At 55.9% G+C, this 52891-nt stretch carries 45 protein-coding genes and 1 tRNA gene (1 of these 46 running past the window's edge); 24 read left to right on the top strand and 22 right to left on the bottom strand.

All coding sequences use genetic code 11. From position 1 onward, the window contains the following. A partial coding sequence (locus ACXJGX_RS04795; RefSeq protein ID WP_474779138.1) for a hypothetical protein occupies positions 1–231 on the top strand: 231 nt, incomplete at its 5' end. A gap of 30 nt (positions 232–261) precedes the next feature. Here the strand turns inward: ACXJGX_RS04795 and ACXJGX_RS04790 are convergent. The 9 genes from ACXJGX_RS04790 to ACXJGX_RS04750 form a co-directional block, all read right to left on the bottom strand. After that, positions 262–1068 (bottom strand): universal stress protein, encoded by an 807-nt coding sequence (locus ACXJGX_RS04790; protein WP_474779204.1) that lies wholly within the window; start codon positions 1066–1068, stop codon positions 262–264. A 47-nt stretch (positions 1069–1115) separates the two neighbouring features. Further along, on the bottom strand, positions 1116–2723 hold the full coding sequence (locus ACXJGX_RS04785; protein WP_474779137.1) for an MBL fold metallo-hydrolase RNA specificity domain-containing protein: 1608 nt from the start codon (positions 2721–2723) through the stop codon (positions 1116–1118). Positions 2724–2830: 107 nt separating this feature from the next. Beyond that, positions 2831–4087 carry a glycerate kinase type-2 family protein gene (locus ACXJGX_RS04780; RefSeq protein ID WP_474779136.1) on the bottom strand — a complete coding sequence of 419 codons (1257 nt, stop codon included), beginning with the start codon at positions 4085–4087 and terminating at the stop codon, positions 2831–2833. A 290-nt stretch (positions 4088–4377) separates the two neighbouring features. Then, positions 4378–4452: transfer RNA gene (locus ACXJGX_RS04775), tRNA-Gln, on the bottom strand. Positions 4453–4514: 62 nt separating this feature from the next. Continuing rightward, the gene (locus ACXJGX_RS04770) at positions 4515–5792 is read right to left on the bottom strand and encodes a mechanosensitive ion channel domain-containing protein (protein ID WP_474779134.1); all 1278 of its coding nucleotides are present in this window, start codon (positions 5790–5792) and stop codon (positions 4515–4517) included. A 74-nt stretch (positions 5793–5866) separates the two neighbouring features. Continuing rightward, positions 5867–6700, bottom strand: a complete 834-nt coding sequence (gene kdsA / locus ACXJGX_RS04765; RefSeq protein ID WP_474779132.1) for a 3-deoxy-8-phosphooctulonate synthase — start codon at positions 6698–6700, stop codon at positions 5867–5869. Continuing rightward, positions 6700–8247, bottom strand: coding sequence for a KpsE/RkpR family capsule polysaccharide export protein (locus ACXJGX_RS04760; protein WP_474779130.1), 1548 nt, complete (start codon positions 8245–8247; stop codon positions 6700–6702). The genes kdsA and ACXJGX_RS04760 overlap by 1 nt, the downstream gene beginning before the upstream one ends. Then, positions 8237–8884: an ABC transporter ATP-binding protein gene (locus tag ACXJGX_RS04755; RefSeq protein WP_474779128.1), complete on the bottom strand. Its 648-nt coding sequence runs from the start codon at positions 8882–8884 to the stop codon at positions 8237–8239. Before ACXJGX_RS04755 ends, ACXJGX_RS04760 begins: the two co-directional genes overlap by 11 nt. A 165-nt stretch (positions 8885–9049) precedes the next feature. Next, the gene (locus ACXJGX_RS04750) at positions 9050–10333 is read right to left on the bottom strand and encodes a Na+/H+ antiporter NhaA (protein WP_474779126.1); all 1284 of its coding nucleotides are present in this window, start codon (positions 10331–10333) and stop codon (positions 9050–9052) included. Between the two features lie 311 nt (positions 10334–10644). Between ACXJGX_RS04750 and ACXJGX_RS04745 the strand changes: the two genes are divergently transcribed. Genes ACXJGX_RS04745 through ACXJGX_RS04720 form a run of 6 tightly spaced genes read left to right on the top strand, consistent with a single transcriptional unit; the run spans position 10645 to position 17688 of the window. Further along, entirely contained in the window at positions 10645–11274 is a 630-nt protein-coding gene (locus ACXJGX_RS04745; protein ID WP_474779124.1) for a TetR/AcrR family transcriptional regulator, read from the top strand. After that, the gene (locus ACXJGX_RS04740) at positions 11267–12430 is read left to right on the top strand and encodes an acyl-CoA dehydrogenase family protein (protein WP_474779122.1); all 1164 of its coding nucleotides are present in this window, start codon (positions 11267–11269) and stop codon (positions 12428–12430) included. Before ACXJGX_RS04745 ends, ACXJGX_RS04740 begins: the two co-directional genes overlap by 8 nt. Beyond that, a complete protein-coding gene (locus ACXJGX_RS04735; RefSeq protein ID WP_474779120.1) occupies positions 12430–14037 on the top strand; it encodes a carboxyl transferase domain-containing protein in 1608 nt (535 codons plus the stop codon). Before ACXJGX_RS04740 ends, ACXJGX_RS04735 begins: the two co-directional genes overlap by 1 nt. 10 nt (positions 14038–14047) lie before the next feature. Continuing rightward, positions 14048–16048: an acetyl/propionyl/methylcrotonyl-CoA carboxylase subunit alpha gene (locus ACXJGX_RS04730; RefSeq protein WP_474779118.1), complete on the top strand. Its 2001-nt coding sequence runs from the start codon at positions 14048–14050 to the stop codon at positions 16046–16048. Then, entirely contained in the window at positions 16041–16907 is an 867-nt protein-coding gene (locus ACXJGX_RS04725; RefSeq protein WP_474779116.1) for a hydroxymethylglutaryl-CoA lyase, read from the top strand. Before ACXJGX_RS04730 ends, ACXJGX_RS04725 begins: the two co-directional genes overlap by 8 nt. After that, on the top strand, positions 16897–17688 hold the full coding sequence (locus ACXJGX_RS04720; protein WP_474779114.1) for a crotonase/enoyl-CoA hydratase family protein: 792 nt from the start codon (positions 16897–16899) through the stop codon (positions 17686–17688). The genes ACXJGX_RS04725 and ACXJGX_RS04720 overlap by 11 nt, the downstream gene beginning before the upstream one ends. Here the strand turns inward: ACXJGX_RS04720 and ACXJGX_RS04715 are convergent. Together ACXJGX_RS04715 and ACXJGX_RS04710 are read right to left on the bottom strand one after the other, a co-directional pair. After that, positions 17685–18392, bottom strand: coding sequence for a response regulator transcription factor (locus tag ACXJGX_RS04715; protein ID WP_474779112.1), 708 nt, complete (start codon positions 18390–18392; stop codon positions 17685–17687). The genes ACXJGX_RS04720 and ACXJGX_RS04715 overlap by 4 nt on opposite strands. Further along, positions 18389–20305, bottom strand: a complete 1917-nt coding sequence (locus tag ACXJGX_RS04710) for a PAS-domain containing protein (RefSeq protein ID WP_474779110.1) — start codon at positions 20303–20305, stop codon at positions 18389–18391. The genes ACXJGX_RS04715 and ACXJGX_RS04710 overlap by 4 nt, the downstream gene beginning before the upstream one ends. A gap of 154 nt (positions 20306–20459) precedes the next feature. Here ACXJGX_RS04710 and ACXJGX_RS04705 point away from each other — a divergent pair, with 154 nt between their 5' ends. The 13 genes from ACXJGX_RS04705 to ACXJGX_RS04645 all read left to right on the top strand — a co-directional run bounded on the left by ACXJGX_RS04705 (position 20460) and on the right by ACXJGX_RS04645 (position 34832). Next, entirely contained in the window at positions 20460–22424 is a 1965-nt protein-coding gene (locus ACXJGX_RS04705; protein ID WP_474779108.1) for an AMP-binding protein, read from the top strand. A gap of 52 nt (positions 22425–22476) precedes the next feature. Beyond that, positions 22477–23286, top strand: coding sequence for an ABC transporter ATP-binding protein (locus tag ACXJGX_RS04700; protein WP_474779202.1), 810 nt, complete (start codon positions 22477–22479; stop codon positions 23284–23286). Between the two features lie 11 nt (positions 23287–23297). Continuing rightward, positions 23298–24293 carry a branched-chain amino acid ABC transporter permease gene (locus ACXJGX_RS04695; protein ID WP_474779106.1) on the top strand — a complete coding sequence of 332 codons (996 nt, stop codon included), beginning with the start codon at positions 23298–23300 and terminating at the stop codon, positions 24291–24293. Between the two features lie 27 nt (positions 24294–24320). Next, positions 24321–25397 carry a branched-chain amino acid ABC transporter permease gene (locus tag ACXJGX_RS04690; protein ID WP_474779104.1) on the top strand — a complete coding sequence of 359 codons (1077 nt, stop codon included), beginning with the start codon at positions 24321–24323 and terminating at the stop codon, positions 25395–25397. Between the two features lie 79 nt (positions 25398–25476). Further along, entirely contained in the window at positions 25477–26760 is a 1284-nt protein-coding gene (locus ACXJGX_RS04685) for an ABC transporter substrate-binding protein (RefSeq protein ID WP_474779102.1), read from the top strand. 89 nt (positions 26761–26849) lie between these two features. Then, entirely contained in the window at positions 26850–27677 is an 828-nt protein-coding gene (locus tag ACXJGX_RS04680) for an ABC transporter ATP-binding protein (RefSeq protein WP_474779100.1), read from the top strand. A 14-nt stretch (positions 27678–27691) separates the two neighbouring features. Beyond that, a complete protein-coding gene (locus tag ACXJGX_RS04675; protein ID WP_474779098.1) occupies positions 27692–28828 on the top strand; it encodes a phenylacetate--CoA ligase family protein in 1137 nt (378 codons plus the stop codon). Continuing rightward, complete coding sequence (locus ACXJGX_RS04670; RefSeq protein WP_474779096.1) at positions 28829–30013, top strand: thiolase family protein; 1185 nt, start codon at positions 28829–28831, stop codon at positions 30011–30013. Further along, positions 30010–30771, top strand: coding sequence for an SDR family NAD(P)-dependent oxidoreductase (locus ACXJGX_RS04665; protein ID WP_474779094.1), 762 nt, complete (start codon positions 30010–30012; stop codon positions 30769–30771). The genes ACXJGX_RS04670 and ACXJGX_RS04665 overlap by 4 nt, the downstream gene beginning before the upstream one ends. 4 nt (positions 30772–30775) lie before the next feature. Then, positions 30776–31915 carry an acyl-CoA dehydrogenase family protein gene (locus tag ACXJGX_RS04660; protein ID WP_474779092.1) on the top strand — a complete coding sequence of 380 codons (1140 nt, stop codon included), beginning with the start codon at positions 30776–30778 and terminating at the stop codon, positions 31913–31915. Further along, positions 31912–32946 (top strand): enoyl-CoA hydratase/isomerase family protein, encoded by a 1035-nt coding sequence (locus ACXJGX_RS04655; RefSeq protein WP_474779090.1) that lies wholly within the window; start codon positions 31912–31914, stop codon positions 32944–32946. Before ACXJGX_RS04660 ends, ACXJGX_RS04655 begins: the two co-directional genes overlap by 4 nt. Beyond that, positions 32946–33818, top strand: a complete 873-nt coding sequence (mmsB, locus tag ACXJGX_RS04650; RefSeq protein ID WP_474779089.1) for a 3-hydroxyisobutyrate dehydrogenase — start codon at positions 32946–32948, stop codon at positions 33816–33818. The genes ACXJGX_RS04655 and mmsB overlap by 1 nt, the downstream gene beginning before the upstream one ends. A gap of 237 nt (positions 33819–34055) precedes the next feature. Beyond that, positions 34056–34832, top strand: a complete 777-nt coding sequence (locus tag ACXJGX_RS04645) for an SseB family protein (RefSeq protein ID WP_474779087.1) — start codon at positions 34056–34058, stop codon at positions 34830–34832. Positions 34833–34841: 9 nt separating this feature from the next. On the opposite strand, the gene ACXJGX_RS04640 is transcribed toward ACXJGX_RS04645, so the two are convergent. From ACXJGX_RS04640 to ACXJGX_RS04600, 9 genes are all read right to left on the bottom strand, one after another. Next, positions 34842–36785, bottom strand: coding sequence for a hypothetical protein (locus ACXJGX_RS04640; RefSeq protein ID WP_474779085.1), 1944 nt, complete (start codon positions 36783–36785; stop codon positions 34842–34844). A gap of 178 nt (positions 36786–36963) precedes the next feature. Then, a complete protein-coding gene (locus ACXJGX_RS04635) occupies positions 36964–37566 on the bottom strand; it encodes a DNA-3-methyladenine glycosylase I (protein ID WP_474779083.1) in 603 nt (200 codons plus the stop codon). A gap of 15 nt (positions 37567–37581) precedes the next feature. Continuing rightward, positions 37582–38514, bottom strand: coding sequence for a 2-hydroxyacid dehydrogenase (locus ACXJGX_RS04630; protein WP_474779081.1), 933 nt, complete (start codon positions 38512–38514; stop codon positions 37582–37584). Next, a complete protein-coding gene (gene rodA / locus ACXJGX_RS04625) occupies positions 38514–39653 on the bottom strand; it encodes a rod shape-determining protein RodA (protein WP_474779079.1) in 1140 nt (379 codons plus the stop codon). The genes ACXJGX_RS04630 and rodA overlap by 1 nt, the downstream gene beginning before the upstream one ends. Further along, a complete protein-coding gene (gene mrdA / locus ACXJGX_RS04620) occupies positions 39650–41590 on the bottom strand; it encodes a penicillin-binding protein 2 (protein WP_474779077.1) in 1941 nt (646 codons plus the stop codon). Before mrdA ends, rodA begins: the two co-directional genes overlap by 4 nt. After that, positions 41587–42174 carry a rod shape-determining protein MreD gene (locus ACXJGX_RS04615; protein ID WP_474779075.1) on the bottom strand — a complete coding sequence of 196 codons (588 nt, stop codon included), beginning with the start codon at positions 42172–42174 and terminating at the stop codon, positions 41587–41589. The genes mrdA and ACXJGX_RS04615 overlap by 4 nt, the downstream gene beginning before the upstream one ends. Continuing rightward, positions 42167–43078, bottom strand: coding sequence for a rod shape-determining protein MreC (gene mreC, locus ACXJGX_RS04610; RefSeq protein WP_474779073.1), 912 nt, complete (start codon positions 43076–43078; stop codon positions 42167–42169). Before mreC ends, ACXJGX_RS04615 begins: the two co-directional genes overlap by 8 nt. A 23-nt stretch (positions 43079–43101) precedes the next feature. Continuing rightward, on the bottom strand, positions 43102–44139 hold the full coding sequence (locus ACXJGX_RS04605) for a rod shape-determining protein (protein WP_474779071.1): 1038 nt from the start codon (positions 44137–44139) through the stop codon (positions 43102–43104). Between the two features lie 315 nt (positions 44140–44454). Further along, the gene (locus ACXJGX_RS04600; protein ID WP_474779069.1) at positions 44455–46011 is read right to left on the bottom strand and encodes a 2-isopropylmalate synthase; all 1557 of its coding nucleotides are present in this window, start codon (positions 46009–46011) and stop codon (positions 44455–44457) included. Between the two features lie 272 nt (positions 46012–46283). Here ACXJGX_RS04600 and ACXJGX_RS04595 point away from each other — a divergent pair, with 272 nt between their 5' ends. Further along, entirely contained in the window at positions 46284–46949 is a 666-nt protein-coding gene (locus ACXJGX_RS04595; RefSeq protein ID WP_474779067.1) for an SDR family NAD(P)-dependent oxidoreductase, read from the top strand. A 144-nt stretch (positions 46950–47093) separates the two neighbouring features. Here the strand turns inward: ACXJGX_RS04595 and ACXJGX_RS04590 are convergent, their stop codons facing one another. Then, the gene (locus ACXJGX_RS04590; protein WP_474779065.1) at positions 47094–48479 is read right to left on the bottom strand and encodes an MORN repeat-containing protein; all 1386 of its coding nucleotides are present in this window, start codon (positions 48477–48479) and stop codon (positions 47094–47096) included. A 183-nt stretch (positions 48480–48662) separates the two neighbouring features. On the opposite strand from ACXJGX_RS04590, the gene ACXJGX_RS04585 reads away from it, so the two are divergent. The 3 genes from ACXJGX_RS04585 (at position 48663) to gltX (ending at position 52376) form a co-directional block, all read left to right on the top strand. After that, positions 48663–50324: an NAD+ synthase gene (locus ACXJGX_RS04585; RefSeq protein ID WP_474779063.1), complete on the top strand. Its 1662-nt coding sequence runs from the start codon at positions 48663–48665 to the stop codon at positions 50322–50324. Positions 50325–50388: 64 nt separating this feature from the next. Beyond that, positions 50389–50973 carry a 2OG-Fe(II) oxygenase gene (locus ACXJGX_RS04580; RefSeq protein ID WP_474779061.1) on the top strand — a complete coding sequence of 195 codons (585 nt, stop codon included), beginning with the start codon at positions 50389–50391 and terminating at the stop codon, positions 50971–50973. Positions 50974–51053: 80 nt separating this feature from the next. Further along, positions 51054–52376 carry a glutamate--tRNA ligase gene (gltX, locus tag ACXJGX_RS04575; protein ID WP_474779059.1) on the top strand — a complete coding sequence of 441 codons (1323 nt, stop codon included), beginning with the start codon at positions 51054–51056 and terminating at the stop codon, positions 52374–52376. 160 nt (positions 52377–52536) lie between these two features. Here the strand turns inward: gltX and ACXJGX_RS04570 are convergent, their stop codons facing one another. After that, positions 52537–52891: the 3' end of an ABC transporter permease gene (locus ACXJGX_RS04570; protein WP_474779057.1), read on the bottom strand. 2150 nt of this gene lie beyond the right edge of the window; 355 of the gene's 2505 nt are visible here — the last part of the coding sequence; its start codon lies off the right edge, out of view; its stop codon occupies positions 52537–52539.

Below are 52891 nucleotides of genomic sequence, written 5' to 3'. Positions count from 1 at the left end.
CACCGTGATTTGATGCACAGCATCACGCTTGAAATCTTCACTGAAATTTGGCTTCCCCATAACGGCCTCCTTGCCTCAAAATTAGGGAAGAAAGCGTCTACAATACTAGGGGCTATTCACTTCAGCTTGGAGCAGGAACCCAAGGATCTTGGGTTCGCTGTATCTTGTCATCTTAACGGTAAATCCCCTCATGCATCCCGCCGAGAAAATTCTACTTTTGAATACCACTAATTTTAAGGGGGGATTATCCATGGCGAGAGGTTAGCCATGCTTATGCAGCGGCGCGATTAAAACGTCGCTTGGCGGATATGAAAGCATGTCAAATGCTGTGCTGCCCAAGATCGTTTCTACCAGCCATGGCTTCGCGTGGGTTCCCAGGCAGATCAGATCATGTTTGTTCTTGCGGGCCATGTTGCTCAGAACTTCAACAGGGCCGCCTTCGACCATCTCAAGTTTGGCTTTAACGGTGGACGGGTGCAATGATGCGGCAAACGCATTCATTTTCGGCTCAATCTCGCGCTCAATTCTTTGCTTTTCTCGCAGGGGAATATCGCCATCTATGTCCATTTGTGCTGAAAGCCCTTTAAACGGAATGTGATAGGCATGGACGAGCGTCAGTTGACCATTGGTGGAAATCATGGCGGCCAAATCGGCAGCGTGGGCCGCGCATTGCGAAAAATCAACGCCGACCAGTACATTCTTGTACCCAACCAGCGCACGCTCCGCGGCAACCAGCAGGGGCGCGCGGCTAAATTTGGCAATACGGTGCAGCGTTGTACCACGAAAGAGTTCTTTTATACCTCGGTTGCGGTGTGTTCCCAACACAACCAGATCGGCCTCTAACGCGACTGTCAGATCGACGATTTTTCGCCACGGGTCACCAAACGCGACACATACGTTGTTTTTTACACCCTTAAAAAATGGGTCGTCTTTCATCTGCCTTTCTAGCTCGGCCGACGCATTTTTTTCCACCGCCCGCGCAATGACGTCTGAAAATTCATCATCCACGACGTAGACAACGTGCAACGTGGCGTTCATTTGCTTTGCCAACAGCACTGCGCGATCCATGGCGCGATCGGAGCGCTCTGACAGGTCAGTCGCGACAAGGATATTTTTTATCGACATTCGCTTTCCTCCAGTTGCAGGGCCCTGCGGATTTTTCGCACATACGCGGCGCGGGCTTTGTCATCAGCGGCAGCTTCATAACCGTCTCTGAGGGTGTTGATCAGGTCAGTGAGATCATTGTCCCAATCCGGTGTCTTGGGCGCTGATTTCGTTATCCGTGGCGTCTTTGCAGGGATCAAAGTCAGGCGATCCACGGATGACAAAACGACTTCGTCATCCAGTGCTGGCAACATAATGCGGTCAGGGTCAATGCCAAGCGTGACAATGCGATCGCGTAAGGCGGTCATCTGCTCGTCTTCACCGTGGGTCAGGAACAGCGCTCTGTGGATCGGCATGCGCTCTGCAATCCAACGCGCCAACTCGGACCCGTCCGCATGGCCCGAATAGACGTCAATTTTGCGGATTTTTGCCTTAACCTCAATGTCTTCACCAAGGATCCTGACATTTTTGACGCCTTCGCTCAGCCGTCGGCCCATTGTTCCTTCTGCCTGATACCCTACAAGAAGAACGGTCGCTTTTCGCTGCCATAGCCATTGCTTTAAGTGGTGACGAATGCGGCCTGCATCGCACATTCCGCTCGCGGCCAAAATGATTGCGCCACCCGATATCTTGGCAATTCGTTTGCTTTCATCCGTCGTTTCTGTGGGGTAAACCATCGGGCTGTTCAAAAGCCGCGATGAGGCGTCGAGATCCTCGAGGTCGCCCGCATGCTTTTGGAAGACCCGTGTCACGCGTATGGCCAGTGGCGAGTCGAGGAAGACGGGCACTTTTGCGATATCGCCTGACGCTTGCAGCGCCAGAATATCGGTAATCAGTTCCTGTGTGCGCTCTACCGCGAACACCGGGATCAGCAACATGCCTTCGTTTTGCAGCGCGCGTGATACTTCCACTTGTAGTGCGGCGCGGCGCGATGCCGTTGTGGTTTCAGGGCGCTCGCGATTTCCGTAAGTTGATTCCGCAAAAACGTAGTCGAAATCAGCGGGGGCGTCGGGATTTGGGTGAAATAGCTTGCTGTCGGGCCCAATATCCCCCGAAAACAACAGGCGAAGCGGTGGTTTTTCGTCTTGGTCAATTTCCACCTCAATTGATGCAGCGCCTAGAATGTGCCCGGCGTTCCAAAATCTGGCGCGGACGTCCGGTCCAACGGGTGTCCATTCTTCATATTCCACCGTCCTAAAGTGAGACAGACACGCATCAGCGTCGCGCTGTGTGTAGATGGGCGATACCTCAGCCTTTCCGCGTCGTAGATTGCGGCGGTTACGGTGTTCAACTTCCATCTCTTGGATATAGCCGCTGTCGGGCAGCATGAAGCTCAGTAAATCCTTGGTCCCTTCCGTGGCAAAGATGGGGCCCGCAAAGCCAGTCTTGGTCAGTTTCGGAAGTAACCCTGCATGGTCAATGTGCGCATGCGTTTGAAGTACAAAGTCAATACGACCGGGGATAAATGGGAAAGGTTCATAGTTCAGTTCTTTGACGTTCCGGGGTCCCTGGAACAATCCACAGTCTACTAGAAATGTGCTTTGAGGTGTCTGAAGTAAATAACAGGAGCCAGTTACTTGCCGCGCTGCGCCGCAAAATTTCAATCTGATATCCGTCATTGTTTTACTCCCGCAGAACCCATGGGTTTCGTGCGTAAGTCAAACATGCGCGCATGTGGCGTACGTTGATACAGATCAACGCTGCTAGGCTGTGCTAATCCGGTTTGCTAAGGCAAAATAAGCATCGCGCGAAAGTCGTTGACGTTCGTCAATGTCGGGCCTGTTACAATTTGACCGCCAATCTTCTGAAAGAAGCGATGCGCATCGTTGGTTTGCAAGGCCTGCGCGCCGGACACGTTATTTGCAGCCGCAATGCCTAACATATCCGGCCCCGCGTAGGCACCCGCGACTTCGGCGGCGCCATCGACACCATCCGTATCGCAAGCCAGAACATGGATGCGCGGGTGACCATCAAGGGCAATGCCTGCCGCCAGAACATATTCCGCGTTTGGCCCGCCGATACCTTGCCCACGCCGTGTGACGGTGCATTCTCCGCCCGACAGCAGCAGGATCGGTTGCGCATGATTTTCTTTTGCCAATTGAATGGCGAGGGCTGCATGGGCTTGCCCCACGTCGCGAGCCTCGCCTTCGATCGCATCGCCCAAATTGCGGACATCAACGCCGACAGCAGCGTCTGCCGCGGCGGCCAGCGATTGTGCAGGCGCGGCGATGATACGGGTCGTTGAAAAATCGAGCCTGTAGTCTTCGGGCGGCACGGGGGCCGGCGCATTCATGATCAGACGCATGATGTGGTCGGGTAGACTGACGTTCCACTGCAAGAGTGCTGCCAGCGCCATCTGAGGTGTCGCGGTGCTACCCACTGTCGGGCCAGAGGCGATTTCAGCCGGGTCATCGCCGGGCACGTCAGAAATTGTAAGCGTCAACAGTTTTGCAGGATAAGTCGCGACTGCGAGCTTGCCGCCTTTGACTGCAGAAACCTGTTTTCTGACGATGTTCATTTGGGAAATTGGCATTCCCGATGCCAAAAGCGCGGCATTCAGTGTTTTTTTATCGGCCAGCGTCATACCGTCAACCGGCGCACATAGCAGCGCAGAGCCACCACCAGACATTAGCGCGATAACCTGATCGTCAGCGCCAAGCTCGCGAACAAGGGCAAGCATACGTTGCGTGGCGTGAACGCCTGCGTCATCAGGAACCGGGTGGGCGGCCTCGACGATTTCGATTCCTTTACACGGGCGGCCATAGCCGTAGCGCGTAATGATCAGGCCTTCGCAAGGACCGTAGACAGCCTCTAGCGCCTCTGCCATCCGCGCGCTGGCCTTGCCTGCCCCGATGACAACAAGCCGCCCGCGCGGGCGAGGTGGCAAATGTTCGGCCAAGCAATGCATCGGATCGGCACGCGCCACTGCGGTCTCGAAAAGCGACGTAAGAAAGGCGCGCGGATCGGCAATCACGTTGGGCACGCCCGGCCGCTAATTCGCATCGGGTGCATGTCGTGGTGTCCCATGATACGGCCCGCTGTGGCCATGGTTCTTTTGGTAAAATGGCGTCTCATTTCAGGCCTGAATTGGGCTAAGCTATAAATGAGATACCCATCGCAGGTGTTCATGTAAACTGTTCGTCACCGCAAGGTGTGCTGTCGACGGGGGCAGTGTAGCCCGCATCACTGTACTAAATTTTGCCGGTTACACGCGCAGTCAACCAAGTTGGACCGATTAGGTCCAATGTTGACCGAACTTTATAAAGAGAGAGCTGGCTGGGGTGGTAGGATTCGAACCTACGGTACACGCTACCAAAAAGCGTTGCCTTACCGCTTGGCTACACCCCATCAGCGAAGCGGTGAATACTGCGAAGGTGCGCGGTGTTCAAGCCCCGTTTCGACAAAAAATGCTATTCCTTTAAACTATCGTCACGCAGCAGATCCTCGGTCCGGTCCTGATCGCGTTCTGACGCAATGATCCGCGTCAATGACGCGTCGGCATCGGGGGCGACGGCCTCGACTTTTGTGCTTTCGGACGTCTCGGGTTCGCCGCTGTCCTTGACCACCATGATTGCCTGTGTGGCGTCGGGGATGGTGATGTCGGCGTTCTGTACAGCCAATTTTACTTGGCGCAATGCCTCGCCCTTGGCGCGTGAAATGGAACTGTCGTTTTGGTTGACCCAACCCGTCACTGTGAGTTCGACCCCGCCGGGATGAAGCGCCTCGATCCAGGTATCGGCAGCGGGTTCTTGTAGGATGAACGGCAGCGACTGCACAGTTTGTGCGATCAGGTTACGCGCGGCAAGTAAGTCGGCATCGCGGTCAATCATGATCGAGAACATGAACCGACGTTCCGCATTTTGGCTGTAATTAATGATCCGGCTCTTAAATACGGTCGCGTTGGGGATTCGGATATGGTTGCCATCAAACGACAATAGAATCGTGGCACGGCTGGTCAGGCGGATAACCTTGCCTTGGTCGCCGTTGATCTCGACCGTGTCATTGGGCCGAAAAGGTTGACGGATGGAAAGCATGACAGAGGCAATGAAATTCTCGACTGTATCGCGCACAGCAAAGCCCAAGGCCAAACCGATAATACCCGCAGCACCCAGAATCGTACTGAGCAACGCGGTTGCATTTAGAATATCGAGCGCAATGACGATCCCAAAAACCACAAACATGATCCGCAGTATCTGTCGATACAGCTCTGCGATGAACAGATTTGGCGCCAGTCGTTCCCATGGTTGTCGCATCCGTGCGATGGCAAAACCCAAAATTACGACGATGGAAAAGGCACCAGCGGCGATCACTGCGAGCGGGAAAAACACGATAAACTGATCCAGACGCGCGCGGAACCGTTCGATCGCGGGGTTCAACCTGTCTGCAATATCGGACGTTTCGGTCACCGTGTTTTTGACAGCAACAACGCCTTCGATTCGCGTCGCCAACGGTTCAAGGTCGGCAATTTCCGCGACGGACGTGGCCGTTCCACGTAAGGTGACGACACCGTCGGTGACTTGGACGGTAACGTCTTGATAATTACCCAACTCGCGTAGAATTTCGCGCATCCTGACAGCGATGGCGGCGTCTTGGCGGGCGTAGTCTTCGGTGGTGATCGTGCTTGTCTCTTGGGCGGATACCGGAAGGGACAGGGTTAAGAATAGCGATAGAATGAAAAAAATACGCATGGGGCCAATCCGGTTGGGCGATGTCGGATTGATCCTATGCATTGGGTGTCGTGGGGAACACCCCCCATTTTTTGTCAGACCCGCAATGGGTCCGATTTGGCGAGCTGATCAAAGGCCATCAGGCTTTTGATCAGCGCATCCATTTGATCAAGCGGGATCATGTTTGGCCCGTCAGACGGCGCGCTATCGGGGTTTTCGTGTGTTTCGATGAATACTGCCGCAACCCCCAGCGCAACGGCCGCCCTGGCCATCACAGGCGCGAATTCGCGTTGACCGCCGGATGACCCACCCATGCCACCGGGCTGCTGGACAGAATGGGTCGCGTCCATGACAACAGGGTAACCTGTACGCGCCATAATCGGCAGCGACCGCATGTCTGCCACCAATGTATTATATCCAAACGACGACCCACGTTCAGTTAGCAATATACGCTTGTTGCCGGTGCTTTCGATCTTGGACACGACGTTGGGCATATCCCAAGGTGCCAAAAATTGACCTTTTTTGATATTGATCACGGCCCCTGTTTCACCTGCAGCCAACAGCAGATCGGTTTGGCGGCACAAAAATGCAGGGATTTGCATGACGTCGCATACTTGCGCCACGGTGGCACAGTGATCAGGCGCGTGGATATCTGTCAGCACGGGGCAGCCGATCGCGTCTTTTACGGATTGCAGAACTTTCAGGCCTTCATCCATGCCAAGGCCACGCTTGCCACCCAGCGACGTCCTGTTCGCCTTGTCGTAGCTGCCCTTGAAGACATATTGCGCCCCATAGCGCGCACATACTTCGGCCATATGGCCCGCGATCGTTTGCGCATGATCAATGCTTTCCAACTGGCAAGGGCCAGCGATAAGCAAAAGGGGACGTTCATTGCTGACGTTGAGTGGGCCGATGGCGACATTGTTCATTAAGAGCTTACCTGTTCACGAAGGATGGACGCAGTAATCGAGATCATCAGGTATACCCCTGAAAAAATCAAAAACGCGAGAAGGGTGTTTTCAAATGCACGCGGATATGCGGCGGCGTCGGGCAGAATGGGCCGCACACTTTCTGACAAGTAGCGGACTTGGCGGCTTGCCTCGATGCGTGCGGCCTCCATCTGGACTTGCGCCTGCTGCAATATCATCGTCTGGAAATTATAGTTTTCTTCTGCGGTGCGTAGTTCGGTATTGCTTTCTGCAAGCGATTGATCTTCGGACGTGCCGCCCGTCATCTGGTTGCGCAAATTGCCAATCATGGTTTCGATGCCGGCGATCTGGTCACGCAGCGACTGGACCTGCAATTCGCTGGGTCGTTCGACGTTCAGGCGTGACTGTAACACAAGTTCGAGACGCTGCTTTTCACCTTCCAAGGACGTGATTTGCCCCATCCGTGCCGCTGTTTCACTGCGTGAATCGATCTGCTGAAGCTTTTGTTGGATACTGAGCCATTCAGCCAGCGACGCTGCGCGCTGGCGTTCGGCATCTTGGTAGCTTTCGAGCGCACCTTTCATTTGGTCGGAACGCAATCGCGACGTAAGTTGGTCAACCTGCTCTTCCGCATATCCGATCAAGGCTTGCGAGAATTCAACGCTTTTTGCGGCATCAGCCGCGACAACTTCCATCCGAATGAGCCCTTCGGTCGGATCATAACTAATGCGCACGTTTTTCGTGAAAAGCTTGAACGCCTCTTCGTTGGTGGCATCAGCCGGAAGACGCTGGATCGCGTCGATCGCTGGATCACTGAAGTGATCCTTGAAGCCGTGATCTGCGTCCAGACGCAACATGGCCTCGCGGGAGGCAAGGTAAGACTGTACCGCAATACTGTCTTGCTGCGTGGCCATTGATGTGCCCTGAAACAGCCCCGATAACCCGGTTGGTCCCCCGCCTTGTGCCTGTGCCTGCTGGATCACGATTTCAGAACGGGTCGCATACATTGGTGTGGCAATTGTGTAGAAATACCAGCCGACCATGAATGTGGGCAGAAAAACAAAGAACGACAGGCGCGTGATCATCAACATCAGCTTGCGACGACGGCGGCGGACGATATCGCGCTGTATTTCGCGTATTTCGCGCGCATGTTCGGCGTTTATCTGCAGACCGCGCGCTTGCACACTGCGTGATCCGCCCTGACCAACCTTTTCCGGCAATTGGATATTGCCCGGGGTGCCGACGTCGCCCGCACGGTCAGGCATCACCAGTTCCAGCACCGACTTTTGTTGGAACGGATCAATGCCTGCTGCGCGCAGTTGACGCACAGCGTCGTAATCTGACGTAAACACCAAGCCCTGCTTTTGGGCCACCCGGCGCGCCATGCGCAACTGGCGCGCGGTCAATCCTTCGTTGCCGATCGCCGCCAATGCGGCCGCGATGCTTTCCGCGCTGTCTTCAGCGACCTCTTGGTTCGGGGCGGGCGTAGGTGCGGGCGCACCGTCACGTCGGATGCGGAATTTTTTGACCTTGGGTTTAATAGTCATAAAGCGCCTTTGCCTCTTCCAAGGTGTCAAACATATATAATTGCCCGTCTTTCAGTACCGCAGCAGAGCGTGCAAACCGCTCTAGTGTTGCCGCCTGATGTGATACGATGATGATTGTCGTTGTTTCAAGGCGCTCGCGCAGGATCTCTCCTGCTTTGCGATTGAATTCGGCGTCGCCGGCACCGGGCATGCCTTCGTCGATCAGGTAAATATCGAAATCAAGCGCCAGCATCAGCGAAAACGTGAAACGCGACCGCATCCCGCTTGAGTAGGTGCCAACAGGCATATCAAAGTATTCTGCGAGCCCGCACATCCAACGGCAGTATGCCTCGATGTAATCCGGTTCTAGGCCGTAAAGGCGGGCGATATAACGACAGTTCTCGCGGGCAGACAGACTGTTCGAAACGCCCCCCATAAACCCTAGCGGAAAAGAAACCCGGCAAGTCCGCGTGATCCGGCCTTCATCGGGCTTTTCGAGCCCGGCCATCATGTTGATCAGCGTTGTTTTACCGGTGCCATTCGGCGCCAAAATGCCCAAAGAGTTTCCCAGCTCGACGCGAAAGGACACGCGGTCAAGGATCACCTTGCGCTGTGTGCCTGTCCAAAACGACTTACTGACGCCCGCGAACTCTAGCATTCTTTCCCCTTTTTCAGCCCAACGTCAGGGCCGGGTCTGTGATGGCGCAAAGAGGTTAACACCCCCTCACGACATACACTGTTTTGCTATATTAGTGCAAAATTGTCGTCATAATATAGCGAGACCTGCGTAATCTCGCATATTTGACCGACGGTATTTGGCGTTTTAGCTGTTTTGCTTTTGCACCCCGGTCAGTTTTCCGGCGATCAGCGATACAATTGCCGCGAAGAAGCTGAACAATGCACCCATTTTTGCGGCGTCTTGCACGGGGATATCACCCAGCATTACCGAACCGTCAAAGGCCACCGCGGCGATAAACAACGACACGGTAAAGCCGATGGCGGCAACGCAACCCACCACAAACAGGTCGACGATGCGCATCCCCTTCGGCAGGCCAAGCCCGAATACGCGTGCGGCAATCCAACCAAACAGCGCGATACCCAGCGGCTTGCCGATCATAAGTCCGGCAAGGACCAGCCAAGTGGGTGATCCAATAGACGAAAATTCGACACCGGCATTGAGAAGCCCGAAGAAGAATAACACCACTTCGACAGGATGTTTCAATATATGCTCAATATGGTTGAGCAGGTCAGTCAAATATTGCTCTGCCTCAGAGAAGATACCAAACGCGCGGTCCGCATGTGGAATGGTTGGTACAATTGGCAAAAGCCCCAACGCAGGGTGAATGCCAGCTTGTTGAAATCCGTACCAGCTGGCGCAAGCTGCAACCAGATATGGCCAGAACGAAAGCTTGTTGCGTACCCATGTCGAATTTGGGCGCATCTCGTCACCACGGTCCAGTTGACGCGGTAAGCGATTGAAAAAGTAAAATACTGCGATTGCAGAGAACAGCGAAAGCAGCAGCCAGACCGGGGCCAGATCGCCCGACGGATAGAAGATCGCGAGAATAATCAGGCCAGCTGCGTCATCTGCAATCGCCAACAACAACAAGAACCGCACAGCAGGGTGGCCCGCACCAAACACAAGTCGACCAACCAGATAGCTAAATGCGATGTCTGTGGCGGTTGGAATGGCCCAGCCGTTCGCGACCGCGTTGTATGTGTCCGACCCCAGCAACATTGCGAGACCCAAGTAGACGGAGATTGGGCCCAACATGCCGCCCACCGTCGCGACCAAGGGTGTCGCCGCTTTTTTGCCGCGCAAGCTGCCATTTTGCAGGATTACTGCTTCCCAGACCTCTTTGGCGGCAATCGCAAAGAAGAATGCCATGAGGACATCGTTGACAAGGTAATGCAGCGTCAGCGTTCTGTATGCGACCTGCCCGGCGTCATCATAATGCGCATGGCCAACCCAAGAGTCGTGGATGAGTTCGAGATGAACAAAGTGCTGATAACTGGTCGGATCGATGTTCGCCCAAATCAGCGCAATCAGCGCCCCAATGATCAACAACAGCGAGTAATTCGTCAGAAAATTCCAGACACGATACATGTGGCACCCCGATTTATTTAAAGTGCACTTACCGCAAACCCAAAGGTGCATCAAGCGGTGGACGGGACAAGATAGCATGATCCCCCCTTGAAAGCGGCAAACAGCACTCTGGAAGTGAAAAGTGCGAATGAGTTCAGCACGATATCTATAGTGGCACCCCGAGGTCGGTACGCCTGCGATACGGACCGTAATTTATCGGTCTGTTGGCGGCGTATTTTGCATTGATGCGCCTTTCGCATCCTTCGTGGTTGACTTTTTGGGCGTTACTTGCCTAATTAACTGAACGTTTGTTTAATTAAAGGACTCTGTCGATGGCGCGAAAAGCTGGGTCGGATGGACGTGTGACCGCAGAGGCAATCTTGCGCGTAAGCCTTTCGTTATTTGCCCAATACGGGTTCGCGGCTGTTTCCATGCGCCAGATTGCTGACCGTGTTGGGGTGCAGCCCGGCGCGATTTACCAGCATCATCGCAACAAGCAGCAGTTGTTGGTTGCGGTGTTGGATACGCATATGGATGGGCTGTTAACGGCATCGGCGGAAAACCAACGCGGCGATTGCACGTCGGTGCAGGCACTAGAGCGGTTTGCGCGCTTTCATATTCAATACCACATCACGCGTCCCGACGAAGTATTCGTGTCGTACATGGAACTGCGTTCACTGGAACAAGAAGGCTATGCACTGATCGAAGGGAAACGCCGAAAATACGAGCGTGCCTTGAAAACGATCCTAGAGAGCGGTGTCAGCGATGGCACGTTTCAGTTGGACGATCCGCATGTGTCGGCGATGGCCATTTTGTCGATGCTCACGGGTGTGAACACTTGGTTTCGCAGCGGCGGTCGCCTGTCGCAACAAAAAATCGAAGACATCTACACATCTATGGTGCTGGGGGCTGTCGGCCACCGCTTGCCAGAAGCGCATTCTGAGGGAGAGAGTAATGTTTAACCACACGATGAAATTCGATCTAGGCGAAGACGTGAATGCGCTGCGCGATATGGTGCATCGCTGGGCGCAGGACAGGGTGAAACCGATGGCCGCGCAAATTGATCAAACAAACGATTTTCCGGCTGAGTTGTGGGAAGAGATGGGCGCGCTCGGGCTTTTGGGTATCACTGTCTCTGAGGAAGATGGTGGTTCAGGGATGGGGTATCTGGCCCATACAATCGCAGTCGAAGAAATCGCCCGCGCCAGTGCATCGGTTTCGCTGAGCTATGGCGCGCATTCCAACCTTTGCGTCAACCAGATCAAACTGAACGGAACCGCTGAACAAAAGGCCAAATATTTGCCGGGACTCATTAGCGGCAAAAATGTCGGAGCCCTTGCCATGTCTGAATCCGGCGCAGGGTCAGACGTGGTCGGGATGAAACTCGGTGCCCAGAAATTTGATGGCTACTATCGGCTCAACGGCACAAAGTACTGGATCACAAACGGTGGCGAAGCCGACACATTGGTTGTTTACGCAAAGACAGATCCTGATGCCGGATCAAAAGGCATGACCGCGTTTATCGTCGAAAAATCCATGGCGGGTTTCACCCAATCCAAGCATTTTGACAAGCTGGGTATGCGCGGATCAAACACTGTCGAACTGGTGTTTGAAGATGTCGATATCCCGTTCGAAAATGTGCTGGGCGAGGTTAACAAAGGGGTCCGCGTTCTGATGTCCGGACTGGATTATGAACGCGTGGTTCTATCCGGCATCGGATGCGGGATCATGGCAGCCTGTTTGGACGACGTGATGCCTTATATGGTCGAGCGAAAACAGTTTGGCGAACCCGTTGGGAATTTCCAACTGATGCAAGGCAAAATGGCCGACATGTACACCAAAATGAATTCGGCCCGCGCTTATGTTTACGAGGTCGCGAAGGCCTGTGATCGTGGCGAAGTGACGCGGCACGATGCCGCCGCCTGCGTGCTTTACGCCTCTGAAGAGGCGATGGTCGTGGCGCATCAGGCGGTGCAAGCAATGGGGGGTTCCGGCTTTATGAATGACAGCCCGGTCAGCCGCTATTTCCGCGATGCCAAGCTAATGGAGATCGGGGCAGGGACATCTGAAATCCGGCGCATGTTGATCGGCCGCGAGATGATGCAGGCGATGCGCTGATGCCTGTTCTGAAATCCAGAATTTCGCCCCAGTCTGCCGTCTTTCAATCAAATGTTGCCGCCCATCAAAGCGGGTTAGAGGCGATACGATTGGCCGAACAGGCGGCGCACCAAGGCGGCGGCGCCGCGTCGCAAGAACGACACCTTTCGCGCGGGAAACTGCTGCCGCGCGACCGTGTGAATGGCTTGCTCGACCCCGGTTCACCGTTTCTGGAAATCGGGATTTTTGCGGGTTATGAGCTGACAGAAATTGCCTGCCCGGCGGGCGGCGTGATCGCCGGTGTTGGCCGGGTCTGCGGACACGATGTCATGGTGGTTTGCAATGACGCGACCGTCAAAGGTGGCACCTATTTCCCGATCTCGGTCAAGAAACATTTGCGGGCCCAAAAGATAGCAGAGCAAAACAATCTACCTTGTATCTATCTGGTTGATTCTGGCGGGGCGAACCTGCCCAATCAGGACGAAGTGTTCCCCGACGAGAACCACTTTGGCCGGATTTTTTACAATCAGGCCCAGATGTCTGCCAAAGGGATCCCGCAAATTGCGGTTGTCATGGGGTCATGCACAGCCGGCGGGGCCTATGTTCCCGCAATGAGCGACATATCAATCATCGTCAAAGACCAAGGCACGATCTTTCTGGCCGGACCACCGTTGGTTAAGGCCGCGACAGGGGAAATCGTATCGGCCGAAGATCTGGGCGGGGGCGATGTTCACACCCGCCTTTCGGGTGTTGCCGATTATCTGGCCAACGATGATGATCATGCTTTGGCCTTGGCCCGCGAAGTTGTCAGCAACCTGAACCGTCCAAAGATCGCGCAACTGGACATACGCACCCCAGAGGCGCCGCTCTATGATCCGTCAGAGATTTTGGGCGTCGTTCCGGCGGATCTAAAGACCCCCTATGATATCCGCGAGGTAATCGCCCGTCTGGTCGATGGATCGCGGTTTGATGAATTTAAGGCCCGCTATGGCAGCACGTTGGTCTGCGGATTCGCGCATATTATGGGGATTCCTGTCGGGATCCTTGCCAACAACGGTGTCCTGTTGTCCGAAGCATCCGTGAAGGGCGCGCATTTTGTCGAACTGTGTTCGCAACGCAAAACCCCGCTTGTGTTTTTGCAGAACGTCACCGGGTTCATGGTTGGCCAGAAATATGAAACCGAAGGCATCGCCAAGAATGGCGCGAAGCTGGTGACGGCTGTTGCCACCACCTCTGTTCCGAAAATCACGATGCTGGTTGGCGGGTCCTTCGGGGCGGGGAATTATGGCATGTGCGGTCGTGCTTATGATCCGCGGTTTTTGTGGACGTGGCCGAATTCACGTATTGGCGTCATGGGCGGCGAACAAGCCGCGGGTGTTTTGGCGTCGGTCAAGCGCGATGCCATCGAACGCAAGGGCGGATCATGGTCTGCCGCCGAAGAGGCAGCGTTCAAACAGCCCACGATCGACATGTTCACCAAGCAAAGCCACCCGCTTTATGCCTCTGCCCGGCTTTGGGACGACGGTATCATTGATCCACGCAAAAGCCGGGATGTGCTGGCGCTGAGTTTGCGCGCCGCGCTGAATGCGCCAATCAAAGAGACCACATTTGGTCTGTTCCGGATGTAAGGATAGCGATGTGTTTGACAAAATTCTGATCGCCAACAGGGGCGAAATCGCCTGCCGCGTCATCATGACGGCGCGCAAACTGGGCGTGAAAACGGTTGCTGTTTATTCCGATGCTGACGCGCAGTCGCAACATGTTTCTCTTGCCGATGAGGCGGTCCATATCGGGGCGTCACCCGTCGCACAAAGCTATCTTCAGGCGGATCGCATCATTCAAGCGGCGCTTGATACGGGGGCCCAAGCCATTCATCCGGGGTACGGGTTTTTGTCCGAAAACCCAGATTTTGTCCGCAAGGTTGCAGCTGCCGGTCTGACCTTCATCGGGCCGTCGGCATCTGCGATTGATGCGATGGGTCTGAAAGATGCGGCAAAATCACTGATGGTTGACGCGGGCGTTCCCGTTGTTTCCGGGTATCAAGGCCGCAATCAAGATGTCGCCTTTCTGGCCGCAGAAGCCGATAAAATAGGATATCCTATCCTGATCAAGGCGCGCGCGGGTGGTGGTGGCAAAGGGATGCGATTGGTCGAGAGGCCCGCGGATTTCAAAACCGAATTCGAGGCAGCGCAGCGCGAAGGTCAGTCCAGTTTTGGTGATCCGGTGTGCTTGATCGAAAAATATATCGCGCAACCGCGTCACGTCGAAATTCAGATTTTTGGCGATCATCACGGCAATGTCGTTCATCTGTTTGAACGCGACTGTTCGCTACAGCGCCGTTACCAAAAAGTTATCGAAGAAGCCCCCGCACCAAACATGCCCGCAGCCGTGCGCGCCGCAATGGGTAAGGCCGCAGTCGACGCCGCCAAAGCCATTGGCTATGTCGGGGCAGGCACCGTGGAGTTTATCGCCGACGGGTCTGATGGCCTGAAGGAGGACAGGTTTTGGTTCATGGAAATGAACACCCGTCTACAGGTCGAACATCCCGTCACCGAAGCCATCACCGGGCTTGATCTGGTTGCACTGCAATTGCGCGTCGCGGCGGGCGAACCTTTGCCATTTACACAGGATGATCTTGCAATCGATGGCTGGGCGTTCGAGGCTCGCATCTATGCCGAAGACGTCCCAAAAGGATTTTTGCCCGCGATCGGGATGCTTCACCATCTGTCATTTCCGGCAGGGACCGCGTTTGAAGCAGGGTCCGTGCGCATTGATAGCGGCATCCGCGCAGGCGATGGTGTCAGTCCGTTTTACGACCCGATGATTGCCAAGGTCATCGTTCACGGCCCCGATCGGCGGACGGCGCTGAAAATGTTGACGGCGGCCTTGGCGCAATGCCACGTTGGGGGTACGACCACGAACATCGCGTTCTTGTCGGCACTATCGAAACACGCGGGATTTCGGGCGGGCGATGTTGATACAAATTTGATCGCGCGCGATTTGGTTGGTCTGGTTGATTGCACCGTCCCGGCGGATCACATCGTCGCGGCGGCGTCTGTCGCATCTTTGGGGCTGGTGCCTATTGGCACGGCCGACCCTTGGCAAAGATTGGCCAGCTGGCGACATTGGTCGAATGCGACCTACACCAGTCGGGTTATGCACGATGGGGACCTGAAATCGCGAAAGATCGAAGCCCAGTCAGACGGCCGTTTTATGGTCCATCACGGCGACACATCGTGCTGTGTCGGGATCGCGCACAAGTCAGGAACGCAATACACGCTGCGCATCGATGGCGTTCAAAGCGTGATTGATTTAGTTGTGCACGACAGAGAAATTTATGTCTTTCAGGACGGACGCACGTTCACATTTGAAATCGCAGACCCGCTTGACGTGCATGCCGCAGCCGCTGATGGCGGCGACAACGTGTTTGCGCCGATGCCGGGCTTGGTGACGATCGTGTCCGCAAAACCGGGGCAGCCCGTTGCGCAGGGCGACAGGCTGTTTGTTCTCGAAGCGATGAAGATGGAACATGTGTTGCGCGCCCCCCGCGACGGTATCATCGCAGAGGTGTTGATCGCGCCCGGCATCCAAGTGCTGGATGGTGATTTGTTGCTGCGGATGGAAACTGACGATGACTGAATTCGTAAGGGTCGTCGAAATGAGCCCGCGTGACGGGCTTCAGAACGAACCAAGGCTGATTGAAACCGCCGACAAAGTTGCGCTGGTCGACAGGCTGTCTGACTGCGGTTTTACAAAGATAGAAGTGACCAGTTTCGTTAGCCCCCAATGGGTGCCGCAGCTTGCTGATGCGACCGGGGTCATGAAAAACATCACGCGCAAAAGCGGCGTCAGCTACTGCGTTCTGACGCCAAACCTGCGCGGGTTTGATGCTGCCGTCGCCGCAGGCGCAGATGAGGTCGCGATTTTTGCGTCGGCGTCAGAAGGGTTCAGCCAGAAAAATATCAACTGTTCGGTCGCCCAAAGTATCGCCCGTTTCGCGCCGGTCCTGGCTGCTGCAAAAGCTATCCAAATGCCTGTGCGCGGATATGTATCTTGCGTGACTGATTGCCCTTATGACGGGCCCACCGATCCGGCCCGCGTTGCTGACGTGGCGGCGCAATTGATCGCGCTGGGCTGTTTCGAAATCAGTTTGGGTGACACTATTGGGGCCGGGACACCGGAAACCGTGGACCGGATGTTGGATGCGGTTCTGGCCCGCCTGCCAGCCGCACAATTGGCTGGCCATTTCCATGACACCATGGGCAACGCCCTTGCGAATATCGCGGTCAGCCTTGATGCCGGATTGCGGTGCTTTGATGCGTCGGCCGGTGGGTTGGGCGGATGTCCCTATGCGCCGGGCGCAAAGGGGAATGTTGCCAGCGAAAAGGTTGTGCAGATGTTGCACGACAAGGGATTTGAGACAGGGATCAATTTGCAGCGGCTGAAAGAAACGGCTGTCTTTGCGCAATCGTTGAAAGGAAATAACCGTGATTTATGAAACGCTGGACATCAGTCATGATCGAAACGGCGTTGTATCGCTTGCGTTAAACGTTCCTCAAAAACGGAACGCGCTCTGCGCCAAAATGATCGCAGAGCTCACGGATTTTGCGAAAACGGCGGGGGATCGCCCTGATACACGGGTTGTCGTCCTGTCGGGGCGGGGCAAAGTGTTTTGTGCCGGCGCTGATCTGGACTGGATGAACGCGCAAATCGCGGCTGATCGCACAACGCGCATGGCAGAGGCGCGCAAGCTTGCCGATATGCTGCGCGCGCTCAATGAAATGCCTTTGCCTTTGATCACTAAAATCACAGGGGGTGCATTTGGCGGCGGCGTCGGAATCGCCTGCGTTTCGGATATTGTTATCGCCGAGGCGGGCGCGAAATTTGGCCTGACCGAAACGCGGTTGGGGCTGATACCTGCGACCATTGGTCCCTATGTGATCAATCGCATGGGGGAAGGGCGCGCGCGCCAGATCATGTTGTCAGCCCGGATTTTTGGCGCACCCGAGGCAGAAAAACTGGGGATCGTATCCAAATATTGTGACGCTGATGACATGGTTTCATGCGTCGACGCCGAAGTCGCACCGTTTCTGAACGCGGCCCCGAATGCGGTTGCCGCTGCCAAGAAATTGGCCCGCGAAATGGGTGCGCCGATCACCGATGCGATGGTGAATGACAGCATTGCGCGGCTTGCCGATGTTTGGGAGCACCCCGAAGCCACCGAAGGCATCGCGGCATTTTTTGCCAAACGCCAACCGCGCTGGGCCGTGCCCGGCTAGACCACGTCCGATATAAAGATATAGCCCGCCCCATAGATCGTTTTGATGATCTTTGGGTTGCGCGTTTTATCGTTCAGCTTCGACCGTAACCTGGAAATACGCACGTCGATTGTCCGGTCAAACGAAATGCTGTCGCTGCGGTCGTCAAGCGCGACTTGCAGTTGTTCACGTGTGATCAAACGCTTTGTGCTTTTCAAAAATACCAACAGCAGCGATGCTTCGCTTGCCGACAATCGCTGTGTTGCGCCTGTTTCATCCGTGAGCAAAAAGGTGGCAAAATCCACCTGCCAGCCTGAGAATGTGTAGACGGTCTTTTCGGCGGTTGACGTTGCTGCGTCGCGCCGCCGCATCAGTGCACGCACACGTGCGACGACCTCTCTTGGTTCAAAGGGTTTTGCGAGATAATCATCGGCCCCCAGTTCCAGCCCCGTAATCCGGTCATTCAGCCCGGTGCGACCGGAAATAACAAGAATCGCTGCATCGCTTTTCGCGGCGATATTACTCACAACGCCAAGACCATCCTTGTCGGGAAGACCAAGATCGACGATGCAAAGATCAGGCGACGATTCACAAAGCGCGTTTTCAAAATCCGCTGCATGGGAATAGGTCTGAATGTCGTAACCCGCGTTTGCAAGTGTGCTGGACAGCAACGCAAGAACCTCTGGTTCGTCTTCGATAATGGCGATGTGTTTGCAGTCGGTCATCGTTTCACCGCCCTTAAAAGTGCGTCTTCCATCGCGTCAAACTGAAAGGGTTTGCTAAGCACAACATGATCGCGTTCTGCGATTTGGCGTAATGTGTTCGACCGCGGTAAGCCGGTGATGATCACCACAGGCACATGGTCTGGGACAATTTCGACAATGTCTAACCCGGTTTCAGACGGCCCGATCGCAAGGTCTGTCACGACATGCGTCAGCCCGTCGATATGGACCAGTTTTTGGGCCTCTGTGACCGACATCGCCTCGATCACGGCATGGCCCGCTTGGCGCAAATGCTGGCGCACGACTTCGCGTACGTCGTCGTCGTCATCGACCAACAAAATCAGCCCGGCTTGTTGCGTCTTCACAGGTTTGTACGGAATGCGCAAACTGACAGATGCGCCGTGCTCTGGCAGGTTGCCCAATCGCAATGTGCCACCGCAAGATTTGGCAAAATCAAAGGCAGCGGACAGGCCCAGACCGCTGCCCACCTTTCCGGTTTTCGTGGAATAAAACGGTGCCAACGCATTGTTCAGCCCATCTGCGCTAAATCCCGGCCCTTCGTCGTTCACCTTGATTTCCAGAACATTTTTTTGAAAACGTGCCAGTTTGATGGTTACCCGACCTGTGCCTTTCATCGCTTCGGATGCATTCAACACAAGATTCAGCAAAGCGTCCTGCGCAAATCCGGGGTCAAAGATAAGCCGATCATCAGGTATGTCGGCAACGATGCTAAGCGCAATATCTTTGGGCACAGCGGCACGGGCAAGCTGGCTGAAATTGTCCAGAAATGTGGCTATATTGACGACCACAGGATCAAGATTGCGTTGGCTTTCGATCAGGCTCAGGCTTTCGATCAGTTCGGCGCCGCGTTTGGCGGCCGATCGAATTGTCGCACTAATCTGGGCGATGTCGGGGTCTTGCGCCGCGCGGGCTTCTAGCTGGGCTTGCTGGCCCATGATGATGGTCAAAAGGTTCGCGAAATCATGCGCCATTCCGCTGGTCAATTGCGTCGCCAGTTCGCGGCGGCGTGCGTGGGCAAGTGCGGTACGCGCCGAGACTTCGTCGGTGACATCCATCGACAAGATATAGCAACCATGCACGCCTTCCTCGTCCAAATCGGGCGTCATCGCCAAGCGGATGTAATGGCCCGATACCTCGTCATAAAGTTCCGAGATCGACGGGTTGCCTTGCAAAACGCTGTTAAACCGGGGTTCGACCTGCCGCCACACGGCTTCACCAAGCGTTTCACTAAATTTGCTGCCAACGATCTTTGCGCCAGCGCAGGGTAGGATCGTGTGCAGCTTGCCGTTGGAATGGGTATAGATCCCTTTTGCATCGACATGTGCGATGTGTGCCGGCGTCATCGTGCTGATCAGATTCAGCTGTTCACGGCTATCTGTCAGTTCTTGTTTGGTTGCCTCAAGCGCGGTGACGGTCGCAGTCATGCGGCGGTTGGTCTGTGCAAGCGTTTCTGACCGCTTTATCAATTCCTCCGATAGGCTTTCGGCGTGTGAGCGAATGAATTCTTCTTGCTGTTTTACCTCGGTGATGTCGGTATATACGGAAATCCAGCCCCCTTGGCTCAGCGGGTTGCCTTCGACCGAAATCAGTGTGCCGTTTGCGCGTGATCGTTCAAAATAGTGGGGCTGGAAGCCAAGGGCCAGGTCGATCTTTTCTTGCACAAAGGACGGAATATCGTCGATCTGCCCGTAGTCACCCATTTCCGATAGATAAGTCAGAATGTCGCGAAATTCGGCCCCTGATTTCACCAGATGGTCCGGTAAGCTGAACATCTTTTGGAATTGCCGGTTCGCGACCATGAGCTTGAGGTCGGCATCATGGATCGAGATGGCCTGCTTGATCAGGTTCAGCCCTGACAAAGTCATCTCGTACAGCTCGATCGGTGTCTTCTTCATTGTGCTACCCTAGCAGCAAATTTGTGCCCGCAAAGCGCCAATAGCGCCCGTTGGAATTCGTTAGGTTTCAAATATTCTTTTATGTTCCGGGATGTGCAACGGTACTTCTTGTCGGGCTGCTGATGATTCAGCGCCCACCGGGAGGAGACCATTGATGAACGCCGATGTGCACGCAGGGGGTATAACCTCTGTGCCCAAATTGCTGGAACGTAACGTCGCCTTGTATGGCCAACGTCCGGCGTACCGCGAGAAAGAATTTGGCATCTGGCAAAGCTGGACGTGGACCGAAGCTGCACAAGAAATCGAGGCACTTGCGCTCGGGCTTTTGTCGCTTGGGGTCGCCAAGGGTGATCGTGTTGCGATCATCGGGCGCAACCGGCCTGCGCTTTATTGGTCGATGGTTGCCGCGCAAATGACGGGTTGCGTGCCGGTCCCGCTGTACCAAGACGCCTCCGCCGAAGAAATTTGCTATGCGTTGGACAATAGCGGTGCACGGTTTGCGATTGTTGGCGACCAAGAACAGGTCGATAAAATTGCCGATGTCCGTGAATCCCTGCCGGGTCTTGCGCATGTTATCTATCACGACGGGCAGGGGCTGCGCAAATACGATCATGCAAACATGACGTCGCTGGCCGACGTTCAGGCCAAGGGCCGCGCAAGCGCAGATACGGCAAAGTTGAAGGCGCTGACCGACGCGCTGACCTATGATGACATCTGCGTGATGCTTTATACATCCGGCACAACGGGTCGCCCAAAGGGTGTTGTGCTGTCCAACCGCAACGTCATCGAGACCGCCAAGAATACAGCAGGTTTTGATAACCTGACCGAAAAGGAAGAGACGCTTGCCTATCTTCCGATGGCTTGGGTCGGGGATTTCATTTTTTCGATCGGGCACGCCTATTGGGCCGGGTTCTGCGTCAATTGCCCCGAAAGCGCGGAGACGATGTATGCCGATTTGCGCGAAATCGGTCCGACCTATTTCTTTGCACCCCCCGCCATTTTCGAGGCCCACCTGACCCAAGTGATGATCCGGATGGAGGACGCGAGCCGCCTGAAACAAAAGATGTTCCATTACTTTATGGCGCAGGCGAAACAGGTCGGTCCGCGCATTCTAGACGGCGAACCCGTCGGGATTTGGGCGCGTTTGAAATATGCCGTCGGAGATTTTCTGGTTTATGGACCGCTGAAAAACCGTTTGGGGTTTAGCCGCGTACGCGTGGGCTATACCGCCGGAGAAGCGATCGGTCCCGAATTATTTGATTTCTACCGCTCGCTGGGGATCAACCTGAAACAACTCTACGGCCAAACCGAGGCGACCGTTTTTATAACGCAGCAGCCAGATGGTCAGGTCAGATCCGATACCGTTGGTGTCCCAAGTCCGGGTGTTGAACTCAAGATCACTGAAGCGGGCGAAGTTCTTTACCGGTCCCCCGGTACATTTGTCGAATATTACAAGAACCCCGAAAGCACTGCATCGACCAAGGACGCAGAAGGCTGGGTTGCGACGGGTGATGCTGGTTTTATCGACCCCAAATCCGGACACTTGCGTATCATCGACCGCATCAAAGATGTGTCCAAAATGCAAGACGGTGCGCTGTTTGCGCCGAAATACGTTGAAAACAAGCTCAAGTTTTTCCCCAATATCCTAGAGGCCGTGGTGTTTGGCGCTGGCAAAGACCGCTGCTGCGCGCTGATCAACATCGACCTGACCGCCGTCGGGAACTGGGCGGAACGCAACAACATCGCCTATTCGTCCTATCAAGAGATTTCGCAACATCCAAAGGTGCTTGCGATGATCAAGGGGCATGTGAACGCTGTAAACGAAACGATTGCCAACGATGAAATGCTGGCAGGCTGTCAAATTCACCGCTTTATGATTTTGCACAAAGAACTGGACGCCGACGACGGTGAAATGACCCGCACCCGCAAGGTGCGCCGCGCGGTCATCGGCGACAAATACGCTGATCTGGTCACCGCTCTCTATCAGGGGTCAGCGTCGGTCTATACCGAAACCGAAGTGACCTATGAGGATGGCCGCAAAGGTCAGATCAGGGCGACGTTGCAGGCCTGTGATGCCACGGTCATTCCGGTTTCCCCACAAAAAGTGGCGGGTGAATGATGCGCCAAATCCCATCTCAATTTTCTCATTGTTCGGAGGTCGCATGAACGCCATGGCAGACTCTTATGTGACCAAAGACGGCCGCACGATCGGCGGCGTCCTGATGGACCTGCGCGCAATCACGCTGCGATTTGGTGGTGTCGAGGCCATCAAAAACATTTCGTTCGACATCCGCGAAGGCGAAATCCGCGCGATCATCGGCCCGAACGGGGCGGGGAAGTCTTCGATGCTCAACGTCATTTCGGGGTTCTACAAGCCCCAAGAAGGCGAAGTCTATTTCCGCGGTGCGCGGCGTCCGGCGATGAAACCCTATCAGGTTGCCCGTCAAGGCATCGCGCGTACCTTTCAAAATATCGCCCTTTTCGAAGGCATGACCGTTTTGGACAACATCATGACTGGCCGTCTGAATCACATGAAGGCGGGCATCATCAGACAGGCGATCTGGAAAGGCGCCGCAGAGCGCGAAGAGATCGAAAACCGCGCCCATGTCGAACGCGTCATTGATTTTCTGGATATTCAGGCCATCCGTAAAACACCTGTCGGGCGTCTGCCGTACGGGTTGAAAAAACGGGTTGAACTGGCGCGTGCGCTTGCCGCGGATCCAAAGCTGTTGCTGCTGGATGAACCTATGGCCGGCATGAACGTCGAAGAAAAAGAGGACATGTGCCGCATTATTCTGGATGTGAACGACGAATTTGGCACCACGATTGCCCTGATCGAACACGACATGGGCGTTGTGATGGACCTCAGCGACCGAGTGGTTGTGATGGATTACGGCCGCAAGATCGGGGACGGCACCCCCGACGAAGTGCGCGGCAACCAAGAAGTGATTGATGCCTATCTAGGCGTGGCCCATGATTAAGGATTTGCGCAATGTCGACTGACTTTTTGTATCTTGTTGAGGTGCTTATCAACGGTCTGATGGCGGGCGTGATGTATTCGCTTGTCGCACTTGGGTTCGTTCTCATCTTTAAAGCCTCGGGGATCTTCAACTATGCCCAAGGCGTGATGGCGCTGTTTGCGGCGCTGACCCTTGCCGGGATCATGGAGGGCCAGATACCCTTTTCCCATCTGATCAATGCGATTTTGGGGACGGACATCCACCACTTTGGCTGGCATGTGCCTGCTGTGTTGGCGATCCTTTTGACCATCGGCGTCATGGTGGGGTTTGCGTGGGGCGTTCAACGGTTCGTGTTCCGTCATCTGGTCGGACAAGAGCCGATCATCTTGTTCATGGCCACGATCGGGCTTGCCTATTTCCTTGAAGGTGTCGGCGATTTGATGTGGGGGTCGGATATCAAGACGATCGCGCTGGGACTGCCCCAAGGCGGTTCACGCTGGTTAGAGGATTTGACTGTCGGGTGGGGCGGCGATGATTTTTACGGCTTCTATATCGACAAGCTTGATATGGTTGCGACCCTTGTTGCGATTGTTCTGGTCGCATCCCTGATCGCGTTTGCGCAATACACCAAACACGGGCGCGCGATGCGTGCCGTGGCTGATGATCACCAAGCCGCGCTTTCGGTCGGGATTTCTTTGAACTTCATCTGGATTTTGGTGTGGTCACTGGCGGGTTTCGTAGCACTGGTTGCGGGGATCATGTGGGGTGCAAAGTCAGGTGTGCAGTTTTCGCTTTCGTTGATCGCGCTTAAGGCGCTTCCCGTGCTGATGCTGGGTGGGTTTACGTCTATTCCCGGCGCGATTGTGGGGGGGCTGATCATCGGGATGGGTGAAAAGCTGTTTGAATACACGGTAGGGTCGCTTGTTGGCGGTGCCACCGAAAACTGGTTCGCTTACGTGCTTGCGCTGCTGTTTCTTGTCTTTCGCCCTCAGGGCCTGTTCGGGGAGAGAATTATTGAACGCGTGTAATTTCATACCCTCTGAAGGAGCGCACTGATGTTTTATCGTGAAGCTGGTGATTTCAAGACCTCCTACGCCGCGGATAACCAAACCTTTCCGATCAAATTTGACCGCTATCGGTATTGGCTGGTGCTGGCTGTCGCCTATCTGGTGATCCCGTTCATCATCAACGATTATTGGGCGAACGCGATTTTCGTGCCGTTCTTGATCTATGCGATCGCGGCGATTGGGCTGAACATCCTGACGGGGTATTGCGGGCAAGTCAGCCTTGGAACCGGCGGTTTTATGGCGGTGGGCGCCTATGCCTGCTACAAACTGATGACCGCATTTCCGGATGTGAACATCATTGTTCATATCGTGGTTTCTGGCGGCATCACTGCAATCGTCGGCGCGGCTTTTGGCCTGCCATCGCTGCGGATCAAGGGGTTTTACCTTGCCGTTGCCACGCTTGCCGCGCAGTTCTTTTTGGTGTGGCTGTTTAATAAGGTAGGCTGGTTCTACAACTATTCCGCTTCCGGCCAAATTAGCGCCCCAGAAAGGTTTGTCGGGCCATTTGCGGTGACCGGTCCCAATGCGGCCCCGTGGGCGCAATATATGATTTGTCTCGTCTTTGTGACCCTGTGTGCCTTGGTTGCGCGCAACCTGACACGCGGGACGCTGGGGCGTAAGCTGATGGCGATACGCGACATGGATATTGCCGCCGAAATCATCGGTGTGAACCCGCTGCGGACTAAACTAACGGCCTTTGCGATTTCGTCGTTCTTTATTGGGATATCCGGCGCGCTGTTCTTTTCTGTGTACTTAGGCGCGGTTGAAGTCGGCGAAGCCTTTGGCATCCAAAAATCATTCCTTGTCTTGTTCATGGTGATTATTGGCGGGCTCGGGTCGATTTTCGGGAGCTTTGCGGGGGCTGCGTTCCTTGTCGTCCTGCCGGTGGCACTGAAATTTGTTGGCAGCGACCTGATGGGGTGGCCGACTGATCTGACCAGCCACTTGCAATTGGTGATTATCGGCGCGCTGATCATGTTTTTCCTGGTCAAAGAACCACATGGCCTCGCGCAGCTTTGGCGGGTTGCCAAAGAGAAACTGCGCCTGTGGCCGTTTCCACATTAACCGATTGGCGGGATCAACCCACCAAACCGCAATGACGGTACTCGCAAGACTTATTGGTAAACCAAGGGAGGAGAACCCAATGAAGATTAAGAAACTGGCCGCGCTGACGGTTGCAGCCGCGATGATGGCGGCACCTGTTATGGCCGAACTTGTAATTCCGGACCTCAGCTATCGCACGGGCCCATATGCCGCGGGTGGCACGCCATTCTCTGACGGGTATCAAGATTATTTTAACCTGTTGAACGCGCGTGACGGAGGGATCGGAGGGGAGCCGGTTCGTATCCTCGAATGCGAAACAGGCTATAGCACCGAACGCGGTGTCGAATGTTATGAATCCACCAAAGGCGAAGGCGCGTTGATCTATCAACCCCTGTCTACCGGCATCGCCTACCAGCTTATTCCGAAAGCAACCGCTGATCAGATCCCGCTGCACACCATGGGCTATGGCCGTACATCTGCGGCGGATGGCGAAGTATTCAACTGGGTGTTCAATTATCCTGCGAACTACTGGGATGCAGCATCGGTGATGGTGAACTATCTGCTGGATGAAAACGGTGGGTCACTGGACGGTAAAACGCTTGCGCTCGTTTACCACAACTCTGCATACGGCAAGGAACCCATCCGCACGCTGGAAACCCTGTCCGAAATGCATGGTTTCAACCTGACGCAAATCGCGGTTGACCACCCCGGTCAGGAACAAAAATCGCAGTGGCTGCAAATCCGTCGTGAACGTCCTGATTACGTCCTGATGTGGGGGTGGGGCGTCATGAACCAAGTCGCAATCCAGGAAGCCGCCAACATTGGCTTTCCGATGGAAAACTTCATTGGCAACTGGTGGGCCGGTGCTGAACATGACGTGACACCCGCCGGGGCTGCGGCCAACGGTTACAAGTCGCTGAACATGAACCGGGTTGATGATCTGCCCGTGTTCGCGGAGATTAAAACACTGGTGCACGACGCGGGTAACGCGGCGGGCGACGGCTCTAACATCGGTAAGGTTCTTTATACACGTGGCATGTATGCTGCGATGTTGGCCGCCGAGGCGATTGCAAAAGCGCAGGAAATCCACGGTGTCGCGCAAGTCACACCAGCAATGGTGCGCGACGGCATGGAGGCATTGGAAATCACAGATGCCCGAATGGAAGAACTGGGTATGGCCCGGATCGGCCCGGCGTTTTCGGTGTCTTGTCAGGACCACGGCGGCACAGGTTTTGGTATCGTTCAGGAATGGGACGCTGCATCCGGCACATGGGCTGCGCTGACCGATTATATCGCACCTGATGACAGCGTGACGGGCCCGTTGGTGACCGAAGACGCGGCCGCCTTTGCCGCAGAGAACAACATCACACCCGGTTGCCTCTAACCTAACAATCGAACGGCCCCCGTCATGGGGCCGTTCATTATCCCCCGTACCCATTTCCCATGGCCCGCACGCACAAACGGAGCATACAAATGACGAAGTCAGCCGCGACCCCGACGGATACGTTGCTAGAGGTCAACAATATTGAAGTGATCTATAATCACGTAATTTTGGTGCTGAAGGGTGTGTCGTTATCTGTCCCACGGGGTGGCATTACCGCGTTGCTTGGCGGGAACGGCGCGGGCAAGACAACAACCCTTAAGGCGATTTCCAATCTGCTGCATTCAGAGCGCGGCGAAGTCACCAAGGGCAAGATCATCTACCACGGCAAACCCATTCAAAACCTATCACCCGAGGCGTTGGTAAAGCGCGGGGTCGTTCAGGTCATGGAAGGGCGCCACTGCTTTGAACACCTGTCCGTCGAAGAAAATCTGATGACAGGGGCGTATACCCGCGACGATGGGGCCGCAAATATCAAAGCCGACCTTGATATGGTCTATCGCTATTTCCCACGCCTGCGCGAACGCCGCAAAAGCCAAGCAGGCTATACATCTGGCGGGGAACAGCAAATGTGCGCGATTGGTCGCGCGTTGATGTCGCGCCCGGAAATGATTTTGTTGGATGAGCCATCCATGGGGATCGCCCCGCAGCTGGTCGAAGAAATCTTTACCATCGTGAAGAACCTGAACGAAAACGAAGGCGTGTCGTTTCTGTTGGCCGAACAGAACACGAATGTTGCGCTGCGCTATGCCCATCATGGCTATATTCTGGAAAGCGGACGCGTCGTGATGGAAGGCCCCGCCGCAGAGTTGCGCGAAAACCCCGACGTCAAAGAATTTTATCTTGGGATGTCGGACGAAGGCCGCAAATCTTTCCGTGACGTCCGCAGCTATCGCCGTCGCAAACGGTGGTTGGCGTAATGGGGGACGCTGCAATGAAATCTTATGACCAACTCGAAGCACAGCAGCTCACCGCCCTGAATGCCTTGCTCCCCGATGATGTCAGGTTGGACAGCCTTGCCGAGCTGGCCAGTTTGCCCGTCATGCGCAAGGGGGCCTTGCTGCAATCCCAAGCCGACAACCCGCCCTTTGGCGCGATCCGGGCGAAAAATGTCGCAGCGATCTTTCAATCTCCCGGCCCGATCTATGAACCCGGTGGCGCAAGCCCCGATTGGTGGCGCTTTGGTCGCTTTTTAACGGCGATCGGCTTTGTTCCCGGTGACATTGCGCAAAACACGTTCGCGTATCATTTCACCCCAGCCGGTGCGATGTTCGAAAGCGCGGCGCGCGCGATCGGCGTCACTGTATTTCCTGCCGGTCCGGGCAATACCCGTCAGCAGGCAGAAGTCGCAGCCACAATTGGCACGACTGCCTATGTTGGCACCCCTGATTATTTACAGGCGATTTTGGCAAAAGGTGACGAACTTGGCTTGGATCTAAGCCGGATCAAACGCGCCGCTGTCACGGCAGGCCCGTTGTTTCCGCTGCTGCGGCAAACATACGAGGACAGGGGTATTCTGTGTCGTCAATGTTACGGCACCGCTGACGTGGGTCTGATCGCCTATGAAACCACCGATCGCATCGATGGTATGGTGATCGACGATGATGTCATCGTGGAAATTGTGACACCCGGCACAGGAACACCTGTCGCGCCCGGCGAAATCGGAGAGGTCGTCGTGACCGTTTTGAACCCCGATTATCCGCTACTGCGTTTTTCTGTCGGTGACCTAAGCGCCATTATGCCCGACACGTCGCAGCCCAAGCGCATTGTCGGGTGGCGCGGGCGGGCCGATCAGGCGGCCAAGGTCAAGGGCATGTTCATCCGCCCGGAACAAGTGGCCAGCCTGATGACCCGCCACCCGGAAATTTCCCGTGCGCGTGTCGAAATCAACTTTGACGGGGTCAAAGATGTGGTGACGTTGAAGGTTGAAGCAGCCGAGGCTGGCACCGACGCAATTGCGACGTCGGCGGCCGAGATTCTTAAGCTACGCACGCAAATTGTGGCGGTAGCCAGAGGTGTTCTTCCGCGCGATGGTGTGCTGGTTGACGACCAAAGACCTGTGGAGAATTAGATGGATGATGTTGTCATTTTAGGTGCGGCCCGCACGCCGATCGGGGCATTTCAGGGCGGGCTTTGCAGCATGACAGCACCAGAATTGGGTGCCCATGCCATTGCCGCCGCAATCGACGCGGCAGGCATAGACCGTCATCACATTGACGAAGTGTTGATGGGGTGCGTTTTGACCGCTGGTTTAGGTCAGGCGCCCGCACGCCAAGCAGCATTGGGCGCTGGCCTGTCGATCAATGTGCCTTGCACAACGGTGAACAAAGTCTGCGGGTCCGGCATGAAAACGGCGATGATCGCCTACGATCAAATCCGCTGTGGATCGCTGAATATGGCCGTCGCTGGCGGCATGGAAAGCATGTCGCGCGCGCCCTATCTGTCACAAAATACCCGAAACGGTGCCCGGCTTGGGCATGCATCGCTCCAAGATCATATGTTTTTAGACGGGCTGGAAGACGCCTATGACAAAGGCACGCTTATGGGCGCATTCGCCGAACACTGTGCAGAGCGTTACCAATTCAGCCGCGCGGATCAGGATGAATACGCGCTTTCGTCACTGGCAAATGCGGTTGCGGCACAAAATGGCGGGCATTTCGCAAACGAGATTGCCGCGGTCACACTGAAAACGCGCGCTGGTGATGTCTGCATCAATGCAGACGAACAGCCGGGCAACGCACGCCCTGAAAAAATACCCCTGCTGAAGCCAGCGTTCAAACCGAACGGATCGGTCACTGCGGCAAACGCGTCGTCGATTTCGGACGGCGCGGCGGCATTGGTTTTGGCATCGCAAACGCGGGCCAATGCGCTGGGCCTGCCTGTGCGCGCCGTGGTGAAAGGCCACGCAACATTCGCCCATGAACCCGACTGGTTCACAACCGCACCTGTCCATGCCGCGCAAAAGCTGATGGATCAACTGGGTTGGTCCGTTGGCGATGTAGATCTTTGGGAAGTGAACGAAGCCTTTGCCGTCGTCGCAATGGCATTCATACGTGATATGGGTGTGTCGCGTGACATTGTAAACGTTAACGGGGGTGCCTGTGCATTGGGCCACCCTATTGGCGCGTCCGGCAGTCGGATTATCGTGACACTGTTAAATGCCTTAGAGAAACGTGGCTTAAAACGCGGGATTGCAGCGGTATGTTTGGGCGGCGGCGAAGCAACAGCTATCGCAGTAGAAAGACCTGCTAAATGAAAATTCAAAACGATATTGCGGCGGTGGTTACCGGCGCTGCGTCCGGGCTGGGTCGCGCGGTTGCCGCTGCGCTTTGCCACGCTGGGGCAAGGGTCACGTTGATTGATCGTGACACTGAAAAAGGGACTGCCCGTGCCGCCGAATTGGGCGCACTATTCGCCCAAGCAGATGTGACCGATGCAAACAGCGTCTCGGATGCGCTGAACCGTGCGCGCACCGCCCATGGCCAAGAACGTATTTGTATAAATTGCGCCGGCATTGCGCCTGCCGCGAATACGGTTGGCCGTGACGGCGTGCATGATCTGGGCCTTTTCCAAGCAGTGATCAACGTGAACCTTGTCGGGTCATTCAATGTGGCGTCCCAATCGGCGGCAGGGATGGTCGCTGCCGGGATTGATGCCGATTGCACGGGTGTGATCATCAACACCGCGTCGATTGCCGCGTTTGAAGGGCAGATCGGGCAGGTGGCCTATGCCGCGTCAAAGGCCGGAATTGTTGGTCTAACGCTGCCCATGGCCCGCGATTTGGCACGTGACAAAATTCGGGTGATGGCCATTGCCCCCGGTATTTTCGGCACGCCGATGGTTACGTCGATGCCCCCAGCGATCCAAGAGGCGTTGGCGCAGGGTATCCCGAACCCCGCACGCCTTGGTGATCCCGACGAATTTGCCGCACTTGCGATGCATATTATCGACAACGATTTCCTGAACGGGAGCGTGATCCGCCTTGACGGTGCCGCTCGCTTAGCGCCGAGGTGATGAGATGGATTTTGCACTGACGAACGAACAAGGAGCGATCTTTGATATGGCCAAGGCGTTTGGCGAAAGCCAGATCGCGCCCAATGCGCAGGCCTGGGAAAAGGCAGGCGAGATCCCAAAAGACCTGTGGCCGCAGCTGGCTGAACTCGGGTTTGGCGGGCTGTTTGTTGCCGAGGACGCGGGCGGCGCGGGTCTGTCCCGTCTGGATGGCACCCTGATTTTCGAAGCGCTAAGTATGGCTTGCCCCTCTGTGTCGGCGTTGCTGTCGATCCACAACATGTGCGCCGCGATGCTTGATAAATTTGGATCGGACGGGCTAAAGGCCCGTATGTTGCCGGACGTCGTGACGATGGACACGTTCCTTGCCTATTGCCTGACCGAACCGGGGTCTGGATCGGACGCTGCCGCGCTGAAAACAAAGGCTGTGCGCACCGACACCGGGTATGCGCTGACCGGAACAAAAGCGTTTATTTCCGCAGGTGGTTATGCTGATGCCTATGTCGTGATGTGTCGTACCGGAACAGACGGACCCAAAGGCATCAGCGCAGTCATCGTCGAAGACGGCACCGCTGGTCTGACCTTTGGTGCGCTAGAGGACAAGATGGGCTGGCGGTCGCAGCCGACCCGTCAGGTTCAAATGGACAATTGCGAAATCCCGGCTGGCAATCTTGTCGGGGACGAGGGCAAAGGGTTTTCCTATGCGATGGCCGGTCTTGATGGGGGCCGCTTGAATATTTCGGCCTGCTCGCTGGGGGCTGCGCAAACCGCACTGAATAAAACAATTGCCTATATGGGCGAACGCAAAGCGTTTGGGAAAACCATCGACCAATTCCAGGCGCTGCAATTCCGTCTTGCTGATATGGAAATTGAATTGCAGGCCGCGCGGGTGCTTTTGCGACAGGCGGCATGGAAATTGGACACAGGCGCAGCGGATGCCACGCATTACTGCGCGATGGCCAAAAAATTCGTCACAGAAGCCGGATCAAAAATCGTGAATGATTGCTTACAACTTCATGGTGGCTACGGCTATCTTGCCGATTACGGGATCGAAAAATTGGTCCGCGACCTGCGGGTCCATGAAATTCTCGAAGGCACAAACGAGGTGATGCGATTGATCGTCAGCCGGGGACTATTGGCGAAATGAACGATGTTACGTGCCGGATTGAAGGCCATGTCGGGCGGATTACGCTGAACCGCCCCGATGTGCTGAATGCATTAACCCACGCGATGTGTTTGGCGATTGAAACCGCGCTGGACGATTGGCGCGGCACGGTCAGCCTCGTCATCATCGAGGCCGCAGGCGACAAGGCGTTTTGTGCCGGCGGTGACATCGCCAGCCTTTATGAAAGCGCCCAGCGTGGTGATATCGGTTATGGCCGCAAATTTTGGCAGGACGAATATCGGTTGAACGCAAAACTTGCCGAATACCCCGTGCCTATTGTCAGTTTCCTGCAAGGGTTTGTGATGGGTGGGGGTGTCGGGCTTGGCTGCCACACGTCGCACCGTCTTGTCTGTGAAACGACGCAAGTTGCGATGCCCGAATGCGGAATCGGGCTTTTGCCGGATGTTGGTGGGTCGTTGTTATTGGCGAACGCGCCGGGGTATCTGGGGCGTTACCTTGGGCTGACGGGCGCGCGGATGGGACCGGGTGATGCGATATTCGCAGGGTTCGCTGATACGTTTGTCGCCTATGATCAGTGGGACCATCTGAAATCGGCCCTGATTGAAACCGGCGATACGGACCAGATTGCGCATTTTGCCGGCCCTGCACCAACCAGTGCGATGGGTGATGATCTGGCAATCATAGACCGCTTTTTTTGGGCCGACACGTTGCGGGCGATTGCTGCGAATTTGCAGGGGTCTGAGACAGATTTTGCATTGCGTGCCCGCAAGGCGCTGCTGCGTGGCGCACCACTTGCACAGTCTTGTTGTCTGGCGGTTCTTAAAACATTGCGCGGGACGCATAGCCTGCGAAATGCCTTGGCCCTTGAATTTCGGTTCACTGCGCGCGCCGTTGCACAGGGCGACTTTCCCGAAGGCATACGCGCCGCCATTATTGATAAGGACAATGCGCCAAACTGGACGCATTCTACGATCTCAGATGTCACACCATCCGAGGTCGACGCCATGTTATCAGACCTTGGCAGCGAAGCTTTGAATTTGGAGACGATGTAATGAAAATTGGATTTGTGGGCCTTGGCAATATGGGCGGCCCGATGGCGGCCAATTTGGCAAAGGCCGGCCACGAGGTTGCCGGGTTTGATGTGGCTGGCGTCACAATTGCAGGCGTGACATCGGTCAATTCCTTGCTTGATGTCGCACAGGACGCCGAAGTCGTTATCACAATGTTGCCCAACGGCGCGATATTGCGCAGCGTCGCGGATGAAATTGTCCCCGCGATGGCCAAGGGTGCCGTGCTTTGCGATTGTTCGACCGTGGATGTCGAAAGCGCCCGCAACGTCGCTGCGCTTTGCGCCTCGCAAGGGGTGGGAAGCCTTGATGCCCCCGTGTCCGGCGGTATCGGCGGCGCGCAGGCGGGGACATTGACGTTTATGGTTGGTGGGTCCGCCAAGGACTTTGCTGCGATGACCGATTTGCTGGATATCATGGGGCAAAAAACGGTGCATTGTGGTGATGCGGGTGCAGGGCAGGCGGCCAAAATTTGCAATAACATGATCCTTGGGGCGACCATGATCGCCACATGCGAGGCCTTTGCCTTGGCCGATAAAATTGGGCTGGACCGTCAGAAACTATACGATGTCGCGTCAACATCGTCTGGCTCTAGCTGGACGATGAATTCTTATACACCTGCGCCTGGCGTCGGTGTACCAAGCCCGGCTGACAATGATTACAGGCCCGGTTTCGCCGCGGAGTTGATGCTTAAGGATTTGCGGTTATCCCAACAGGCGGCGCAAAGCGTCGATGCCGACACCCCGATGGGACGGCTGGCCCAAGATATATATGCGCAATTTGTTGAAGCCGAGGACGGGCGCGGCAAAGATTTTTCCGCCATGTTGTCGCGTTTCGTATCCAGATCCCGAGAGTAAAACCAACACATCAACACCCGCGCCGGACCTGAACGCGCAACCATCGCTGCATAAAAACTATTCTCTATCGCAAAAGGCGGTAAATAGCGTGGACATGTCCATATGTTGCGAACACGCTTTGCGTTTCTTCTGCTTGCCTCATGCGCCGCGGCACAATACCGAGTATATCAAGAAAATGACTAGGTTCGAAACCAATTTGCTGCTTTGCCAGCAGTCCGGTGTAAAAGAAGAATTGCAATGACTGATCTTGATACCGCCCATGCCGCGATGGATGCTGCACCTGACGATGATTCCGCACGCTTGCGTTTCTACGAAAGGCTTGCCGATACCGAACTGTTCATGCTGTTGGGTGCCGAGGCCGAGGGCGATCAGATTACCCCCGAACTTTTTGAGATCGAGGATCAAAAATTTTGTCTCATCTTTGATCGTGAAGAACGGCTTTCACAATTTGTAGGTCGGATCGCGCCCTATGCGGGGGTGCCCGGACGTGGGTTGGTGCAGATGTTGGCCGGGCAGGGCATAGGACTGGCCCTGAACCTTGAGGTGGCACCATCAGCAATGTTGATTCCCGCCGAGGCCGTGGATTGGTTGGTTCAGACTTTGGCGCATACGCCCGACGAAACAGAGGCTCGTTTGTCAGAGGTTAGCGCGCCGGTCGGTTTGCCCGAGGTGGTCGTTACGGGGCTGGATCGCAAACTGGCCATTGCTGCTGGGATGGCCCGGTTCGCCTATTTGGCTGCTGCGACATACGAAGACGGGATGCGTGGCCATGTTTTGGCATTTGTTGATGCCGTTCCGGGGGCAGAAAAGGCGCTGGCAACCGCAGCAAGCGAGGCACTGACGTTCTCTGGGATTGATGCCGGTATGATCGACGTGATGTTCGTGCGTGCCTCTGACCCGCTTGCCGGATATTTGGCAAAGGTTGGGTTGCGGTTCGATTTACCGGAACCAGAGCAACCACAGACGCCCGGCGCACCCGGGATGGACCCGACCAAACCGCCCAAGCTGCGATGACCTGCGCCGCTAACTTTCACAGCGGGCAGAGCATGCATACCAATACGGTGTCATTTCAGCCGCTTCTGTCTGTGCAAATTTGCTGTGCAGCAGAAGAAACGCGCGTTCTGCAATCGGCTGGTCACGATCATTGCCGATATTGTTCCTTTTTCCCAAATTGACGACAGCGCGCAGGGCGTTCGCTTGCAGCGTCGCTAAATCACCTGATGCTTGCGGGCTTTGTGCGACCCAGTTGACCAACACCACACTGATTTGACGCGCAAGGCCGGTGTTTGCGCCCAATTTGCTGATTTCATCCCCCGCAATCAGCCGACTGAACGGCAAAGCCGACGTATCTGCCGCGTCGAAAGAGGGGTGCGCCTGCACCGGGGTGGAATTCAGGCGTACGCCGCGTGAATATGCGCGATCTAAGCTATCGATCGTATAGCCGTGCATCCCTGAATACGCGCCCCATAATTCAGGCTGCAGTAACCAGACGCCCAGATCGCGTTGCAGAAAACTGATGTCACGCATTTCGGATGGCAGGTCGACGCCATATTTCGACCGGACCCGCAAATTAAGTGCCGCATCCGGATCGAATGATGTGTTATCCGACACTGATGTCAGCCATGTGGATGCATCCGGCAAAGCAAGCGCGGTGAGCGCCAGTTTCACCTCAAGTGGCAGGTTTTGTGCGGCGATATCTTTGATGGTGTCGGCTTGATCTGGGAACATGGCCTCTAGATCGACGGTCAGCCGCTCTGCATCCTCCCAGCGTTGCAGCGCCACAAGCCTGCTGAATGCCACAAGGTGGATTTGGGCGCGCGATTCAGGGTCGCGTTGCAGTGCGTGGGCGAACCGGACCAGACTTGTTGTCGATAAAGCGTTCAATGCCCGCAGTGTCTTTTGGTCCAAAGGCGTACCGCCGTGTATCGCAATCAGGTCGTCAACGCTGTCTGCGGTATATGTGCGTGCAACATTGAGCCATGACAGGGCGGCGTTGTCTGGCGCCAGCGGCGCCAGCGCGTCAAGATCTGCACGGCGTCCCGTTTGCATCGCTTCCATCGCTTTGCGGCGGAACGCGATATCAAAAAGCGTCGGCGTGAAGTAGTTTTGATCAATCGCACGCAGGTTATCGCCCAGACGCAGGTTTTCCAGACGTGTAATCGCGTGCGCTGCGTAATCCGCCGGGCTTGCCGTGCAGGAGATGATTGTATTTGGCCAGTCAATTTGGCTGTTCGGATCGGTATTAGGCAGAGGGTCAGGCGCCAGAATCGTCGCTGATATCTTCCATTCAACTCCTGCAGTTTGCGCAAATTGTTCTTCGCTCATTTGCACCAAACGCGCGAACCCCGTGTCGGAGTTCGCCTCTGGCCGGGCGCCCACCCAGCCGTAGGCCCACGGCGCGTCACTTGCCGCCAACACCGTCTGAAGCCAGTTGATGATGGGGGCGTTCGCTGCCATGCGACGCGTGCGCAATTCGCCTTCGGTCAATTCATCTTCGGGTTGCCCCGCACCCCACCAGCCCGTTGATGGTCCAAGCGTTGTCCCAAGGTCCGCTGCCGTTGCTGCGATATAGCGCGTGCGCAGGTCGGGCATTTCACTGCTATCGCTTTCAAGCGTCGTAAGGCTGCGTTGCAAGACATCGTGGATAGGATCCCCGTTCATTGGCAGCGGGTCGTCGTCATAGGCATATCCAAAACTATCCGCATCGCGAAACCTGTGATCCGGCAGCCCACGCCATAGCCGGTACAGGTCGATGGTCGCGCCGACATTGTCGCGGCGGTGCCAGTGGTCACCACCCGAATACAGGGTGCCATATTTCCCATAGGCGCTGTCCAGCATCTGTGTTGCGGCGGCATAGCGGCCGTCGCAAATCGGGTTGGTGTCTTGTGCCGTTACAACGGCAGGCAGCATTGCGGCCAGACACGTAAAGATGGTCACCGCAGGGTTCGGACGGGTTGTGATGGGCATTTCTTCTCCGGAGTGCACATAGTGACTGCGTACAGCCGACGCGACGGGGTGCTATACGATATGAATTTAACCAAACTACCGCTGAACGCATCAACAGGGGGATGCCGCCTTTGTAAATCACGTGGGGCGGTGGGGGTTGTCAAATGGCGAACGCTGCATCGGCGAAAAGCCGCTACACTCATGCGGGTGGGCTGAAGGCCCGGCGTGCGGCGGTCGCTTTGGCCCGCAGCGCGCAGGTTTCGGCGTGGTCATTCAGTAGGCCCATCGCTTGCATAAACGCAAAGACGGTTGTGGGGCCCACGAATTTCCAGCCGCGTTTTTTTAGGTCTTTTGACATGGCGACCGACTGTAACGACGTGGTGCGTGTCTGCGGTGTGGCGGTTTCGGTTTCCTCGAACTGCCAGACATACGCCGCCAATGATCCATAGTCCGCAACAAGGTCACAGCAGCGCCGGGCGTTGTTGATCACAGCAGAAATTTTCCCGCGGTGACGAATGATCCCCGCGTTCGTCAAAAGGCGGTCCACGTCAGTTTCATCGAACTTTGCGACTTGCCGATAGTCGAATCCAGCAAAAGCCGCGCGAAAGTTTTCGCGTTTGGCCAATATTGTTCGCCAGCTAAGGCCAGATTGAAAGCTCTCGAGACAAATTTTTTCGAACAGGCGAATATCGTCGGAAACCGGATAGCCCCATTCATGATCATGATAGTCAACAAACGCGGGTGCCGCTACGCACCAGCCGCAGCGTGGCAATCCATCGGGTCCACGGGTGGTGTTGGTCATAGGTGTCTGCTTTTTTCAATAGCCGCGCGCACGATCAACGCGGTGCAAAAACGGCTGTTCTGCCTCGCCGCGTGCGATATTGTCGGCGATGACTTGCGATGCGGTTTCTGGCCGTGTGGTGGCCGCGATATGCGGTGTGACGGTGACGTGTGGGTGCGCCCAGTACGGGTGATCAGTGGGCAGTGGCTCTGTCCGAAAGACGTCCAGTGTCGCATGCGCCACCTGACCTGTACCGAGGGCGGCCAAAAGCGCTGTGTCGTCAATGAGCGCCCCACGGCCGGGGTTGATCACAAACGCCCCCGTCGCCAAAAGAGACAGACGGTCGGCATTCAGAATGCTTTCGGTCTGCGCAGTCAGTGGCAATAGTAGAATCAGGAACTGCGCACCACTTAATGCCTCAGTCAGGCCATCGTCGCCGTGCAGGCAGGTGATATCTGCATGATCCTTTGGTGATCTGCTCCAACCTGTCACTGGAAATCCCAAATGATGGAGCGCTTGCCCGCAGGACGCACCCAATTCACCCAACCCCAAAATGGTCACCGGGCGATTGGCGGCGATTGGCGGATAGATATCGTTGCGCCAAACACCGTCTTGACCGAAAATATGTGCATCCATGCCCAAATGATGTCGCAAGGTATGCCCCACAACCCATTCGATCATGCCGTTGGTCAGGCTGGGGTCAATCATCCGGCACAGTGGCTGTGTCAGCGTTTGGTTCCCCACAATCCCCTCTACCCCGGCCCAAAGGTTCAGCACTGCCTTTGTGCGGGTAAAAGGAAGGAAATCGGTCACCGGTCCGTTGGGCGCCATTACGATATAATCAACATCCGCAGGCACGTGGTCGCGCGACAGGTTGATGTCTAATCCCGTTGCCGCAAAGGCGTGGGTAAGTGGTGTACGGTAGGCGTCCCAAGCGTCCTGCTTGGCGGAAAAAAGTACGTTTATCATTAGCGCGGCCTATGGACATGGGCGCTTTGGATAAGTCCAAAGGCGGTCAGAAGAACAATCATCGCAGACCCGCCATAGCTTACAAGCGGTAGCGGGACACCAACAACGGGGGCAAGTCCCATCACCATCGCCATATTGACGGCGAAGAACAAAAAGAAAGTCATCGCAATGCCCAGTGTCAGCAAAGACGCGAACCGGTCGCGATTGCTGATCGCCGATGCGATGCAGAACACCACAATCAGCAAGTAAAGCACCAGCAAGGTCGATGCCCCGACGAATCCGAACTCTTCTGCGAGCGTCGTAAAGATAAAATCAGTATGCTTTTCGGGTAGGAAATTCAGACGAGACTGTGTGCCTTGCATGAACCCGCGTCCGGTCCAGCCCCCCGATCCCAACGCGATCTTGGCTTGGGTGATGTGATAGCCCGCGCCAAGAGGCTCGTTTGATGGATCTAAGAAAGTGTCGATCCGGCGGTATTGATAGTCCTGGATCAACTGCCAGGATGTCCCCCTGCTTTCAAAGACGGCGAAAATTGCGCCGATGCCTGCAGCGGCCACGGTTGCGAAATACGCCCAGTGTACACCGGCCAAAAACATGACCGTCGCCCCACCCGTCAGCAAAAGCAGCGCAGTCCCGAGATCGGGTTGTTTCAACACAAGCACCGTCGGAACAACAATAAAAATAACCGGTAGCAGTACCCACAGCGGTCGCGACGTTTTTTCAAGAGGTAGCCAGTCATAATAGGCGGCGATGAACATCACGACTGTGATTTTGCACAACTCGGAGGGTTGTAGAACGATAAACCCCAGGTCGATCCAACGCTGTGCCCCCATGCGGACCTCACCAAAAAACTCGACGCCCAACAGCAGTAACAGGGACATAAAGTAAGCAGTAAACGCCATGTTTCGCCAAAACCAGATCGGCACCATGCCAATCATGACCATCAAGATCATGCCGAGGGAAAACCGCTTGAGCTGCGGCTCCATCCATGGGGACGTGGAACCACCGGCGACGGAATAAAGCATCAAAAAGCCCGCGCATGACACCGCAGATAGCAGCATGATCAGCGGCCAATTCAGGTACAGAACCTTACGGATGCCGGTGGGAACGTATTTTGTGTTATGGGCAAGGTAGCTCATGCGCGACTTCGCGTCTTTGCACCAGCCGGCAAGCGGTTTTCGATGCGGCGCTGCTGTTCGTCGATCTTGTCACGCACGTTGGCGGGATACGCATCCAGCGGTGGCGCCCCGCCGTATTGGGCTTGCAAGATCACGTCGCGCGCGATGGGGGCTGCGGTGCTGGAGCCACCGCCGCCATGTTCAACGATAACGGCAACTGCATACCGCGGGTTATCAACCGGTGCAAAGCTGACAAAAAGCGCATGATCGCGACGCTCCCAAGGTAGGTCATCATTGCTTGTCACCCCATTTGCACGTTCTTCTGCGGTGATCCGGCGCACCTGACTGGTGCCACTTTTGCCAGCCATTTTATAACCGTCTGTCAAAATCCGCGCGCCATAGGCAGTGCCACGGTTGCTGTTGCAGACGTCGTTCATTGCGGCGCGGATCCGGCGGAGACTGTTTTCGTTAATCCCCAGACTTTCGCCACGGCCACTGGGCTGTTCAACCCCGTCAACCAGCCTGACCAAACGCGGCGTAATGTCGTGACCTGACGCAAGTCGTGCGGTCATGATCGCCAATTGCAGGGGGGACGCCAGAACGTAGCCTTGCCCGATTGATGCGTTGACGGTGTCACCGATGCGCCAGTCTTCGCCACGTGTCGTGGTTTTCCAGTCTTTGTCAGGGGCCAGCCCTGACGCCACTGCCGAAATCGGCAAATCGTGCCGCACACCGATCCCCAGCTTGCGCGCCATTTCCGCAATTTTATCGATGCCAACCCGCTGCGCGACCTCGTAATAATAGCAGTCGCAGCTTTGCTTCAGGCTGTCGTGCAGGTCGATGTTGCCATGGCCGCCCGATTTCCAACAGTGAAAACGGATGCCATAGACATCGGTGTAACCCGGGCAATAAACGGTTTCGTCCGCAGAGATCACGCCTGCTTCCATCGCGGCCAGTGCTGTCACCATCTTGAAGGTTGATCCGGGCGGATAGGTGCCCTGCACGGCCTTTGCCGCCAGAGGGCGGTATTTATCTGCGTTCAGGGCGTCCCAATCGGTGTTTGAAATTCCGCGCACAAACAGGTTTGGGTCAAACGATGGTGCAGAAGCGATTGCGCGCAGATCGCCGTTTTCCAAATCAATCACAACCACACCGGCGGATTCGCCTTCAATTCTGGCTTGAACGTATGTCTGTAATCGATTGTCGATCGTCAACTGTACGTCTTTGCCTGGCGTGCCTTCCTGGCGGTCCAGTTCGCGCATGACGCGGCCAACGGCATTCACTTCGATGCGGCGATGACCTGCGCTGCCACGCAAGAGCGACTCGAGTTTATTTTCGGCGCCTGACTTGCCGATCTGGAATTTGGGGATTTGCAACAGGGGGTCCTGATCCTCGATCCGGCTAAGGTCATAATCGCTGACAGGGCCAACATACCCCACGACATGCGCCAGATCAGCGCCCCAAGGGTAAACCCGGCTCAGCCCGACTTCGGCCTGAATCCCGGGCAAGGCGGGGGTGTTGAGGTTGATTTTTGCAACATCATCCCATGTTAAACGATCTGCAATCGTCACGGGTACGAACGGCGACCGGCGCCGCATTTCTTCCATCGCGCGGGTCAGGTCCGCGGGGGCGATATCAACGATCTGCGTGAGACGCGCCAAGACTTCACCGACGTCACCGGCGTCCTCGCGGACCATGATGACCCGATAGTTTTGCTCGTTGGCGGCAATCGCAACACCATTTCGGTCAAAGATCAGCCCGCGTGAAGGCGGAAGCAGGCGAATGTTGATCCGGTTTTCTTCGGCAAGCAGGCGAAATTCGTCGGCGTGCTCGACTTGCATCGACCGCATGCGCCAGCCCAGAATGCCCATGATGCCCAGCTGTGTGGCGCCAACGACCAGCGCACGGCGGCTGATCGTACGTGCGCTTTCCATCACATCTTTTGGTGGCCGTTTCATATCGGTTGCCCTCTACTGCCAATTTCGCCCGGTGCTGCCTTGCTGACGCCAAAAAGATAATGCGCCACAAGGGCCACCAAAGGATAGACCGCGATAGTCAAAATCATTTGAACCAAGGTCAGACCCAATGGCGCCAATGGCGTCACCACGATGGCAAGTACAAAGCGATTTGCGAGCGTGATGATGATGACACCCAGCGCAACAGTCCCCCATTCGGCCAAAAATGGCAGGCTTCGGAATTCGCGGCTGCGTTTGCGCAGGCTTTCTGTCAACAAAACGACGAACCCCGCCCAAAGACCGGGTGGACGTTGAAAGACCAGATCGCAAACCAGGAAAATCAGGGCGATGATCCAGACGGGCAGATATTTTGGCCGGCGCGCGACCCAGACAAGGGTGACCGCCAGCAATATGTCAGGGAAAATGACTTTGACGTCCCAAGGGCCCGCTATTCCCCCGGGAAACCGGATTTGAAAGATGGTTGGTGCCATGCTTTGTGGGACGAGTTGTACGATCATGATGATCGTCGCAAGCACGACGAAGGCGCCGCGGTTGACCCACGTGCGTGCGTCAACCGGATTAGCCATCGGCAGGCACCGTTGTCGTGGGAAGGGCTGCGGGGCCGAAAAATTCGGCCTCGGGTGTCAGCAAACCACCGGGGTCCGTAATTGTTTCGTGAGGTTGCGCGCGCAGGACCCGCAAAAATTCAAGGCGCTGATAGTCTGCAGACAAGCGCACACGCAACCGTTGATCCGTGCCCAACGCCACCTGACCCACCAGCAGATCGGCGGGAAATACGCCACCGTCACCCGATGATACGACACGGTCGCCCGGACGGATCAGCGCGGTATCCTCCAGAAATTCAAGCGGCGGATTCAAAGTGTTGTCGCCAGCCAAAATGGCCTTTTGACCGGATGGCTGGATGGTCACCGGTATCCTGCTCGACGTATCGGTCAACAGCATCACACGGCTTGTTTCTTGGCCGACACCGGCAATCCGACCAACAAGACCGATCCCGTCCATTGTTGGCCAGCCATCAATAATTCCGTCGCGCGCACCGACATTGACCAGCACCGACTGCCGAAACGGCGACCCGCTGTCGGCAATCACAACGCCGGTGACGACAGTCAGCTGCGGGTCCAAGCTGACATTGTTCAGGTCAAGAAGTTTGGCGTTTTCTTGCTCTAGCTGTACGGCGGCCTCTTTCCAGGCCTTCATCTGTTGCAGTTCGCGCCGCAAGTCCTGGTTCTGGGCAACCAACTGTTGATAGCTTTGAAAGTCGCTGATCAGATTTGCGATGCCGTTTATCGGGGTGGCGACCCAGTCAAAGGAGGGTACGACTTTGTCGGTCACTGCGGATCGAAACCGTTCAACCCGCGGACTGTCGATCCGCCAGATCAGAAACAGACCGAACAAACCCAACAGCAATACCCCGACCAGCAATCTGCGGACCGGGGTAACAAAGTCTTCGGTGTTCTTGTCACGTGCCAAGGGCGGCTATCCCCGGTCTGTTGTTAGCTGTCGTAATCGATGACGTGTCGCAGCTGTTTTTCATATTCCAGCGCACGGCCCGTTCCTAAGGCCACACAATTCAGCGACTCGTCCGCGACCGAAATGGCAAGGCCGGTCTGTTCACGCAATGCCAGATCAAGCTGACCAAGCAACGCGCCACCGCCTGTCAGCATCACGCCGCGGTCAACGATGTCTGCGGCCAGATCCGGCGGTGTGGCTTCAAGCGCGGTCATCACGGCTTCGCAAATTTGCTGCACAGGTTCTGCCAAGGCTTCGGCGACTTGGGCTTGGGTGATTTCGGTTTCTTTCGGGACGCCATTGAGCAGATCGCGACCGCGAATTTGCATGGTTTGACCGCGGCCGTCATCTGGCATCCGCGCGGTCCCGATCGACGTCTTGATCCGTTCCGCTGTCGATTCACCGATCAGCAGGTTATGCTGGCGGCGCAGGTAGTTGATGATTGCCTCATCCATCCGGTCGCCACCGACACGCACAGAGCGCGCATAAACGATGTCACCCAGCGACAATACCGCAACTTCGGTTGTGCCGCCGCCGATATCGACAACCATGTTTCCTGTCGGGTCGGTGATGGGCATACCCGCACCGATGGCCGCAGCAATGGGTTCGGCAATCAAGCCGGCGCGACGCGCGCCCGCCGACAGCACCGACTGACGGATCGCGCGTTTTTCAACGGGTGTTGCGCCGTGCGGAACGCAGACAATGATCTTTGGTTTGGAAAATGAAGACCGGCGATGCACCTTGCGGATGAAATGTTTGATCATCTCTTCGGCGACGTCAAAGTCGGCAATCACACCGTCGCGCATCGGACGAATGGCCTCGATGCTGCCGGGGGTACGCCCCAACATCAGCTTTGCATCCTCACCAACCGCGAGAACCTTTTTGACGCCGTCTTTGACGTGATAGGCAACCACCGAAGGTTCGGACAACACGATGCCCTTTCCCTTGACGTAGATCAGCGTATTCGCTGTTCCCAAATCAATCGCCATATCTGATGAAAATAAACCGCCGAAGCTTACCATGCCGTGGTCTTCCGTTCCGAATGTGTGAGTTTGCCTGCGCCGTGCCCCAACGCGTCGTTTCATAGGTTATAGAGTGGCTATCGGCGGGATAGAAGCCCTTCATTCAAACGATAAAGTCATCAATATCAACTATCATTTTTCGAACATTTGGTCCGCAAAAGTTCGGGCCTAGGCGTGAAAAAAGTCATATTTCAAACATTTAGCGTTCTGCCGGCTTTGACTAAATGTGCGATGAGCCAAATTTCGCGTAATGCCAAAACGAAACGGGCGCCCCTACGATATGGGGCGCCCGTTCGAACTGAGTCGCGTTGCGTGTCAGCTGTCCTTGTAGCTCACGCCTTTTACGTCGTGTCCGGGAGCGGATTTTTCGCGACGGACGATCAGGCGGTTCAAGGCGTTGATATAGGCCTTTGCGCTGGCCACGACAGTATCGGTGTCCGCAGATTGGCCGGTCGCAATACGCCCGTCTTCTTCCATGCGCACCGATACGGTTGCCTGCGCATCAGTGCCTTCGGTGACTGCGCTGACCTGATATAATTGCAGGCGGGCGCCATGCGGAAACAGTTCCTTGACCGCGTTGAACGTGGCATCCACGGGACCATCACCCGTGGCTGATGTCGTGACATCAGTCCCGTCAATTTCCATCACCATGTCTGCTGTTTGCGGGCCTTCGGTTCCACACACAACACGCAGTGATTTGAGTTTCAGGCGATCCTCTTCGGCGTCGTTCTGATGCAGCAGGGCAATCAAGTCGTCGTCAAAGACTTCTTTCTTGCGGTCGGCCAAATCCTTGAACCGCACGAAGACGTCGTTCAATTGGTTATCGGCCAGATCAAAACCCAATTCGGTCAACTTTGCGCGCAAGGCAGCGCGTCCGGAATGTTTTCCCAAAGGCAGGGATGTGCCAGACAGGCCCACGTCTGCAGGGCGCATGATCTCGAACGTTTCTGCGTTCTTTAACATCCCGTCCTGGTGGATGCCGCTTTCGTGGGCAAAAGCGTTTTTACCAACGATCGCTTTGTTGAACTGCACGGCAAAGCCGGACACGGCAGCAACCCGCCGCGAAATATTCATGATCTTGGTTGTATCAATACCCGTTTCAAACGGCATGATATCGCCGCGGACCTTCAGGGCCATCACCACCTCTTCGAGGGCGGTATTGCCAGCACGTTCGCCCAAGCCATTAATGGTGCATTCAATCTGGCGCGCGCCCCCCGCAACCGCGGCCAAAGAGTTGGCTGTCGCCATCCCCAGATCGTTGTGGCAGTGGGTTGCAAAAATCACGGCGTCCGCGCCGGGTACAGTCGCAATCAGATTGCGGATCAAATCGGCGCTTTCGACGGGTGCGGTATACCCTACGGTGTCGGGAACGTTGATGGTTGTCGCGCCGGCCTTGATCGCGATTTCGACAGTGCGGCAGAGATAATCCCATTCCGTGCGCGTCGCGTCCATGGGCGACCACTGCACGTTGTCACACAGGTTGCGCGCATGGGTGACAGTGTCGTGAATACGTTCGGCCATTTCATCCATCGTCAGATTTGGAATGGCGCGGTGGAACGGTGAGGTGCCAATGAACGTGTGGATGCGTGGTGATTTGGCGTATTTCACGGCTTCCCAGCAGCGGTCGATGTCTTTGTAGTTGGCGCGTGCGAGGCCGCAAATTGTCGCTCTTTTCGCCCGCTTCGCAATCTCGCTGACCGCACGAAAGTCGCCCTCTGATGCAATTGGAAAGCCCGCTTCGATAATATCGACGCCCATTTCGTCCAGCAGTTCTGCGATTTCCAGCTTTTCAGCGTGGGTCATGGTTGCGCCGGGCGACTGTTCGCCGTCACGCAAGGTCGTGTCGAAGATTAAAACGGTATCTTTGGTCATATTCTGAATTCCTGTGTCCTTAGCTGTGAAGCGGCGCTGTTCCCTCTGAGCGGTCGCGCCAAATGGCACGCTCAGAGGCGACTAAGGAGTAGAAGGCCAAGCGCAATGCGCCCACGAAGGGCGGAGGAGGGGATATGTGCGCGGCTATTCATGCGGTGACTATACAAGTGTTTCGGCGGTTGAAAAGTCGCAAATGCGCTCCGCGCGGGAGTATTTTAGGACAAAGCGAGGGCAGGGGTGGTCGTTGCAGACCTTGGCGCTAATTATGCGCTATGAAAAACGCATTAGTGATTGGGGCGTCGGGTGGCATCGGCGCGCATGTGGTTCAGGCGCTGGAAGCGCGTGGCGTTGGCGTGACGTGTCTATCGCGCAGCAGCAACGGATTTGATGTGGCGGAACCAGAGATGGCCGCCAAAATGTTGGCTGAACTGAGCGGCCCGTTTGAATTGATTTTTGTGGCCTTAGGGGTCTTGGCGCCTGAGGGTGGGTCGCCGGAAAAGAGTCTTGCGGCGATCACTGCGGGGGCGATGGCACAGGTGTTCGCCGTGAATGCGATTGGCCCGGCGCTGGTATTGCGAGAGGCGTCGCGCCTGTTGACCAAAGAAAGACGCGGCGTGATTGCGGTGCTGTCGGCGCGGGTGGGGTCGATTGGTGATAACAAAATTGGTGGTTGGTATGCGTATCGCGCCTCTAAGGCCGCGTTAAACCAGATCGTGCATGGCGCCGCGATCGAGCTGGGCCGGTCACATAAGCAGGCCGTTTGTGTCGCGCTACATCCGGGCACGGTCGCAACACCTTTTACGGCAGAATATGTAGGTCGGCATAAAACAGTGTCGGCACCAGAAGCCGCCGCGAACCTGTTGTGCGTGATTGACGGCCTTTTGCCCGCACAGTCTGGCGGCTTTTACGATTATGCGTCGCGGGAAATCCCTTGGTAATTCGTGATTTGTGCATCGCGGCTAGTCGTATTGATCTACCAATCAGGACAGCAAGCTGGGGCTGATTGGGCGGGGCGCCGCGTGCGAGGCAACAAAAAACGGCTGCGATATTCCTATCGCAGCCGTTTTTAAAAAGAGTGCTGATCAGTTGTCTGCCGTTGTTTCCGCCACAAACGCGCCGTCCGACCAAGTGCCGGTGCTTTCTTGGCCGGTTGCGTAACGCATGGTGCCTTCGCCTTCGCGGCGGCCGCGGACAAACGCGCCCTCATAGGCATCGCCATTTGCGTATGTGGCCAGCCCCTGTCCGTTGATTTCGCCCTCAGCCCAGTCGCCGATGTAGTTGAAACCGTCAGGCAGGGTGATTTCACCTTTGCCATGCCGTTGGCCATTTACGAATTCACCGGTGTAAACCGTGCCGTCAGCATAGGTCGCGCGCCCTAAACCGTTTCGCTGACCTTCGGACCACTGCCCTTCGTAAGAGTAGCCGTCAGCATAGGTCATTTTGCCTTGACCGTGGTTTTTGGCATTGAGGAATTCGCCCTCGTAAACCAGACCGTTGACGTAAGTTGCAACGCCTGTGCCGTTGATGACGCCATTGTCCCAGTCACCTTCATAGGTGGATCCGTCAGGGTATGTAATTTTACCAACGCCATCCGCCAGATCAGCGACAAAAGACCCGACGTAGACCGACCCATCAGGATAGGTCACTTCGCCGTTTCCTTGAATTTGGCCGCTGTCCCAGTCGCCCGCATAGATATAGCCATCAGTCCCACGGAAGGTGCCGGTGCCGTCGCGACGGTCATTTGCAAAGGTGCCAACGTATGTGTCGCCGTTGGCGTATGTTACGGACCCTTCGCCTTCGCGCTTGCCAGCGACAAGGTCGCCTTCATAGATATCGCCGTTGGGTTGCGACAGGGTGCCGCGTCCCTGGATCGCGCCATCAAGCCAATCGCCGCTGTAGACAAGACCGTCAGCCATCGTCAGCGTACCGGTGCCATCGCGTTCGCCTGCTTTCAGCGTGCCTTCGTACACGGCGCCGTCAGGATAGGCGATCCGGCCTGTCCCTTCTTTTACGCCGTTCACCCAGTCACCTGCGTATTCGTAGCCACCGGGGCTGGTCATCGTGCCAGAACCATGATGCATCGCGTTCCGGAATTGGCCTTCGTAGGTTACGCCGTTGGCATAATTCGCCACGCCTTGTCCGGTGATGTTGCCATCCACCCAGTCACCTTCGAATGTGCCACCGTCCGCAAAAGTGATTCGGCCCAGACCTTCGGGCTTGCCGGCGGCAAATGTGCCTTCGTAGACAGATCCGTTGGGAAACCGCGCAACACCCTGCCCGCGAATTTCACCATTTACCCATTCGCCGGTGTATTCATACCCATTGGGAAGCGTGTAGGTGCCCGTACCGTGCTGCTTTCCATCAAGGAATTCACCTTCGTATACGCCGCCATCGTCGTATTGCTTTGTCTGGACTGTTTGCGCAAAGGCGCCACTGGTCAGCCCAACCGTCAGTAGGGCGATTGCCATCCCTTGTGATAATCCAAACGTCTTCATTCGTAATACTCCGATCACTTCCTCGCCCACGCAGCTTATGTAAGGCGCTGCACCCTGACAACGGTTAACGATGATGGGCGCTTCCATTAATCATGGAGGTGCCTTTCAAATCCGTGTCTTTCTGCTACATGCATTGCGAGAAAATAGGACAAAACTATGACGAAACTGTATCGCGTGACACTGGCTCAGCTGAATCCTGCCGTTGGCGACCTGTCCGGCAATGCGCAGCTTGCGCGGGACGCTTGGGCGCAAGGACGGGACGCAGATGCAAATATCGTCGCGTTGCCTGAAATGTTTATTACGGGCTATCAAACCCAAGACCTGGTGCATAAGCCCGCCTTTGTTGCGGACGCAATGGTGCATATCCTTGCGTTGGCGGCTGATTGCGCGGATGGCCCTGCTTTGGCGATTGGTGGCCCGCTGTTTGAAAACGGCCGTTTGTTTAACGCCTATTTCATTTTACAAGGCGGGAAAATTGTCGCGACGATGCGCAAGCATTTCCTGCCGAATTTCAACGTGTTTGACGAAGTCAGGCTGTTCAAAAGCAGTGATATTTCCGGTCCATATTCGACAGGCGTTGGTCCGCGCATCGGAAGCCCCATCTGCGAGGATGCGTGGTACCCAGATGTGGCCGAGGCGATGGTCGAAACAGGTGCCGAGATTTTGATCGTGCCCAACGGGTCCCCTTATTTTCGCAACAAGTTTCCGATCCGCATGCAGACCATGGTGGCGCGTGTTGTCGAAAACAACGTGCCGCTGGTCTATGTGAATATGGTCGGCGGGCAAGACGACCAGATGTTTGATGGTGGATCGTTTGTGTTGAACCGGGGCGGACAGTTGGCGCTGCAAATGCCTGTGTTTGATAGCGCGATTGCCCATGTGGATTTTCGCCAAACGGATGACGGATGGGAGGCAGTGCCAGGTCCATTGGCGACCCTGCCCGATGATATCGCGCAGGACTATCGGGTGATGGTTGAATCCTTGCGAGACTATATGCGCAAGACGGGTTTCAAAAAGGTGCTGCTGGGTCTGTCTGGCGGTGTCGACAGTGCAATCGTGGCGGCGATTGCCACAGATGCGCTGGGTCCACAAAATGTGCGCTGCGTTATGCTCCCTTCGGAGTACACATCGCAGGCATCGCTGGATGATGCGGCGGCGGCTGCAAAGGCGCTGGGCGTGAAATATGATACAGTCAGCATCGCGGGACCGCGCGCCGCCGTGACCGAAGCGCTTGCGCCATTATTTGGCGATTTGCCGGCGGATTTGACCGAAGAAAATATTCAGTCGCGCCTGCGCGGCGTTCTGTTGATGGCGCAATCGAATAAATTCGGTGAAATGCTGCTGACAACCGGCAATAAATCCGAGGTCGCAGTGGGGTACGCGACGATCTATGGCGATATGGCGGGTGGATATAACCCGATCAAAGACATGTATAAAACGCGCGTCTTTGAAACCTGTCGCTGGCGGAATGCCAACCACCGCGATTGGATGCAGGGGCCCGCGGGCGAAGTGATCCCGGTCGCGATTATCGACAAACCGCCATCAGCTGAATTGCGTCCTGACCAAAAAGACGAGGACAGCTTGCCGCCTTACGATATTCTGGACGGCATTCTGACGATGCTGGTGGATAAAGAGGCGTCGGTGGCCGACTGTGTGGCGGCCGGTTACGACCGCGATATCGTCAAGCGCGTAGAGCACCTGATCTACATCAGTGAATATAAACGGTTCCAATCCGCGCCAGGTCCGCGCCTGTCGAATAGGGCATTCTGGCTTGACCGGCGCTATCCGATTGTGAACCGTTGGCGTGACAATAGCTGACCTGCAAAGCACGTAAGCGACAGAACTGTCGCGCGCGTGTGCGCAGCTGTGACGCGGTGGACTTATGATCAGCAAAACGGATCATAAGGTGCATTCTTCTTTGCTGACACATTTCACAATGGCCGACGGCTTTTCGTCCGGCCAATGCGACCGTTTGACGGTCATCGCCCAATCAGCAACGTCGCAAGACGCAAAGCTGGTTGGGAACAATCGCGATCATAATATGCGCCGCGCTGATCTGGTTTGGGTGGATGATGTACCGGGTCAAGGGTGGGTCATGGCACAGATCATCGATATCGTGCGCGCGGCAAATCGCACATTTTCCTTTGATTTGACCGCCTTTCATGAAAGCCCGCAAATCGCCAGTTACGATGCCGACCGTGAGGGGCATTTTGACTGGCACGCGGACATTGGCGACGGGGCCTTGGCGAGCCAGCGCAAACTGACGATGGTCGCGCAACTGTCTAGTCCGGACGACTATGATGGCGGACGTTTGGAATTGATGCCATCCGCGCAGGTGCTTGTTGCAAAATCAGAACGTGGCAGCGTCACTGTTTTTCCAAGCTATGTGCTGCACCGCGTCACGCCGGTGACACGCGGATTGCGGCGTTCACTGACGATTTGGGCACATGGACCCGCGTTCCGATAGATTGCGCGCGTCCAATCCATAGCCAGCGGTAGACAAATCGCACCCGGTGTGACAAGGCGATGTCAACAGGAGAACCCGATATGACCATCACCAGATTTGCCCCATCACCCACTGGCTGGCTGCACATTGGCAACCTACGTGCGGCGCTGTTTAACTATGCGATTGCACGCCAAAATGGGGGGCAGTTTGTCCTGCGGATCGATGACACCGACGGCGAGCGGTCGAAGGAAGAGTATGTCGAGGGGGTCAAAGAAGATCTGACATGGCTTGGAATCACATGGGATCGTTTTGAACGGCAGTCCTTGCGTATGGATCGCTATGCCATGGCAAAGCAAAAGCTGATCGACATGGGACGGTTGTATGAATGCTTTGAGACGCCAACCGAACTTGACCTGAAGCGCAAAAAGCAACTGAACATGGGCAAGCCGCCGGTCTATGACCGGGCGGCGCTGGCCCTGAGCGAGAGCGAAAAGGATGCGCTGCGTGCCGAGCGCGGGTCGCATTGGCGGTTCAAGCTTGATCACGAACGGATCGAATGGGCCGATGGGATTATTGGCGACATTTCGATCGATGCCGCGTCTGTCAGCGACCCTGTTTTGTTCAAGAATGATGGTCAAATTCTTTATACACTGGCGTCCGTTGTGGATGACGTGGAAATGGGGATCACCGATATTGTACGTGGGTCGGACCACGTCACGAATACGGCCACCCAAATTCAAATTATTCAAGCACTGGGTGGTACACCTCCGCGCTTTGCTCACCACTCGTTGCTGACCGGACCGCAAGGCGAGGCACTGTCGAAACGGCTGGGTACGTTGGCGCTGCGCGATTTGCGCAAGGCAGGGATTGTGCCACAGGCTGTCCTGTCACTGATGGCCCGCCTTGGATCGTCCGAACCAGTGGAACTGCGCGCCAACATCCAAGAGGTTGTCGCGGGTTTTGATCTGTCAAAATTCGGGTCTGCGCCAACGAAATTTGACGCCGCTGACCTTGGTCCGCTGACTGCGCGGTATCTGGCAACATTGGATCATGGCGATGTCGCGGATGTCTTAGCGTCGGCTGGTGTGCCAGACGCCATTGCTGCGCCTTTCTGGATGCTGGTGCGCGACAACATCAATACGCTGGATGACGTGGCCGCATGGTGGACCTTGTTCCGCGATGGTGCGACACCGTTGGTCGCAGAAGAAGATCGCGACTTTATCAGTCAGGCGTTCTTTTTGCTCGATAACCCACCTTACACGCATGAAACATGGGCCCATTGGACCGATTTGGTGAAAACCGAAACCGGCCGTAAAGGACGTGGGCTATTCATGCCGTTGCGCAAGGCGGTGACCGGGCGCGAACGTGGTCCGGAAATGGCTGATCTGATGCCGTTGTTGCAGGTCAAACCAAAGCTGGATTAAAGCAACCGCCAAAGGTGCAAGCAACATTGCGGGATGCGTGGGCGCCAAGGGGTTGCCAATGCGCGATTTGCACAGGTGCGATCACATTTTCAGGTCTAGCGTCCCGATCATCGTGCGTCCCACGGTGAACGGGGCGGGGATAACCAGAATGCATGATCGGTCACTCGCGTGCGCGCAGCACAGATGCAGGTTTCGCCCCCAGTGACCGCCACGCAAACCCAAGGCCAGCGGCCACCGATGCAGCGATACCACCGCCAATGATCAAAAATGCGTTTGCCCAGATAATACTGTACCCTGTGTCCATGATAAATGTGGTCACAGCCCACCCGCCCAAAATCCCCGCAGCCAAGGCGACAATGCCCGCAGACAGACCCAAAAGCCCTGCGCGCAGCGCAAAGCTCGTCAAAATACTTAGCCGCGATGCGCCGAGCGTTTTCAAAACCGCTGCCTCGTAGGTGCGCGTGCGTTCACCGGCTGCCGCGGCGCCGATTAACACTAAGAACCCTGTTAACAGC

This window comes from Yoonia sp. SWMV100 (genome assembly GCF_056108365.1).
The sequence above is the reverse complement of the archived record's forward strand: the minus strand, read 5'-3'. Positions and strand labels throughout refer to the sequence as shown.

Excerpts from the sequence above, each read along its gene's own strand:
- ACXJGX_RS04790 (WP_474779204.1), bottom strand. The coding sequence starts at position 1,068 with ATGGATCGCGCAGTGCTGTTGGCAAAGCAAATGAACGCCACGTTGCAC.
- ACXJGX_RS04785 (WP_474779137.1), bottom strand. The coding sequence starts at position 2,723 with ATGACGGATATCAGATTGAAATTTTGCGGCGCAGCGCGGCAAGTAACT.
- ACXJGX_RS04770 (WP_474779134.1), bottom strand. The coding sequence starts at position 5,792 with ATGCGTATTTTTTTCATTCTATCGCTATTCTTAACCCTGTCCCTTCCG.
- kdsA (WP_474779132.1), bottom strand. The coding sequence starts at position 6,700 with ATGAACAATGTCGCCATCGGCCCACTCAACGTCAGCAATGAACGTCCC.
- ACXJGX_RS04760 (WP_474779130.1), bottom strand. The coding sequence starts at position 8,247 with ATGACTATTAAACCCAAGGTCAAAAAATTCCGCATCCGACGTGACGGT.
- ACXJGX_RS04755 (WP_474779128.1), bottom strand. The coding sequence starts at position 8,884 with ATGCTAGAGTTCGCGGGCGTCAGTAAGTCGTTTTGGACAGGCACACAG.
- ACXJGX_RS04750 (WP_474779126.1), bottom strand. The coding sequence starts at position 10,333 with ATGTATCGTGTCTGGAATTTTCTGACGAATTACTCGCTGTTGTTGATC.
- ACXJGX_RS04745 (WP_474779124.1), top strand. The coding sequence starts at position 10,645 with ATGGCGCGAAAAGCTGGGTCGGATGGACGTGTGACCGCAGAGGCAATC.
- ACXJGX_RS04740 (WP_474779122.1), top strand. The coding sequence starts at position 11,267 with ATGTTTAACCACACGATGAAATTCGATCTAGGCGAAGACGTGAATGCG.
- ACXJGX_RS04735 (WP_474779120.1), top strand. The coding sequence starts at position 12,430 with ATGCCTGTTCTGAAATCCAGAATTTCGCCCCAGTCTGCCGTCTTTCAA.
- ACXJGX_RS04725 (WP_474779116.1), top strand. The coding sequence starts at position 16,041 with ATGACTGAATTCGTAAGGGTCGTCGAAATGAGCCCGCGTGACGGGCTT.
- ACXJGX_RS04715 (WP_474779112.1), bottom strand. The coding sequence starts at position 18,392 with ATGACCGACTGCAAACACATCGCCATTATCGAAGACGAACCAGAGGTT.
- ACXJGX_RS04710 (WP_474779110.1), bottom strand. The coding sequence starts at position 20,305 with ATGAAGAAGACACCGATCGAGCTGTACGAGATGACTTTGTCAGGGCTG.
- ACXJGX_RS04705 (WP_474779108.1), top strand. The coding sequence starts at position 20,460 with ATGAACGCCGATGTGCACGCAGGGGGTATAACCTCTGTGCCCAAATTG.
- ACXJGX_RS04700 (WP_474779202.1), top strand. The coding sequence starts at position 22,477 with ATGGCAGACTCTTATGTGACCAAAGACGGCCGCACGATCGGCGGCGTC.
- ACXJGX_RS04695 (WP_474779106.1), top strand. The coding sequence starts at position 23,298 with ATGTCGACTGACTTTTTGTATCTTGTTGAGGTGCTTATCAACGGTCTG.
- ACXJGX_RS04690 (WP_474779104.1), top strand. The coding sequence starts at position 24,321 with ATGTTTTATCGTGAAGCTGGTGATTTCAAGACCTCCTACGCCGCGGAT.
- ACXJGX_RS04685 (WP_474779102.1), top strand. The coding sequence starts at position 25,477 with ATGAAGATTAAGAAACTGGCCGCGCTGACGGTTGCAGCCGCGATGATG.
- ACXJGX_RS04680 (WP_474779100.1), top strand. The coding sequence starts at position 26,850 with ATGACGAAGTCAGCCGCGACCCCGACGGATACGTTGCTAGAGGTCAAC.
- ACXJGX_RS04675 (WP_474779098.1), top strand. The coding sequence starts at position 27,692 with ATGAAATCTTATGACCAACTCGAAGCACAGCAGCTCACCGCCCTGAAT.
- ACXJGX_RS04670 (WP_474779096.1), top strand. The coding sequence starts at position 28,829 with ATGGATGATGTTGTCATTTTAGGTGCGGCCCGCACGCCGATCGGGGCA.
- ACXJGX_RS04665 (WP_474779094.1), top strand. The coding sequence starts at position 30,010 with ATGAAAATTCAAAACGATATTGCGGCGGTGGTTACCGGCGCTGCGTCC.
- ACXJGX_RS04660 (WP_474779092.1), top strand. The coding sequence starts at position 30,776 with ATGGATTTTGCACTGACGAACGAACAAGGAGCGATCTTTGATATGGCC.
- ACXJGX_RS04655 (WP_474779090.1), top strand. The coding sequence starts at position 31,912 with ATGAACGATGTTACGTGCCGGATTGAAGGCCATGTCGGGCGGATTACG.
- mmsB (WP_474779089.1), top strand. The coding sequence starts at position 32,946 with ATGAAAATTGGATTTGTGGGCCTTGGCAATATGGGCGGCCCGATGGCG.
- ACXJGX_RS04645 (WP_474779087.1), top strand. The coding sequence starts at position 34,056 with ATGACTGATCTTGATACCGCCCATGCCGCGATGGATGCTGCACCTGAC.
- ACXJGX_RS04640 (WP_474779085.1), bottom strand. The coding sequence starts at position 36,785 with ATGCCCATCACAACCCGTCCGAACCCTGCGGTGACCATCTTTACGTGT.
- ACXJGX_RS04635 (WP_474779083.1), bottom strand. The coding sequence starts at position 37,566 with ATGACCAACACCACCCGTGGACCCGATGGATTGCCACGCTGCGGCTGG.
- ACXJGX_RS04630 (WP_474779081.1), bottom strand. The coding sequence starts at position 38,514 with ATGATAAACGTACTTTTTTCCGCCAAGCAGGACGCTTGGGACGCCTAC.
- rodA (WP_474779079.1), bottom strand. The coding sequence starts at position 39,653 with ATGAGCTACCTTGCCCATAACACAAAATACGTTCCCACCGGCATCCGT.
- mrdA (WP_474779077.1), bottom strand. The coding sequence starts at position 41,590 with ATGAAACGGCCACCAAAAGATGTGATGGAAAGCGCACGTACGATCAGC.
- ACXJGX_RS04615 (WP_474779075.1), bottom strand. The coding sequence starts at position 42,174 with ATGGCTAATCCGGTTGACGCACGCACGTGGGTCAACCGCGGCGCCTTC.
- ACXJGX_RS04605 (WP_474779071.1), bottom strand. The coding sequence starts at position 44,139 with ATGGTAAGCTTCGGCGGTTTATTTTCATCAGATATGGCGATTGATTTG.
- ACXJGX_RS04600 (WP_474779069.1), bottom strand. The coding sequence starts at position 46,011 with ATGACCAAAGATACCGTTTTAATCTTCGACACGACCTTGCGTGACGGC.
- ACXJGX_RS04595 (WP_474779067.1), top strand. The coding sequence starts at position 46,284 with ATGAAAAACGCATTAGTGATTGGGGCGTCGGGTGGCATCGGCGCGCAT.
- ACXJGX_RS04590 (WP_474779065.1), bottom strand. The coding sequence starts at position 48,479 with ATGGCAATCGCCCTACTGACGGTTGGGCTGACCAGTGGCGCCTTTGCG.
- ACXJGX_RS04585 (WP_474779063.1), top strand. The coding sequence starts at position 48,663 with ATGACGAAACTGTATCGCGTGACACTGGCTCAGCTGAATCCTGCCGTT.
- ACXJGX_RS04580 (WP_474779061.1), top strand. The coding sequence starts at position 50,389 with ATGATCAGCAAAACGGATCATAAGGTGCATTCTTCTTTGCTGACACAT.
- gltX (WP_474779059.1), top strand. The coding sequence starts at position 51,054 with ATGACCATCACCAGATTTGCCCCATCACCCACTGGCTGGCTGCACATT.